This is a genomic window from Mycetohabitans sp. B3 (assembly GCF_021498065.1).
In the GTDB taxonomy this organism is placed as follows: domain Bacteria; phylum Pseudomonadota; class Gammaproteobacteria; order Burkholderiales; family Burkholderiaceae; genus Mycetohabitans.
Map to the genome: position 1 here is coordinate 57518 of NZ_JAHLKN010000032.1, position 57671 is coordinate 115188.

Consider the following 57671-nt stretch of genomic DNA (forward strand, 5'->3'; position numbering starts at 1 on the left):
CTGCAGCATAAACGTATTAATTAACACAAAGTCGCCCAATGTCAACTGCTTATCCACAACCTGTTGCGTCGCCCTCCATAAAACGGCGATCATGCAGATCGCAATAATCGACTGCTGACCCAAATTCATAAACGAAAGCGATCTTTGAGACCGAACCGCCGCATCATGATAAAGCATCATGCCTTCATCATAGCGCTGAATTTCGTGTTGCTCGTTACCAAAGCACTTGACTGTCTCGTAATTAATAAGCGAATCGACCATTAGGGTATTGGAGCGCGAATCAAGCTTATTCATCTCCTGCCTTAAGCGCGTACGCCATTCCGTCACCATCACGGTAAACGTAATGTAAGCCGCAAGCACGAACAGTGTAACAATCGTATAATAGATATCGTAGCGAATAGCAAAGAAAATAAGTACCAACACGACTTCAACACATATTGGTAGAATATTGTAGAGTGAATATGAAACAAGCGTCTTGACGCCACGCGTTCCTCGCTCGATATCGCGTGATAGGCCACCCGTTTGCCGCTCAAGGTGAAAGCACAATGACAGCGTGTGCAAATGCCGGAATACTGCGAGTGCCACTTGTCGCGCCGCGTTGTAAGCTACTTTTCCAAAAATAATTTCACGCAGCTCCGCAAAAAACGAACTGGATAAGCGCACGACCGCATAAGCGACAATAAGAAAACCAACGCCGTGGAACAATGAAAACGACGACCCCTGCACTGCCAACCGGTCAATTTCAGATAGCTGGTCGACAATCGCTTTCATCACAACTGGAACGCCCAGATTAGCGAGTTTTGCGCCAACCAGGCAGGCGAGTGCAAATGCGACGCGCCCTTTATAAACCATCAAATAAGGAAATAGCGCGGCGATTGTCTGCCAGTCACCACGCCGATTCAAAGATACCAAAGGAGAAACAAAAGCCCAAAGGCGGCGCATGCGTAATGGATAGTACATTCTTCGTGATTGGTTCAGCAAGCGTTTGCCGTACTGCATGCCCTTAATCATTTTTTTATTTCTTTATAGCAATCAATCTACTTCGCAAGAAATCGTGGTCAATGTGATTCATGCGGCGCGCTGCTATGCAGCATGGGTCGCCTGTCGATTGTTTCGATAGTGTTCAACGCAAGTCAGCACATGTCGCGCAAGCGCGATACGCTCATCAGGCGTTTTCATGAGCGTCTTGACTTTATCGACTGCCATAAGGTCTGTGCGCAAGAGGTCATGATCGCGTTCATCCGACGGATCAATCACCAAGATATCGAGGAAATCGGCATAAAGAGAAGCAATCGCGCCAACCGAAGCCTTCATCCCCAGTTCATGCATCATCTTAGTCAATGGGCCTTTGACTGCTTCGCCGCCGACGAGCGGTGCAACAGCTAAAACAGGCACATTGCAGGCACGCAGCCTGTCACGCACGCCTGGTAATGCCAGAATCGGTCCAATGCTGACGAAAGGATTAGAAGGACATAAGATCACGCCAGCCAGGTCGGGCGCACTCAGCGCTGCTTCAAATGGCGACGATAACCGTGCCGACGAAGCACCTTCAAAGCGAAAACCCGACACGCGCGGCTCACATCGCCGTTTAACAAAATACGTCTGAAAAGGCAAATCGCCTTCTTCTGTCTCAACGACAGTTCTAACCGGATCGTCAGACATCGGGACGATCGAATGCTTGACACCGAATGCGCTAGCAATGGTCGCAGTTAAATCACATAAGCTGGCACCGCCGTCAAGCAAGCTGCGCCGATAGAGATGAAGCGCAAGGTCCTTGTCACCCAACTGAAACCACACCGGTCCGCCCAAACAAGCCAGTGCTTCTTGCGAAGACCAGCTCTCGTTCGCCCGCCCCCACCCTTTCTTTGCATCCGCCACATCGGCCAGCGTATAGACAACCGTGTCCAGATCGGGACAGACGAGCAAGCCAAGATGCTCAAAATCGTCACCCGTGTTGACAACGATCGTCAACTCGTCCGCAGAAAGCACATGCGCTAGACCATAAGCCAACTTAGCGCCGCCCACCCCGCCGCACAACGCAACATACTTTGCCATTTCCTTCCTATGTAAAGGTCAAGCATTTTTGACTTAAACAGATCACCCTTCCGATCCTGTCAGGCCGAATAGTGTCTGTCTACTTTGATATAGACGTTTGAGCATCTTAGTGAATCCATGATGTGAAGCACTGCGTGAGCGCCATCACAACATCGATTTAGGCAGTCTGCAGGCAAGCCACACCATGAACCCACTGATACAGGCCCGATTATTGTTACGCTTCGTTCAAGACCTGATGGCCGTGCCCACGCACCAAACGTCCGGCCTTCATGAACCGCACAGGTGCCAGCGCAGGAGCAGCATACGAAGCCTGCTGCCGCTCAGTACTGACGTCACGGTAAAGAGGGGTACGCTGCATTGCACGGCGCCCGAGTCTGGCGGCCAGTGCTTCCATGGCAGCAGGCGGCATTTCCTGCCCGTGGGCTGCACCGGCTGCGCGGCTGATCGACTCGTTCATTAGGGTACCGCCCAAATCGTTGGCCCCCGCCTGCAAGCAAAGCTGCGCGCCCTGCTCACCCATTTTCACCCAAGACGTTTGAATATTGTCAATCAGGCCATGAAACGCCAGACGCCCGACTGCATGCATCAAAACGGCTTCTCGCAAAGTCGGCCCCTGACGCGCGCCTTTCTTTTTAAATAACGGCGCTTCTTCATGGACAAAGGGCAATGGAACAAACTCAGTCAGACCGCCTGTATCGCGCTGCAGCTCCGCAAGCCTGAGGATATGTCGTGCCCAGTGCTTATAAGATTCGACATGGCCGAACATGATCGTGCAAGTGGTCCGCAATCCCAACTCGTGTGCCGATCGCACGACTGTCAGCCATTCTTGCGTATTCAGCTTGTCCGGACAGATTTGTCGCCGCACTTCATCGTCCAGAATCTCGGCTGCGGTCCCAGGCAAAGTACTTAACCCGGCATTTTTCAAATCAGACAAAAAAGCGCTGATGGATTTCCCCAGGCTAGTTGCGCCATGCATCACCTCAAGGGGCGAGAAGGCGTGAATATGTATGTCTGGACATTCTGTTTTAGCCGCTTCGCAGATATCAACGTAAGTGCGTCCCGTATAGTCGGGATGAATGCCTCCTTGCAGGCAAACCTCCGTCGCACCACGATCCCACGCTTCTTTCACGCGGCGACGGATTTCGTCGAGGTCAACGATATAGGGCTTTTCGCGCAGCTCTTCTTGTATCGGCCCTCGCGAAAAAGCGCAAAAATTGCAATGGTATTGGCAGACGTTTGTGTAGTTGATGTTTCGATTGACGACGTAAGTGATCGTGTCACCCTTCGTTTGCCTACGCAAACGGTCCGCCGTGTGCGTCAAGTACGTAAAATCGTGGCCGCGGGCGTTGAATAAATGGACAAGCTCGGCTTCTTCGAGGCGCTCGCCCGCCACGCATTTATCCACGATATCGATCGTCTGCGAACAAACACGGTCAGCATGAGAAGCCGTGGTAGTCACTGCCAGGCGAGCAATATCCCCCATCGTCTTGGAGCCTGCTTTCCATAGATCGCTTGTTGCCAAACCACTGCAATCTGAATGGCGCAGCACATCAGCATGCAAGCCCGGGTCGATCCAACGATCACGTTCCTCGATATAGGCAGGATAGACGGTTATCCGCTCGGTCAACGTCTTCCCACCCCTGTCGGTGACCTCACTTAAGCGGTCAATTTGCGGCCACGGCGCTTCTGGGTTAACGTGATCAGGCGTGACCGGTGAGACGCCTCCCCAATCATTGATTCCCGCGCGTATCAAGTCGGTCAGGTCACCATCGAAAAGATTAGGCGGCACCTGAATGCTCATTGCGGAACCCAGAACCAACCGGGCGACCGCTGTTGTCCAACACAATTCGTCCATTGACGGCTCAGGCGCGTTGACCATTTTGGTGCCGGGTTTCGCGCGAAAGTTCTGAATAATGACTTCCTGCAGATGGCCATAGCGATCATGCAAATCCCGCAGCGCAAAGAGCGATTCAAGCCGCTCGCGGCGTGTCTCCCCGATACCAATCAATATGCCTGAGGTGATCGGTATATGCGCTTCGCCGGCAAGGCGAAGCGTTTCAAGCCGCGCTGCCGGGTGCTTATCGGGAGAGCCGTAATGTGGCCCACCACGCTCGGAAAGACGTTCAGAAGCCGTCTCTAGCATCACCCCGAAGGAAGGGGCATGGGGCCGTAGCATCTGATATTCTGCTGCGCTTAACACGCCCATATTAAAGTGCGGTAGCAGCCCGGTTTCAGCTCGTACACGTTGCGCAACCTCAGCGACATAATCGGCCGTCGTAGCATGACCCAGTTGCTGCAGCGCTTCGCGTGCAGCGGCATAACGCGCTTCGGGCCGATCACCGAGCGTAAACAAAGCCTCACGACAGCCTACTGCAGCGCCCGCCCGTGCAATGTCCAGCGCTTGGTCCACGGTAAGAAATGCTTGGCCAATGACCCGTGGCGCTTTGGCAAAGGTACAGTAATGGCAGACATCTCGACAAAGATGGGTGAGCGGAATAAAAACCTTGCGTGAATAGGTGATGACATTACCCCATCCAATGTCTCGCCATGCCGATGCCAGACCGGCCAACTCACGCCAATCTTGCACCGCTTCAAGCTCATACGCCAAAGCCTTGTCATCTAGCCTTGGCTGGTTGCCCTTAGCAGAACGTTCGGCCTCTTGAATCACTCTATAAACAGGATCGCTTACTAATTTTGGCATAGCACCCTCCTCTTGGCGTCTCTGACGGAAGACTCGAATTCCTCAAGGTCGGCAGGCAAGTCAACATCCAGCGCCCACTCTCTTGAACGGACAACCCAAACATCAATTCCGGCGCGTCGAGCGGCGTTTTGATGAGCGGAAAAGCTTGGCCCGCTGAAAAACAACGGAATGGCGCCAGGTCGGCAAATCAATCCATTCGTGCCATGACCGTCCCGGTTCGGCGCCATGCCAATTGCATCGACCGGTGCACGGCTCAACATGTCGATGGCTGCCTCATCCAGCAGCGGCAAATCACCAGGGACAAACATCACACGCTCCCCGCCTGCCGCCGCAATGTGGGCCATCGCTCGTGAACAGGCATTCGCCATGCCTTCATCCGGCGGCCCCCACAAGATTTCAGCACCCGCTGCCCGAGCCATCTCCGCCGTACTTTCCGACGGCGTCACCACCAATAGAGAAGCAATTCGAGGCGATGCGCGCAACGTGCCAATGACATGACTCGCCATGGAAAAAAACAACGCTTGGCGCGCAGCATGACTCAAAACGCCAGCCAACCGGGTTTTGGCACACTCAGGCGCTTTCAACGGCACGACCGCCCAGATGCCGGTATTACGCTGGGCGACAGAAACAGGAGACATCCCATTGCATCCCATATTGTTTCACTTCCCGGAAAATCAGGACAACTGTGTCGCGCTCAAAGCAACCGAAACAATTACCTGGCTTAGGTACCTATTGCACAACAAATTGGTACGTCTGCTTCCATCGTGAACCGCTAACTTGCGTACAAGCACTGCATTACCATAGTTCGACGACATGCTGGCATAGTAGCAAGCAAATTGTCTAGTCACTTGTTATTGACTGAGCCTATTTTTTCTGAGAATCTTTCTACCACTAAAGGGAAGATGAGGAGCTAAGAGGATGAGCCACGCTACACGAACAGAAAGAAGCATGACTGTATCCGCCATCGGTGGCATCCCTCTTATACAAACAGGGGATGATCTTGGCCAGATTATTAAGGAAGCGATCCAAAAAAATGGTATCGCTCTAGAAAATGGCGATGTGTTAGTGCTTGCACAAAAGATCGTTTCAAAGTCCGAAGGGCGATGGGTTGCGCTATCTTCTGTCACGCCCGGCAAGCAAGCTATCGATTTGGCGCAGAAAGTGGATAAGGATCCACGGCTCGTTGAACTTATCCTATCGGAGTCGGCAGAAATCGTTGCGCACAGGCAGGATGGTGTACTGATCACCGCTCACCGTCTCGGATGCGTGATGGCGAATGCCGGTATCGATCATTCCAATGTAGGCGATGAAGACAGTGTGCTTCTACTTCCGAAAGACCCGGATCACAGTGCCCGTGAATTAAAAAAACAGTTTCATCACTTGTGCGGCGTCGATGTCCACATTATCATTAACGATAGTTTTGGCAGAGTATGGCGCCATGGCACGGCAGGGTGCGCAATCGGTGTAGCAGGCTTTTCCCCGCTTAAAAATTATATTGGAAAGCCGGATCTGTTTGGGCAGCTCTTACGAACAACCCAGGTGGCAGTGGCCGATGAACTCGCCGCAGCAGCGTCTTTCCTAATGGGACAAGCCGATGAAGGATCGCCTGTTGTGCTGATCCGCGGCGCGAATTTACCTGCTGCTGATGGAACGGTTGAACAGCTTATTCGCCCCAAAGAAGAAGATTTATTTCGTGAAACCTCCTCTACATTGGCAGTAGAAATGGCCTGAGCATAAAATGAAAGGTGGCCGCGCAAAGCCAGTTCACGGCGAACGCGTTCACTGATGCCGTGTTGGGCTGAAACCTCGGACTGTCGATGGGCGGCAAAGGAAGCTGGCGTGATAACGTGTTCGTTGAACGCATGCGGCGCGGCGTCAAGTATAAAGAGGTCTACCTAAAGGCGTACGAGTCGGTCAGTAGGCGAGGTCAATAAACGCGGAAGGTGGCATGTGGGCAGCCAAATTGGGAAAAGCAGCGGTTAAAGTGGGAGCGGTCTTGTGGGCGGTGCAATGATCGGCCGCCCGTCCAAAACTAATGAAAATTCCAGCGAAGCACAGAAGGTTCAGGCGCCACGTCCTGCGCTGTCCATTGGCCAGCCTTACAACCGTGTCGCTTGGGTTATCGCGGTGAGCAGCCCTAAAACGGCTTTCGAATGGAGTTCGCTATGGGTGGCGTCCGCCACATGAAGTTCGGTATTAGCCAACGGATTGCTTATCTTAGCCTTATTGAATCCCATTTTTTGGGAAAAATTGTCTTTAAATGGCGTGACAAAATCTAGGCCGCCTTTAGGGGCAATGGTATCTTTGCCACCTGAAATATGAATATAATGTTCTACCGTTTCTCTAAGCTTCTTTGTCGGCGGTAAATGATCACCTCGGATGGGTGTGCCTAAGGTGACCAGTTGTTCAATATTACCTTGTGTCAGCTTAATCGCTTCAAAAGCGACATTGCCACCATGACTATGGGCAATGACATTCGTGATGATACCGGCCCGTGTGTTTTCATCGATTTTTTTCGCAAGGGTTTGCGCCGCCTCAATACGGGCAAGTCGATGATTTTTTCCACTCCATTGTAAAGCACTCACTTTCCCGCCAAATCTTTCCCGGACAATATCGGCGTATTTCCCATTCGGGCTGGTCCACCCTACTTCGGCTGCGGTGGCGTTGAACGTGCCATGCACTAAAATGGTTTCAATGCCATTGTTTGATTGCTCGGACGGCCCGATAAAATTGGGTGGGCGATTAAGATAGGGCATTTTGTGCAAGAAATTCAATAAGCCATAGGTCATTTGCTCCTGTGTGGCTTTCGAGACGGCTTCTTTTTTGTCTTTGGGAATACTTTTATCGTGGCCTATCTCAAGATTGGTGGTATGAATCTCTTGCGATCCATTGTACAAGCGTCTCGAAATGGCTTCCACTCCCTTGAATGGCCTCTCTGGATCGATATCCAGCCGGCTGACCAGCCTGACAGATGAATCTTGGTCGGGTACAACCTGCGCTCGCCCTGCCTTTCTCTGTTGGTCGGACTGAACCTTGTAAGCCTTCCTTCCCATTATCCACCTCGTCAATGCAATGATTTTGCGCTAGGTTGACGTAGCAATACATCCATAACAGCTGTATATCATCGGTTCGAATCTGACACAATACCGATTTGCCGTGCACGAGATCGCTTCAAGTCCGTGCGCATCTAGTGGTAGGGTGTCGGGAGCAAGTGCAGCTGCGTGTCCACTTCATCGACGATCAGTGCGTAGCCGGCAAGCGTCGCGCTTGATGTCCAGCGCTGTAGGATCTCGCGGATGCAAATATTGTCGTCTACCGTCCCCACACCCGAGAGTGTCACCCGCACAAATGCTGGGCGGTCGTAAAGACGTCTGTGTCGGGGCCCTCAACGGGCTGGCAGCTCAATTCAACCTTATCTAATGGGGCGCGATCCGCTGCGAGCGCAGCGCTTGGATCGGCTACGCCGGCATCAGACTACCTGCGCGGTATTTTCCGGCCAAGCGCCAGACAAAATTTTTTCAAGCCAAAACGCACCAATGATCGTCTTGACATCGCTAACGTCCCCGCGCCGAATCCACTCGTGCAATATGGCCGGTTCGACGACAATCGTTTCCAAAAACTCACCATCGTCCAGCGCGCGCTCACCTTCAGTCAGCCCACGCGCCAAGTACAGGTCGATAAACTCGGTCGAATACGAAATGACCGGGTGGATGCGGGTCAAGTAGACGAACTCGTTCGCGCGATAGCCGGTTTCCTCGCGCAGTTCGCGTTGAGCACATGCGAGCACCCCTTCCTGCGGATCGAGCTTGCCGGCCGGGAACTCAACCATCACACGGCCAAGTGGATAACGATACTGGCGCTCCATCAGCACGCGACCGTCATCCAACAGCGGCAATACCATCACCGCACCGGGATGCTCAACGAACTCACGCGTGGCCGACTTGCCGTCCGGCAACCGCACGATGTCACGCTTGAGCGTCAGGAAATGGCCGTCATATAGCGTCTGGCCGTCGAGACGGGTCTCGACCAGATGAGCGTCGTCTGTCGGAATGCGTGTCATGTCGCCCCTTTTTGAGCGGTCGCCGATTCACGCGGCGCGCCGCTTGACGAGATACTGGAAAACGAAGCCGGGAAACGCAAGCACGACAAACAGGCTGAACGTAATCGCGTAAAACTGCCACTCTTGCTCAAAGCGATTGCCGGCCCGTGCCTCGAGCGCGAAGCCGAGCAGTCCCGTGACAAAGTAAAGCACAATCAATTCAGCGATCCGCCACCAGGCGCTCTTGCGTGCGCCCGGCGCGGCGCCGGGTACTGGCAATATTGCCAGCAACCGCTGGTTGACGAACGGCAGGTTCGCGCCGAGCAGCGCGACCAGGACGATGAACCAGCCAGAGGGCGACATCGTGACAGCCGCCGTTACAGCGACAGCGTCTGGCGCACCGCCTGCAGGCAACTCGACATCAGCGGTCCGGGAACGATGCCAAGCAACAGCACCACGAGACCGTTGAGCGCGAGCAGTGCGCGATTGCCACCGTAGGCGGTAATCGGCGTCGCGTCAACTGGTTCGTCAAAGTACATCAGCTTGACGATGCGCAGATAGTAGAACGCCCCAAACAGCGACGTGACGACCGCGAGCACCGCCAGCCACGTCAGGTTCGCATTCACCGCGGCCTCGAGCACCGCAAATTTCGCATAGAAGCCGACCGTCGGCGGGATACCCGCCAACGAAAACATCATCACCAACATCACGAACGCGAACACTGGGCTGCGCTTGTTCAAGCCCTTGAAGTCGTCCAACGTGTCGGCCTCAAAATCGCGGCGCGCAAGCAGCATCAAGATACCGAACGAGCCCAGCGTCGTCAGCAGATACGTGACGCTGTAAAACACCGCGGATCCGTACGCGCTCGCCGCACCACTCGCTTTGCCGTCGACGACACCGGACAGCAGGCCGAGCAGCACGAAGCCCATGTTCGAGATTGCCGAGTAAGCGAGCATTCGCTTCACGTTGCGTTGCACGATACCGGTGATGTTGCCCACGATCAACGACAGCGCGGCCAAAATCACCAGCATCGCCTGCCAATCGACCGCCAACGGCAGTAGTCCCATCACCAGGAAACGCAGCCCCCACGCGAAGGCCGCGACCTTCGGGCCGCCGCCAGTGAGCAACGTCATCGCGGTCGGCGCGCCATGATAGACGTCGGGTACCCACATGTGGAAAGGCACGGCCCCCATCTTGAACGCGATGCCGGCAACGATAAAGACTACACCGAACAGCAGCACCGCATAGTTGATACGGCCCGATGCAATCGCAGTGAACACGTCATGCAGCTCGAGCGAGCCGGTCGCGCCGTACATCATCGAGATGCCGTACAGCAGGAAGCCGGACGCCAGCGCCCCGAGCACGTAGTACTTCATCGCCGCTTCGTTGGACTGCGGCACGTCACGACGCAGCGCGATGATTGCGTACAACGATAGCGACATCAGTTCCAATCCCAGGTACAGCGTCAGGAAATTGTTGCCCGACACCATCACTAGCTGTCCAAGCAGCGAGAACAGCGCCAACAGATAGAAGTCGCCGCGGAACAGGTCGCGTTCCTCGAGGTACTTACGCGAATAGATCAGCGACACCGCAAAACCGAGCGAGAGGAACGACTTCATCAAGCTCGCGAACGGGTCGACCACATACATGTTCGAGAAGTAGTAGTGCGGATGCGGATCGGTCGCGATCACCGCATACCAGAGCGCGGCGATCAGGCCGGACACGACCGCGATCACATAGGTCAGGCCGCGGCCCTTCTTGCCGGTGATGATGTCGTTCAGCCATGCAACGACGGTCACGATCATCAGGAATGCATCGGGCAATAGGGCGTTGAGAGGAGCGTTTTGCATAATGTTTTCAATCCTCCCTTACTGCGGCGTCGCCGGCAGCTTCGACTGCGCGACATGGGAGAGCAGGTTAATCACCGATTCGTGCATCACATCCGTGAACGGCTTCGGAAAGATGCCCATGTACAGCACGAGCAACGCTAGCACCATCAACATCCAGAACTCGCGGCGACTCAAGTCGACGAGCTTCGCGACATGGTCGTTGGCGACCGCGCCGAAATAAACGCGTTTAAACATCCACAGCGTGTACGCGGCGCCCAGAATCAACGTGATCGCCGCGAGTAATCCAATCCAGAAATTGAACTTCACGGCCGCCAGGATCACCATGAATTCGCCGACGAACCCAGATGTGCCCGGCAACCCGCAGTTAGCCATCGAGAACAGCATCGCGAGCGCCGCGAACTTGGGCATTGTGTTGACGACGCCGCCGTAGTCGGCAATCTGGCGCGAATGCACGCGGTCATACAGCACGCCGATGCACAGAAACATCGCACCCGACACGAAACCGTGCGAGATCATCTGCACGATGGCACCTTCGACGCCGAGCTGGCTGAACAGGAAGAAGCCGAGCGTGACAAAGCCCATATGCGCGATCGACGAATACGCGACTAGCTTCTTCATATCGGCCTGCACCAGAGCGACGAAGCCGATATAGATTACGGCAACGAGCGACAGCGTGATCACGACCGGCGCCAGCAAGTGGCTCGCATCCGGCGCGATCGGCAGCGAGAAGCGCAGGAAGCCGTATGCGCCCAGCTTCAGCATGATCGCCGCCAGCACGACCGAGCCACCGGTCGGTGCCTCAACGTGCGCGTCGGGCAACCACGTGTGCACCGGCCACATCGGCACCTTCACTGCGAACGCGAGGAAGAACGCGACGAACAACAGCACCTGCGGCGTCATGCCGAGCGGCAGCGCATGCCAAGCTGACAACTCGAACGATTGCGACTGCGTGTACAGGTAGATCAATGCAACCAGCATCAGCAACGAGCCGGCCAGCGTGTACAGGAAAAATTTGAACGCCGCATACACGCGGTTTGGGCCGCCCCAGACGCCGATGATCAGATACATTGGGATCAGCGTCGCCTCGAAGAACACATAGAACAGCATCCCGTCGGCCGCCGAAAACACGCCCACCATCAGACCTGACAAGATCAGGAAGGCGGCCATGTACTGCGCCACGCGGTCCGTGATCACCTCCCATCCGGCGATCACAACGATGACCGTGATGAATGCGGTCAGCACAACGAACCACATCGACAGCCCATCGACGCCGAGGTGGTACGTGATGTTGAAACGTTCGATCCACGGCGCGACTTCGACAAACTGCAGCGCTGACGTACTTGCGTCGAAGCCGCTGATCAACGGCAGTGTGACGACGAAGCTGATCACCGAGCCGATCAGCGCAGTCCAGCGCGCGACACCCGGTGTCTTGTCTGAGCCGACCGCAAGGACGGCGATACCGAACGCGATCGGCAGCCAGATCGCGAAAGTCAAAACGGGGAAATGAGCGTGCATACCTGTCCTCGCGTTATTTATTCAGCGTAACGAACAGGGTCAGCAACCCCAACATGCCGATAATCATGGCGAACGCGTAGTGGTAGATGTAACCGGTTTGCAGAAAGCGGACCACGCCGGCAAACTTCGCGACTACGCGCGCGCTGCCGTTGACTAGACCGTCGATCACGACGACATCACCCTCCTTCCAGAGCCCTTTGCCGAATGTCACCGCACCCTTGGCGAACACAACGTCGTTGATCTTGTCCATGTAGTACTTGTTGTCCAGCAGCGTATAAATGCCCGAGAAACGCTGACGAATCGCCGCCGGGATGTCAGGCCGCTTCAGGTACAGGAACCAGGCGACGATGACACCGGCCAGCGCGAGCCAAATCGGCAAGCCCGAGACCGAATGCAACCCCATCGCCATCCAGCCATGGAACGCCTCGGCCATCTCACGCAGCGCCTCGTGATGCTCGCTGACGTAAACAACCTTGTCGAACACGACGCCGTGCGAGAAGAAGTCGCCGAAAATCATCGGGCCAACCGCGATCGCACCGATCACGACGGACGGGATCGCAAGCAACACCAGCGGCAGCGTAACCACCCATGACGTCTCGTGCGGCTCGTGCACGCCATGCCCATGATGCGCACCGTGGTCGTGCCCATCGTCATCGTGATGCACGTTGCGGAAGCGCTCCGGACCGTGGAACACCATGAAAACCATCCGGAACGAGTACAACGCGGTCACGAACACACTGGCGGTCACCGCGAAATACGCGAATCCCGAACCCGGCAAGTGCGACAACTTGACCGCCTCGATGATCGAGTCCTTCGAATAGAAGCCGGAGAAGAACGGCGTGCCGATCAGCGCAAGCGAGCCCACCAGCGATGTGATCCACGTGATCGGCATGTACTTGCGCAGCCCGCCCATGTTGCGCATGTCTTGGTCGTGATGCATGCCGATGATCACCGAACCGGCGCCCAGGAACAGCAGCGCCTTGAAGAACGCGTGCGTCATTAGGTGGAATACCGCAACCGAGTAAGCGGAGGCGCCGAGCGCCACGGTCATGTAGCCGAGCTGGGACAGCGTCGAGTACGCAACGACCCGCTTGATATCGTTCTGCACGATACCGAGGAAGCCCATGAACAGCGCAGTGATCGCGCCAATCACCATCACGAACGACAGCGCAGCGTCGGACAACTCGAACAGCGGCGACATCCGCGTGACCATGAAGATACCCGCGGTCACCATTGTAGCGGCGTGGATCAGCGCGGAGATCGGCGTCGGGCCTTCCATCGAGTCAGGCAGCCACACGTGCAGCGGGAACTGCGCGGACTTGCCCATCGCGCCGATGAACAAGCAGATGCAAGTCACCGTGATCAGCTGCCACTGCGTGCCTGGCAGCACGCCTGCGCTGGTCAGTGCGTCGCGATGTGCGAAGACATCGCCATAGTTCAACGAGCCGACATACGCGAGCACCAGGCCGATGCCGAGCAGAAAGCCAAAGTCGCCGACGCGGTTCACGAGGAACGCCTTCAGGTTTGCGTAGATCGCCGTCGGACGCGTGTACCAGAAGCCGATCAGCAGGTAGGACACCAGCCCGACCGCTTCCCACCCGAAAAATAGTTGCAGGAAGTTGTTGCTCATCACGAGCATCAACATCGAGAACGTGAACAGCGAGATGTACGAGAAAAAGCGCTGATAGCCCGGGTCCTCCGCCATGTAGCCGATCGTGTAGATGTGCACCATCAGCGACACGAAGGTGACCACGCACATCATCATCGCGGTCAGCGAATCGACCAGGAAACCAATTTCGAGCTTCAAGCTGCCCTGTCCCGGTACGAGACTTGGCAGCGTCGCCCATTCGTAAATCGCGCCATTGAAGCTGGCGCCATCGAGCACGTCGAGGAACACCAGCACGGAGATCACGAATGCAATCGCCACGCCGAGGATCGTCACGCGATGCGCGTTGTGGCGGCCGATGGTCTTGCCGAACAGGCCGGCGATCAGCGAGCCGGCCAGGGGCGCTAGCGGGACCGCCAGCAGCAGGTTGGGATTGAGTATCGTTGCCATAACAGTCAGGGCCTTTTTTCTTAACCCTTGAGCCGGTCGAGATCCTCGACGTTGATCGTATCGAGGCTGCGGAACAATGTGACTAGGATCGCGAGGCCGATCGCCGCTTCGGCCGCGGCCACGGTCAGCACGAAGAACACGAAGATCTGGCCGTGCGCGTCGCCGAGATAATGCGAGAACGCGACGAAATTGGTGTTCACCGCGAGCAGCATCAACTCGATCGCCATCAGGATGATGATCACGTTGCGGCGGTTCAGGAAGATCCCAACGATCGAGATCGCAAACAGGATCGCGCCGAGCACGAGGTAATGAGCGAGGCTCAACATAGTTCTTTTCTCCTTGTCCCGGTCAGCGGGTACTGCCGACCGCGCCAGCACCGGTGTTGCCCGGCGTCGCGGGCTGCGTCGATGCGTCCGGCGCCTGCTTCTCGGCAGCCATTCGTACCAGCCGCACACGATCCTCGCGTCGCACCCGTACCTGCTCGCTGACGCGCTGGCGCTTCACGTCCTTGCCGTCACGGATCGTCAACGCGATCGCCGCGACGATCGCGACCAGCAGCACGAGGCCCGCGACCTCGAACGCGAAGATGTAGTCGCTGTAGATGATCCGGCCAATCAGGCGGGTGTTCGACAGCGCGCCCCCGGCTCCAGCTGCTTGCATCGTCTGCGCGGCGTCATGCACCGGCGAGACGGTCGCGCCGTAACCGTGCCAGAGGATCAGCGCGGTCTCGATCACGATGATCGCGCCGACAATCGTCGCCATCGGCACGAAGCGGCGGAAGTCGCGCCGCAACACGTCGAGGTTGATGTCTAGCATCATCACGACGAACAGGAACAGCACCATCACCGCGCCGACGTAGACGAGCACCAACAGGATCGCGAGGAACTCGGCCTCGAGCAGCATCCAAATCGCCGCGGCGTTGAAGAACGCGAGCACCAAAAACAGCGCCGAGCTCACCGGGTTGCGCGCGGTGATCACCTTGAGCCCTGACACGGTCATGAGCAGCGCGAAGAGGTAGAAGAGGACGGTCGTGAATTCCATGTTTACCGGATCATCGTTAGGCGTGTCGTTGTCGTATCATGCGTCGGGGCAACCAGCCCCATGACGCTCACCGGTACGGTGCGTCGGCCGCCTTTGCTGCCGCAATCTGGGCTTCGTAGCGATCGCCGACCGCCAGCAGCATGTCTTTCGTGAAATACAGGTCGCCGCGCTTCTCGCCGTGATACTCGAGGATCTGCGTCTCGACGATCGAATCGACTGGGCAGCTCTCTTCGCAGAAGCCGCAGAAGATGCACTTGGTGAGGTCGATGTCGTAACGCGTCGTGCGGCGCGTGTTGTCGGCGCGCACTTCCGATTCGATCGTGATCGCCAACGCCGGACAGACCGCCTCGCACAGCTTACACGCGATGCAGCGCTCTTCGCCGTTCTCATAGCGGCGCAGCGCATGCAGCCCGCGAAAGCGCGGCGAAACCGGCGTCTTTTCCTCGGGGAACTGCACAGTGATCTTGCGCTGGAACGCATACCGTCCAGTCAGCGCGAGCCCCTTGAGCAGCTCGGTCAGAAAGAATGTTTTGAAAAAATTCTGAATTGCGTTCATGGCAACACCTTATTTCCAGATGTTCAGCGGCGACATGATCCAGAAACCGACCACGACCAGCCACACGATACATACTGGAATGAAGATCTTCCAGCCCAGGCGCATGATCTGGTCGTAGCGGTAACGCGGGAACGTCGCACGGGCCCAGATGAACACCGACAGCAGGAAAAACACTTTGAGCACCAGCCAGACGATGCCCGGGATGAACGACAGGAACTCGAACGGCGCGCTCCAGCCACCGAGGAACAGCGTCGCGGCGAGCGCCGAGATCACGATCATATTGATGTACTCGGCGAGGAAGAACAGCGCGAACGCCATCCCCGAGTAGTCGATCATGTGCCCAGCAACGATTTCCGACTCCCCTTCGACGACGTCGAACGGGTGCCGGTTGGTTTCGGCGATGCCGGAGATGAAGTAGACGACGAACATCGGCAGCAGCGGCAGCCAGTTCCACGACAGGAAGTTCAGGCCGAGCCCGGCGAACAACCCGCGCTGTTGCGAGTGCACGATATCGGACAAGTTCAGGCTGCCCGACGTCATCAGCACGACGACCAGCGCGAAGCCCATCGCAATTTCATACGACACCATCTGCGCGGCCGCGCGCATCGCGCCAAGGAACGCGTACTTCGAATTCGATGCCCAGCCGGCGAGGATCACGCCGTACACGCCGAGCGAGGAAATCGCCATCGCATACAGCAAACCAGCGTTGATGTCGCCGAGCACCGCCTCAGCCTGAAATGGAATCACCGCCCAGACGCCAAACGCCGGCACTACGACCATGATCGGCGCAACGAGGTAGATCCACTTGGTCGCCTGCGCCGGCTGAATCACTTCCTTGAGCAACAGCTTGACCACGTCGGCGATCGGCTGCAACAGCCCCTTCGGCCCGACGCGGTTCGGTCCGAGCCGCACGTGCATCCAACCAATCAGCTTGCGCTCCCACAGAATCAGATAGGCGACGCACAGCAGGATCACGACTGACACGACGAGTATACGCACTAACGCCCATACGGTCGGCCACGCGACGCCCAGCAGTTGGCTACCGGTTGCATTGATCGTTTCGAACACGCCCATTTAAGCCTTCTCCACCAGCAGATCACCAAACAGGCTGCCAAGTTCAGCGGCGGCGGACGTCGCCGCCGGCACGCGCACCACCGCGTCATGCAGCTTCGCATCGCGCAGCGCCGGCAGCGTCACCGATGCCTCGCCCTGTCGCACGCGTACCGCGTCCCCTTCCTTCAGTCCAAGTTGGTCAAACAGCGCGGCGGGCAACGACACGCGCAGCGCCGCCTTCGCGGCCCCGGTCAGATGCAGTGACGGTGCACGGCGAACCAGCGGGTCGGCATCGTAGATCGGCACGTCGGCAATCCGCTCGAATGCGCCGGCCGCGCGCGTCGAGGCGCCGCGCGCCAGCGGCGCATGCGTCGCGTTCGATAGACGGGCCTGCACGTCCACGCCTTCCAACGCCGCAGTGGCCACTTCCTCGGCACTCGTGTAATCGAAATTCGGCAGCCCAAGTAGGTTACCCAACACGCGCAACACCTTCCAGCCCGGTCGGGACTCACCCAGCGGGCGTACGACACCCGTGAACGGTTGCACCGTGCCCTGCGCGTTGACAAACGTACCAGCCGTCTCGGTGAACGGTGCAATCGGTAGCAGCACGTCCGCGTAGTCGGCGCCGGTCTTGAACGACGACAGCGCGACGACCATGTCGGCCTGCGCGAGCGCCGCGCGGGCCTGCCGCGGATTCGCGACGTCGAACTCCGGCTCGACGTTGAACAGCACATACGCGCGGCACGGCGACGCAAATGCCTGCGCAGCGTCAGCACCGCCTTCGCCGGGCAGCGCGCCAACCAGATGCGCGCCGACGGTGTTGGCCGCCTCCGGCAGCAAGCCGAGCGTCGCGCCACTCGTCTGCGCGATCCACTGTGCCATCGCATGCAGCTTCGCGAATTCGGGATGGTTCACCGCGCTCGTGCCCAGCAGAATCACGCGCTGCTCGCCGTTCGACAGCGACGCGGCGATGTCCTTCGCAGCAACGTCCGGCTGCACACCGCCGAGCTCGGCCGGCAACGCTGCGCCACGGATCTCGGCCACTGCGGCAGCCACGCCGGCCAGCGCGTCGACCCAAGCCGACGGTGCCGCGACGATTTTGTGCGCGACATTGATTAGCGAATCATCGGCGCTCGCATGCAACAAGCTCACCTTGGCACCACTGCTGGCGGCCTGGCGCAGCCGTGCCGCCAGCAGCGGATGATCGCGGCGCAGGAACGAGCCGATCACAAACGCGGAATCGACGCTGGACAGCGTCGCGATCGGCATGCCGAGCCACGGTGCGCCCTGCAGCGACGCGGAAAAATCGCTTTGGCGCAGCCGGAAATCCAGATTCGCGCTACCCAGCGCACGCGTCAGCGTCTTGAGCAGAAACAATTCTTCGAGCGTGCTATGCGGGCTAGCGAGCGTAGCGATTGCGTTCGCGCCATGCTCGGCCTTGATGTTCTTCAAGCCGTTCGCGACGTAGTTCAGTGCGATTTCCCAGTCAACCTCGCACCACTTGCCGTCCTGCTTTAGCATCGGCTGCGTCAGCCGCTCCGCGCTATTCAGCGCCTCGTATGAAAAGCGATCCTTGTCCGAAATCCAGCACTCATTGATCGCCTCGTTTTCCAGCGGCAGCACACGCATCACCCGATTGTTCTTCACCTGCACGATCAGGTTCGCACCGACCGAGTCGTGCGGGCTGACCGAGCGGCGACGCGACAATTCCCACGTCCGCGCGCTGTAACGGAATGGCTTGCTGGTCAGCGCACCCACCGGACATAGGTCGATCATGTTGCCCGACAACTCGGAGTCAACCGTGTTGCCGACGAACGTCGTGATCTCCGAGTGCTCGCCGCGGCCCAGCATGCCGAGCTCCATGATCCCGGCCACTTCCTGGCCGAAGCGCACGCAGCGCGTGCAGTGGATGCAGCGCGTCATTTCTTCCATCGAGATCAGCGGCCCGACGTTCTTGTGGAACACGACGCGCTTCTCTTCTGAATACCGCGACGCGGACTTACCGTAGCCGACCGCCAGATCTTGCAGCTGGCATTCGCCGCCCTGGTCGCAGATCGGACAATCCAGCGGGTGGTTAATCAGCAGGAACTCCATCACGGACTGCTGCGCCTTCACCGCCTTGTCCGACGTCGTGCGCACGACCATGCCGGCGGACACCGGCGTCGCGCATGCCGGCACGGCCTTCGGCATCTTCTCAACCTCGACCAGGCACATCCGGCAGTTCGCCGCGATCGACAGCTTCTTGTGATAGCAGAAGTGAGGAATGTACGTATCGACCTTGTGCGCAGCCTGGATCACCATGCTGCCTTCCGGCACCTCGACCTTCTTGCCGTCTATTTCAAGTTCAACCATGATGGTGAAGGGTCCCTAACCTAATCCTGTGCACCCGCTCACGGCGGGCCGTGGCGACTTGCGGCGCCCGCTCACGCGGTCGCGGCGAGCGCTGTATCGCGTGGTATGCCGCCTTGCGTCGGAACGAGACAATGCTTGTGCTCGACGTGATATTCGAATTCGTTCCAGAAATGCTTCAACATGCCGCGCACCGGCATCGCCGCTGCGTCGCCCAACGCGCAGATCGTGCGGCCCATGATGTTCTGCGCAACCGAGTTCAGCAGGTCCAGGTCTTCCTGGCGCCCCTGGCCATGCTCGATCCGGTGCACGACCCGATACAGCCAGCCGGTGCCCTCGCGGCACGGCGTGCACTGCCCGCACGACTCCTCGTAGTAGAAGTACGACAGACGCAGCAGCGAGCGCACCATGCAGCGCGTATCGTTCATCACAATCACCGCGCCGGAACCGAGCATCGAGCCGGCCTTCGCAATCGAGTCGTAGTCCAAGTCGGTCTGCATCATCTGTTCGCCTGGCACCACCGGCGCCGATGAGCCGCCCGGGATCACCGCCTTGATCTTGCCGCGCACGCCGCCGGCCAGCTCCATCAACTTTGCGAACGGCGTGCCGAGCGGCACTTCATAATTGCCCGGCAGGTTCACGTCGCCGGACACCGAGAAGATCTTCGTGCCGCCGTTGTTCGGCTTACCCAACTCTAGGTACTGCTGCGGACCGATCGCCAGCAAGAACGGCACCGCCGCGAACGTCTCGGTGTTGTTGATTGTCGTCGGCTTGCCGAACGCGCCATAGCTGGCCGGGAACGGCGGCTTGAAGCGCGGCTGTCCCTTCTTGCCCTCGAGCGACTCGAGCAGCGCGGTTTCCTCGCCGCAAATATAGGCGCCATAGCCGTGGTGCGCATGCAACTCGAACGAGAATCCACTGCCCAGGATGTTATGACCGAGATAGCCGGCAGCACGCGCCTCGTCCAGCGCCTGCTCGAAGCGCTCATAGACTTCCCAGATCTCGCCGTGAATGTAGTTGTAGCCGACGGTAATACCCATCGCGTACGCGCCGATCGCCATGCCCTCGATCAATGCGTGCGGATTCCAGCGCAGGATGTCGCGGTCCTTGAATGTGCCGGGCTCGCCCTCGTCGGAGTTGCACACCAGGTACTTCTGCCCGGGGAACTGACGTGGCATGAAGCTCCACTTGAGTCCCGTCGGGAACCCTGCGCCGCCACGGCCGCGCAGGCCAGACGCCTTCACGTCCGCGATCACCTGCTCCGGCGCAATCTTCTGCTCGAGAATGCGACGCAGTTGCTGGTAGCCACCACGCGCGACGTAGTCCTGCAAATGCCAGTTCTCGCCGTTTAGGCCCGCGAGAATCAGCGGATTAATATGCCGATCGTGCAAAGACGTCATTTGGACAGCTCCTCGAGCAACTGGTCGATCTTCTCGCGGCTCATGAAGCTGCACATCCGATGGTTGTTCAGCAACACCACCGGCGCATCGCCACAGGCGCCAAAGCACTCGCCTTCTTTCAGCGTGAACTTGCCGTCCGGCGTCGTCTCGCCAAAATCGATTCCCAGCTTCTGCTTCAGATATTCCGCGGTCTCTTCTGCACCGCCCAGTTGGCACGGCAGGTTCGTGCACAGCGTGATCTTATGTTGACCGACTGGCGCAGTCTCATACATGGTGTAAAACGTCGCGACTTCCTGCACCGCGATGGCCGGCATCTTTAGATAGTCGGCGACGAATTGCATCAGCTCCGGCGACAGCCAGCCCTGCTCTCGCTGCGCAATCGCAAGCGCCGCCATCACGGCGGACTGCTGGTGACCGGCGGGGTACTTCGCCACCGCGCGATCGATTTCCTTGAGGCCTTCAGCTGAGATCATTTCCAGACACGACTCATTCAATGCTTACCGAACGAAAACCTGCCGGCGAACCGCTACCGGCAGACCTGACGCTCCTTGATACGACAGCATCGCGCCACGCGCGATGCGCCAAGCGGTGACACTATCGGTCAACCTCGCCGAACACGATGTCCTGTGTCCCGATGATCGTGACCGCGTCGGCGATCATGTGACCACGCGCCATCTCGTCGAGCGCGGACAAATGCGCGTAGCCGGGCGCGCGGATCTTCAGCCGGTACGGCTTGTTCGCGCCGTCCGACACCAGATAGATACCAAACTCGCCCTTCGGGTGCTCGACGGCGACGTACGCTTCGCCCTCGGGAACATGCATGCCTTCTGTGAAGAGCTTGAAATGGTGGATCAGCTCTTCCATGTTCGACTTCATGTTTAGCCGCGACGGCGGCGCGACCTTGTGATTGTCGACCATCACCGGGCCCGGATTCTTACGCAGCCATGCAATACACTGTTTAATGATCCGGTTTGACTGGCGCATCTCCTCGATGCGCACGAGATATCGGTCATAGCAGTCGCCGCCCGCGCCGACCGGAATGTCGAAATCAAGCTGGTCATACACTTCGTACGGCTGCTTTTTGCGCAAGTCCCATTCAACACCCGAACCGCGCAGCATCGGTCCAGTCATGCCCAGTTGCAGCGCACGCTCCGGCGTGACGACACCGATGCCGACCAACCGCTGCTTCCAGATCCGATTGTCGGTCAGTAGCGTCTCGTACTCATCGACGCAGCCAGGGAAGCGATTCGTGAAGTCTTCGATGAAATCGAGCAGCGAACCCTGGCGGTTCTCGTTGAGCCGAGCGAGCGCCTTTTCGTTGCGAATCTTCGAGGCCTTGTATTGCGGCATCGCGTCTGGCAGATCGCGGTAGACGCCACCTGGCCGATAGTATGCCGCGTGCATGCGCGCGCCGGACACCGCCTCGTAGACGTCCATCAAATCCTCGCGCTCGCGGAACGCGTACAGGAACACCGCCATCGCGCCGACGTCCAGTGCGTGGGCGCCGATCCACATCAAGTGATTCAGGATCCGCGTGATCTCGTCAAACATCACGCGGATGTACTGGGCCCGGACCGGCACGTCAATACCGACGAGCTTCTCGATCGCCATCACGTACGCGTGCTCGTTGGCCATCATCGACACGTAGTCGAGGCGGTCCATGTACGGCACCGACTGGAGGAACGTCTTGTGCTCGGCGAGCTTTTCGGTCGCGCGATGCAGCAAACCGATGTGCGGATCGGCACGCTGGATCACCTCGCCGTCCAACTCGAGCACGAGGCGCAGCACGCCGTGCGCTGCCGGATGCTGGGGACCGAAGTTCAGCGTGTAGTTCTTGATGTCAGCCATGTTCGCGGGCTTGCTAGAAATTCAATGACTCGCACGGACCGCATGCGCTCGCGCAAACGGTCCGCAGCCGGCCAGGCTGGCGCTCAGTGCTTGAGGCCGCCATAGCGTTCTTCGCGAATCACGCGCGGCGTGATCTCGCGCGGCTCGATCGTGACAGGTTGGTAGACAACGCGCTTTTCTTGCGCGTCGTAGCGCATCTCGACATAGCCGGACAGCGGGAAATCCTTGCGGAACGGGTGGCCGATGAAACCGTAGTCGGTCAGGATCCGACGCAAATCAGGATGACCTTCGAACACGATCCCGTACAGATCAAACGCCTCGCGCTCGTACCAGTTCACCGAATTCCACACGTCGATCAGCGACGGCAGAATCGGCACATCGTCGTCTGGCGCGAAGACCCGCAAACGCAGTCGCCAGTTGTGACGGATCGACAGCAGGTGCGACACCGCGGCAAAGCGAGGACCGTCGTATCCGCCATCGCCATACGTCGAATAATCGACGCCGCACAAGTCGCTCAATTGCTCGAAGCCAAGCGCCGGGTCATCGCGCAGCCGCGTCGCGACGTCGATCAGATCGCTAGCGGCGACGACGATCGTCAATTGCCCGAGTGACTCCGTCGCGCTTTTCAGCTTGTCGCCGAGCGCCTTATTGAGGTTCGCCCTCAGGATCTCGAGTTTGCTTGCCATGTGGGGAACTCCGCGTTACGACCGGGCGATGGTGTTAGTACGACGAATCTTCGCCTGCAACTGGATCACGCCGTAGACCAGCGCCTCGGCGGTCGGCGGGCAGCCGGGCACGTACACGTCGACCGGCACGATCCGGTCACATCCGCGCACGACTGAGTACGAGTAGTGATAGTAGCCGCCACCATTCGCGCATGAGCCCATCGAGATCACCCAGCGCGGCTCGGCCATCTGATCATAGACCTTGCGCAGCGCAGGCGCCATCTTGTTGCACAGCGTACCGGCCACGATCATGACATCGGACTGACGCGGACTCGGTCGGAACACAACACCGAAACGGTCCAGGTCATAGCGTGCGGCGCCGGCATGCATCATCTCAACCGCGCAGCAGGCGAGCCCGAACGTCATCGGCCACAGCGAACCGGTCCGCGTCCAGTTGATCAGCTTGTCAGCCGTCGTGGTGACAAAGCCTTCCTTCAAGACCCCTTCGATACTCATTGCTTTTGACTCCAGACGGGCGGCAAGCCTTGCACCCGACATTCAAGCGTGATTGGCGTTCATTCCCAGTTCAGGCCACCCCGTTTCCAGATATAGGCGAAGCCCAGCAGGAACTCGAGCAGGAAGATCATCATCGCGATGAAGCCCGGCCAACCGATGTCGCGCAACGCAACACCCCAAGGGAACAGAAAGGCCGTTTCCAAATCAAAAATGATGAAGAGAATGGCAACCAGGTAGTAGCGCACGTCGAACTTCATGCGCGCGTCTTCGAACGCCTCGAAACCACACTCGTACGGGGAATTCTTGTCGCTGTCCGGCTTGTTCGGACCCAGGAGCTTGCCGATACCGACCAAAGCAATCCCCAAACCAAGGCCCACGAGAAGAAACAGCAGGACGGGGAAATAGGCAGCGAGGTTCAAGACTATCCTCTATCGGTTGGTTCAAGGTGTCGGCCGGCCCGACCGCTCCGACCAGGATACTGCGCGGATGCGTCACTTCGAAACCGCAACATCGTGACGGAAACAGCGCTTAAAAAATAAATGCCAGCCGAAGCGTAAATGCAAGCGGCTGGCATTGGATAACGTTGGTGCCGACGATGAGACTCGAACTCATACGGCTTGCGCCACTACCCCCTCAAGATAGCGTGTCTACCAATTTCACCACGTCGGCACTATTTGCAATCCGGGAGGTGACTCGGAGCGTTAACCCTTCGTTACCACTGTTACCGCGAATCGCTTCAAGATTTGAATTGTAACTTGGTTAGGTCGTTTGTTCAACGCACAAAACACGTTTTTCTGCATACCGCAGGAAACATAGTTTTGCCAACTTTCGCGTTATTTCGGCACATCTTGCCCCGGCGTGGACGCAGCCGCAGACGACGCTGCGCTGCCCGGCGCTGCAATACCGGAAGCCGGTCCCGAACCCGCCGCTGCCGGCGCGCTTGCCGCCAAGGGCACCGCACCGCCCAACAAGCCGCCGCCGGTCTTCGGACGGTAGCTACCCAGCGCGGTCAGCGCGAGCGTGCTGACGAAGAACACGGTGGCGAGAACCGCCGTGGTACGCGACAGGAAATTGGCCGAACCGCTGGCGCCGAACAGGCTGCCCGACGCTCCGCTGCCGAATGCCGCGCCCATGTCGGCGCCCTTGCCATGCTGCAGTAAAACGAGCCCGATCACGCCGAGCGCCGACAGCACCTGCACCACGATAATCAACGTCTTCAAGAACAACATTTGCATCACCTAGAATGAGCCGGATCCCCGGCAAGTGCCGCGGCTGCCGCCGCGCCGATCGCAAGGAAATCGGTCGCCGACAACGATGCGCCACCAATCAGGCCGCCGTCGATATCCGCCTGCGAAAACAATTCCTGTGCATTGCCCGGCTTCACGCTGCCGCCATACAGCAGCGGTACCTGCCCTCCCCCTTTGGCCATGAGCTGCGCCCGCAACGCGGCATGGACCTGCTGCGCCTGCTGCGCCGTCGCGCTCTGACCGGTACCAATGGCCCAAACCGGCTCGTATGCCACAACCAGTCGCGCCACGTCGGCCTCGTCCAGCACGTCGAGTACCGCTGCAAGCTGCGCACGCACCACGCTGTCGGTCTGCCCGGCCTGCCGCTCATCCAGCGTTTCGCCGACGCAAACGATCGGCGTGATACCGGCCTCGAGTGCGCGCTGCGTCTTAGCCGCTACCCACTCCGACGATTCCGCATGCAACGCGCGGCGCTCCGAGTGACCGACGATCGACAATGTCGCGCCAAACTCGGCGACCATCGGAGCGGCGACCTCACCCGTATACGCGCCCTGCGTGTGCGCGGACACATCCTGCGCGCCATACGCGATTGGCGTGCCGGCAAGACGCGCCTGGACCTGCGCGAGATACGGATGCGGCACACACACGCCGAGCCGCACCTGCGGCCCGAGTGTCGCCGCGCGCTGCACGAGCGCGTGCAGCAGCGCATCGTTGTCGGCGACGCGGCCGTGCATCTTCCAGTTTCCGACTACCAGCTTCGATCGTTGTTGCTTCGACATGGGTCTCGTGGATCTGTGACGCGCAGGCGTCAGTCAATAAGCAAAAGCCGTGCACAAACGTGCAATTCTACTGTGCAGCACGAGTCGCGGTCAAACCGGCATGGCTCACCAGGTCAGCACGATTTTCCCGATGTGCTCCCCCCTCTCCATCATCGCGTGCGCCGCGGCCGCCTGCTCGGCCGGAAACACCTGGTAGATCACCGGCTTGATCGCGCCCTGCTCGATTAGCGGCCACACCCGCTCGTGCAATTGTGCGGCGATGGCGGCTTTGAACGCCACCGGCCGCGGCCGCAGCATCGAGCCGGTTAACGTCAAGCGCCGGCGCAATACCTCGCCCAAGTTGATCTGCGCGTTGGCACCACCGAGCAATGCGATCAGCACGATGCGGCCACCTTCGGCCAACGCACTCAATTCGCGGCCTACATAGGAGCCGCCCACCATATCCAAGATCACGTCGACACCGCGGTCATGGGTCAGCGACTTGACGACGGCGACAAAGTCCTCGGTCTTGTAGTTGATCGCGCGCTCGGCGCCCAGTGCTTCGCACGCGGCGCACTTCTGTGCGTTGCCAGCCGTGGCGAACACCCGATGACCCAGCGCATGCGCGAGCTGGATCGCGGTCACGCCGATACCACTGGAGCCGCCCTGTACCAGCAGCGTCTCGTCGGTACCGCGCTCGCCTGCACCCAGCCGAGCGCGATCGAACACATTGCTCCAGACGGTAAAAAACGTCTCGGGCAACGACGCGGCCTGCACGTCCGATAAGCCCGCTGGCACGGGCAGGCACTGCGCGAGCGGTGCGCTTGCATACTCGGCGTATCCACCGCCTTGCACCAGCGCGCACACGCGTTGCCCGCGCGTCAGGCCAAACGGATTATTCGCACCGCCGAGCTCGCCATCGACGATTTCGCCAGCGATTTCCAGGCCGGGAATGTCCGACGCGCCCGGCGGCACAGGATAATTGCCGGTGCGCTGGAAAACGTCCGGGCGGTTCACTCCGGCTGCCGCAACCTTGATCAGCACTTCGCCGGGCTTGAGTTCCGGCATCGGGCGCTCACCAGGTTTCAATACGTCGGGGGCGCCGTATTCGGTAATCTCGATCGCTTTCATGCGGAACTTTGCGTGGTCGTCAGGTTGACGACGATGATAAAGAAAAACGGCCGGCAGTGCGCGAAGCACTCCGGCCGTGCGAATCGGATGCGGCGCGGCGGCGCCACCACGCGCGATCTTGTCAGACCCGCGTGGTGACCGCCGCCCTGGGCGCGTTATTCCTGCTCCGCCGGCGGCGTCGCAGGCGGCATCACTGGCGTTGCAGGCGGTGTTATGGGCGGCGTGGCCGGCACCTCGTTGAGCAGCGCCTTCGCAGACAACCGTACTCGACCCTTCTCGTCGGTCTGGATCACCTTGACCTTCACCTGCTGGCCTTCCTTCAGGTAGTCGTTGATGTCCTTGATCCGCTCGTTTGCGATCTCAGAAATATGCAACAGGCCATCGCGCCCCGGCAAGATGTTCACGATCGCGCCGAAATCCAGCAGCTTCAGTATCGCGCCCTCATAGATCTGGCCGACCTCCACTTCCGCCGTGATGTTCTCGATGCGCTTCTTCGCCTCGGCCATGCCCTCGGAGCTTGTGCTCGCGATGGTCACGATACCGTCGTCGGAGATGTCGATCGTCGTGCTGGTTTCCTCCGTCAGCGCCCGGATCACCGAGCCCCCCTTGCCGATCACATCGCGAATCTTTTCCGGATTGATCTTCATCGTGATCATCCGCGGCGCGAACTGCGACAGCTGCGTGTTCGTCGACGGCACGGCCGAGGTCATCTTATCCAGGATGTGCAAGCGGCCTTCCTTCGCTTGCGCGAGGGCAACCTGCATGATTTCCTTCGTGATGCCCTGGATTTTGATATCCATCTGCAGTGCGGTCACGCCCTGCGCGGTACCCGCCACCTTGAAGTCCATGTCGCCCAGGTGGTCCTCGTCGCCTAGGATGTCGGTCAGCACCGCGAACTTGTTGCCTTCCAGGATCAGCCCCATCGCGATGCCCGCCACGTGCGCCTTCATCGGCACACCCGCGTCCATCAGCGCCAGACAGCCGCCGCACACGGACGCCATTGACGATGAGCCGTTCGACTCGGTAATCTCAGATACCACACGAATCGTGTAGCCGAACTCATCATCGCCCGGCAGGCACGCGACGAGCGAGCGCTTGGCGAGCCGGCCGTGACCGATCTCGCGGCGCTTCGGCGAGCCGACACGACCCGTTTCGCCGGTCGCGAACGGCGGCATGTTGTAGTGCAGCATGAAACGCTCGCGATATTCGCCTTCGATCGCGTCAATGATCTGCTCGTCGCCCTTCGTGCCAAGCGTGGCCACCACCAGCGCCTGCGTCTCGCCCCGGGTGAACAGCGCCGAGCCGTGCGCGCGCGGCAACACGCCGGTTCGGATTTCGATCGGACGCACGGTGCGCGTGTCGCGCCCGTCGATACGCGGCTCGCCGTTCAGGATCTGACTGCGCACGATCTTCGCCTCGAGATCGAACAGGATATTGCCAACCGTCGCGGCATCGACGATGGCCGTCCCGGCTGCCACGGCTTGTTCGGCCAGCTTGGCCGTGACCGCCGCATACACCTCCTTCAGCTTGGCCGAGCGCTGCTGTTTCTGCCGGATCTGGTATGCCGCCTGCAACTCGGCGAGCGCCAACTCTGTCACGCGCGCAATCAACGCTTCGTCCTTCGGCGCCGGCTGCCAATCCCATTCAGGCTTGCCGCCTTCCTTAACGAGGTCGTGGATCGCGTCGATCGCCACCTGCATCTGCTCATGACCGAACACGACCGCGCCAAGCATCACCTCCTCCGGCAACTGGTCTGCTTCGGACTCGACCATCAGCACCGCGCGCTCGGTACCGGCGACCACCAGGTCCAACTTCGATGCCTTGGACTGCGAGCGGGTCGGATTGAGCACGAATTGATTGTCGATATAGGCGACGCGCGCTGCGCCGATCGGCCCATTGAACGGAATACCGGAGATCGCCAACGCTGCCGATGCACCGATCATCGACGGGATGTCCGCCGGAATGTCCGGGTTGATTGACAGCACATGGATCACGACCTGCACTTCGTTGTAGAAGCCTTCCGGAAACAGCGGACGCAGTGGGCGGTCGATCAGCCGCGAGATCAATGTCTCGCCCTCGGAAGGACGGCCTTCGCGACGGAAGAAGCCGCCCGGGATCTTGCCGGCCGCATACGTCTTCTCGATGTAGTCGACGGTCAGCGGGAAAAAGTCCTGGCCCGGCTTAGCCGCCTTGGCCGCCACCACCGTTGCCAGCACGACGGTGTCCTCGACATCGACAATCACCGCACCGCTTGCCTGACGAGCGATCTCGCCCGTTTCGAGCCGCACGTTGTGCTGACCCCATTTAAATTCTTTGACGATTTTATTGAACATTTTCACTCCTTCGAGACGCCGCGCCTATGCGCGGCCGGTCCATCGACCGTTCCTCAACCGTTGCCAGCCGCTCGAAACAGGGAAGTGTTATGCCATTCCAGCGCGACAGCAGTACCGCTGCCGCGCTGGAATGACACAAAACCCCGCCTCGTTTGCCGGACGGTCGCACGCGCACGTGCGGAACGCATCACACCGGAAACGCTAAAAATAAAATGCCTGCATCAGCATGCTGACGCAGGCATCTTTTGCATGTAGCAGGCAGAAGTCTGCCATCGAGCCGCTTACTTGCGCAGACCCAGCTTCTGGATCAACGCACGATAGCGGTCAGCATCCTTGGCCTTCAGGTAGTCGAGCAGCTTGCGGCGGCGGCTCACCATGCGCAGCAGACCACGACGGCTGTGGTGATCCTTCATGTGAGCCTTGAAGTGCACCGTCAACTCGTTGATACGGCTCGTGAGCAACGCGACCTGCACTTCCGGGGAACCGGTGTCATTCGTACCGCGCGCGAATTGCGCGACGACTTCCGATTTGTTGATATTCGCTACAGACATGATTTCCTTTATTGATCAACAGGCGGTCACGGAAGAAAGGCCGTGCCGTGGGTTTACAACTAAATTTAATTGTAGCATAGCCGAGGCAAGCTAGGATCAGCGCACACGGCGCATCCGGCACGTGCTGGCCGGGATCGTCTGCTCAGGCGTGAGCGTCAGCAGCGTGCGAAAACCATAGCCGGAACCTTCATTGTCAAAGCGCACGTGTGCGGTACCCGCCTTCTCCATCTGCATGACGTAAAGGGGCTGGATTAGCTGGTGATCGTTGGCACGCATCCACGACGGATGGAAGCCACTGCCGTAGTCGGCGCGCGCGCCTTCCAGCGCGGTTGCCACCGCCAGTGCGTCGTCCGAACCGGCGTGCGTGAGCGCGCGAGCCAGCATGTCGATCATCACGCTGATTCTCAGCAACGGATAATCGTCCAACGGCGCCGGATACCGCGCCCGGAATGCCGTGTAGAACGCGTCGGACGCCGCCCCGCCCACATTCGGATGCCAGTCCGCCACCGCGATCACACGGCCCACGCCGGCATCGCCGAGCGCCGCCGGCGCGCCGAGGCTGTTGCCGTAGAAGGTGTAGAACCGCAGCTTCAGGTTCTGCTCGCGCGCCGCGCGCACCAGCAGCGTCAGATCGTTGCCCCAATTGCCGGTCAGCACCGCGTCAGCGCCGCTCGCCCGGATCTTTGCCAGATACGGCGCAAAGTCCTTGACCCGACCCACCGGCACAAACTCGTCACCCACGATCGCCACGTCGGGCCGCTGCGCAGCAAGCGACGAACGGGCCAGTGAACTCACCTGGCGGCCAAAGCTGTAATCTTGGTTAAGTAAATAAACCTTCTTGAGCGACGAGTCGCGGCGCATCACCTCGGTCAACGCGTTGATCCGCATGCCCGCGTGCGCGTCAAAGCGGAAATGCCAGAAGCTGCAGTCGTCCTCGGTCAGCGCCGGATCATCGGCCGAGTAGTTCAGCAACAGCATGCGACGGTTGGGTTCGCGCACATTGTGCTTGTTGATCGCGGCGATCAGCGCCGCGGCCACCGCGGAGCTATTGCCTTGCAGCACGAAAGCAATCCGCGCGTCGGCGGCGGCGCGCAACTGCACCAGCGCTTCATCCGTGGCCCCTCGGCTGTCCAGCACAACCAACTGCAGCGGATGCGCGCCGTCTCGCAGCATCACCCCGCCGCGGGCGTTGACCCGCTCGATCGCAAAGCGCAGGTTGCGCTCGACTGCCGCGCCCGCATTCGCAAATGCACCGGACATCCCTTCGATCAGCGCGAGCCGCACCGGCGCGCCGGCGGGCAGCGCGCGCTGCGCCGAACCCGGACTGGGCACAGCCGTCGCGGCCGCGGCGCTTGCCTGCGCGTGCGCCGCGCAGGCAAGCGCCATCGACATCGGCAACACTGCGGCCACGCCGCGCAAGCGCCGCCATCCAGCACACACGGACTGCGCGATGCGCCTATGCGCACGGCGCGCCACAGCCAGAGGCCCACCCACCGGCAAGTCTCCTACACGTCCATTCATTCGATCCTGTCCGCATTGCTCGCTGCCCATCCAGTCCTCGCCGTTCACATCAAAGCGCGGATCATAGGCTAGCGTGCCCTCGCGCGGCAAGACCGGTGCGATCTTTTGCGTCAATGCATGGCAAAATTGCTGCAATGGAAGAAGGAGTTCGGACCATGTCATTATCGGATTCGCCTGCGTGGTCGGCCTGGGCCGCGCCCGCTCGAGCACGAGCCGCCGCCGGTCTTGCCCTGCTGGCGCTGTGCGGTTGCGTACAGCCCTGGCAACGCTTCAAGCCCGGTGACGATGCGTCGATGCTGATCGCGCGGCTCGGCGCACCCCGTGAAGTGTATGATCTGCCCAATGGGGGCAAGCGGTTGATGTGGCCAACCCAGCCGATGGGCGAAACGACAACGGCGGCCGATGTCGACGGCACGGGCAAGGTCGTTGACGTGCGACAGGTGTTGCAAAACAGCGAATTCTATCAAGCACAGGTCGGCAAATGGACGAAGAACGATGTGCTGATCCGCTTCGGCAAGCCGGAGGAAACCGCCTATTTCCCAAGGATGAAGCGGGAAGTGTGGAGTTATCGCTACATGGATGACGGCGTCTGGTACCAGTTGTACCACTTCTATTTTGACGACGCCGGTGTGTTGCGGCTCACGCAGAAGACGCCTGACCCGCTGCACGATCCAGAGCGCCGGCGCTTCCTATTTTAGCGGCGCCGCGCCAAAGCGGACGGCGACCACGCCGGTGTCGGCGGCAGGGCAGCGCCGTCACGACCAAGCGTGGGCGAACCGACGAGCAGCGCCGCGTGACACGGATGGCGGCGCGCGCCGTACGGCACGGCACGGCACGGCACGGCACGGCACGGCACGGCACGGCACGGCACAGCATGGCATGGCATGGCATGGCATGGCACGGATGGTGACATGCAACGTGCGGCACGAATGGCAGCGTGCGACGTGCGGCCGCACCGCTACGAGCGCTGTGGATTGAGCTTTTCGGCGCTCGGATCAAGCTTGTTCAACGCCGCGATATAAGCCTTTGCCGACGCGGCGACGATGTCCAGGTCGGTGCCGACGCCATTGACGATACGCCCCGCCTTCGACAGCCGCACGGTCACCTCGCCTTGCGCCTGCGTGCCAGCCGTGATCGCGTTGACCGAATACAGTATCAATTCCGCACCACTATTGACCCGTGACTCGATCGCATGCAACGTCGCATCGACCGGGCCGTTGCCGTGCGCCTGGCCGGTCATCTCGCTACCGTCGACGGTGAACACCACCTTCGCGTGCGGCCGCTCGCCCGTTTCCGAATGCTGCGACAACGACACAAACCGATAAGTTTCGTGATCGTGCGCGGCATTGGCCTCCTGGCTGATGATCGACAAGATATCCTCGTCGAAGATCTCCGCCTTGCGATCGGCCAGTTCCTTGAAACGCGCGAATGCGGCGTTCAGTTCCGCCTCGCTGTCTAGCGCCACCCCCAATTCCTGCAGCCGCTGCTTGAACGCGCTGCGGCCCGACAGTTTGCCGAGCACAATCTTGTTCGCGCTCCAGCCCACGTCTTCCGCACGCATGATCTCGTACGTGTCCCGCGCTTTGAGCACCCCGTCCTGATGAATTCCCGACGCGTGCGCAAACGCATTGGCCCCCACCACCGCCTTGTTCGGCTGCACCACAAAGCCCGTCGTCTGCGACACCAGCTTCGAGACCGGCACGATCTGCGTCGTGTCGAGGCCCACCTCTAGCCTGAAGTAGTCACGGCGCGTCTTCACCGCCATCACCACTTCCTCCAGCGACGTATTCCCGGCCCGCTCGCCAAGCCCGTTCACCGTGCACTCAATCTGCCGCGCGCCGCCCAGCTTCACCGCCGCCAGCGAGTTAGCCACCGCCATACCCAAATCATTGTGGCAGTGCACTGAGAATACCGCCTTGTCGGAGTTCGGCACCCGTTCGCGGATCTGCCGGATCAGCGCCGCATAGCCGTCCGGCACCGCATAGCCGACGGTATCCGGAATGTTGATCGTGGTGGCGCCCTCCGCGATCACCGCCTCCAGCACCCGGCACAGGAAATCCATGTCCGAGCGGCTACCGTCCTCTGGCGAAAACTCAATGTCGTCCGTGAACTGCCGAGCAAAACGCACTGCCAGCCGCGCCTGCTCGTACACCTGCTCCGGCGTCATGCGCAGCTTCTTCTCCATATGCAGCGCCGAGGTCGCGATGAATGTATGGATCCTGAACCGCCCCGCCGGCTTAAGCGCCTCGGCCGCACGCGCAATATCCTTGTCATTGGCGCGCGCCAGCGAGCAGATCACGCTGTCCTTGACCTGCGAGGCGATCGCCTGGATCGCGTCAAAATCTCCGTCCGAACTGGCCGCGAAGCCCGCCTCGATCACATCCACCTTCATGCGCTCGAGCTGTCGTGCGATGCGGATCTTCTCCTCCTTCGTCATCGACGCGCCCGGCGATTGCTCGCCATCACGCAACGTCGTGTCGAATATGATCAACTTGTCTGCCATGTCAGTCTCCGGACTCGAATCAGTGGGGTAAGCGGCAACCTCCTCTATCGGCACACCGCAGGTGACGCCGGTGCGAACAGGCGAGACGAAGCGGAGGCAGAATCGATTCAGCGCGATAGACACGCCGACGTCGGCGCGCGAGATAACGCGCCGACCGGTAGAGATAGTAGAAGCCGTGCAGCCATATTGATTCGGACGACTATAGCGTCAATTAGGTCAACGTGCAACGCAACCTAACCGTGCCATTGGCCAATAGTCGATGACTATGGCCGCTTGTCCGCGCGGCGCTCGTTGTCCAACGCCTTGTTTGCGATGTGCTCCTGGGTAGCAGATCTTTCCACCGCGCGTACCCTGTCCGACGCCTTATCCGTGATGGGCTCGTGGGCGGCCGGCTTGACAGCACCCAACGCGACCGGATTGGGCTTGCGCGATATCGCGCGCCACATCCACAGCACATAGCCGGACAAACCATACAATACAAACAGGCCGAACAGCATCAGCGGCGGATCAGACGACACAAGTACGAAGGCGACTACGACCAGCAGGATCGCCGCAAACGGCACCCGATGCCGGACGTCGAGCGCCTTGCCGCTGTAGAACGGCGCATTGGAGACCATGGTAACGCCCGCATAGATCGTCAGGCCAAATGCGACCCACGGCAGCCAGCCGAGCTTGAGCGGCACCCGATTATCGGTCGCCAGCCATACGAAGCCGGCCACCAGCGCGGCAGCGGCCGGACTCGGCAGGCCCTGAAAATAGCGCTTGTCGACCACGCCGATGTTCGTATTGAAGCGTGCCAGGCGCAGCGCGGCGCCAGCGCAATAGACGAACGCGGCAAGCCACCCCCAGCGACCTAGATCCTTGAGCACCCACTCGTACATCACCAGCGCTGGCGCAACACCAAACGACACCATGTCCGACAGGCTGTCGAACTGCTCGCCGAACGCACTTTGTGTATGCGTCATGCGTGCCACGCGGCCGTCCATGCCATCCAGCACCATCGCGACGAAGATGGCGATCGCGGCGATCTCAAAACGCACGTTCATCGCCTGTACCACGGCGAAGAAACCGCAGAACAATGCAGCGGTTGTGAACGCATTGGGCAGCAGGTAGACGCTGCGTTTGCGTAGCAATTGTTGGCGCGCGGCCCGCAGGCTGCGCCGCGCGATCTGCTCTTGCACCGTGCGGTTGCGCCGGAACGGTCGCGCCAGGCGCGGCCCGCCCGCACGCGGGCGTCGCGGTTTGAAATCAGCCATCAAGCCCTCCTTGCGCCGCTCAAAGCTCGGCCAGGATCGTCGCCGACGCCTGTACCTTCTCGCCGATCGACACCCGCGGCTTGCTGCCCAACGGCAGATAGACGTCCACGCGCGAGCCAAAGCGGATGAAGCCATAGCGCTGGCCGCGGAAGAGCGGCTCGCCGGTGCGCACGTAGCACAGGATGCGCCGAGCGATCAATCCGGCCACCTGCACCGAGGTGACAATGTGATTGTCCGCGGTCTGCAGCACGATCGCGTTGCGCTCGTTCTCCAGCGACGCCTTGTCGATTGCTGCATTCAGGTAGGCGCCGGGGAAATATTCGACCTGGGTCACCGCACCGTCAACCGGCGAGCGTTGTGAATGAACGTTGAACACGTTCATGAACACGCTGATCTTCAGCGCGTCGCGGTTCACGTACGGATCGTGCGCAGTCTCGACCGCGACGATCCGTCCGTCAGCCGGGCACAACACGGCATTCGGCTGCTGCGGCACCGGCCGCTGCGGATCGCGAAAGAACTGCACGACAAATAGTGTCAGCAGCCAGAAAGGCCACGCCCAGCCGAAGCCCACGAATGCATGGATCAGCAGCGTCACGACGAACGCGGCAGCGATGAAAGGCCAACCTTCGCGGGCAATGATCGGATGAGGATAAGTCATATAGGCAACGCCAGTTCCAAGAAAATAGAAGGATAGCAAACCCCGGCCGCCTGTCACGCCCGCGGCCTGTGGGCGAATAAAGAAAAGCCGCCCGGGCATGACGCCCCAGGCGGCTCGAACGCGCGATGGCGCGTGCGTGGTGCGAGCGCGTGATCAGTTCTTCGACTGATCGACCAGCTTGTTTTTCGCGATCCACGGCATCATCGCACGCAGCTTCGCGCCAACCGTCTCGATCTGGTGTTCGGCCGTCAGGCGCCGCCGCGATTGCAGCGTCGGCGCGCCGGCGCGGTTCTCAAGGATGAAGCTTTTCGCGTACTCGCCGGTCTGGATGTCACGCAACACATGCTTCATCACCTGCTTCGTCTCGTCGGTGATCACGCGCGGGCCGGTCACGTACTCCCCGTACTCGGCGTTGTTCGAGATCGAGTAGTTCATGTTCGCAATGCCGCCTTCATAGATCAGGTCGACGATCAGCTTCAACTCATGCAGGCATTCGAAGTACGCCATCTCAGGCGCGTAGCCTGCCTCAACCAGCGTCTCGAAGCCGGCCTTGATCAGCTCGACCGTGCCGCCGCACAGCACGGCCTGCTCGCCGAACAAATCGGTCTCGGTTTCCTCGCGGAAGTTCGTCTCGATGATGCCCGCACGGCCACCGCCGTTGGCTACCGCATACGACAGTGCGATGTCACGCGCCGCGCCCGACTTGTCCTGTGCGACCGCGACCAAGTGCGGCACCCCGCCACCCTGTGTGTAGGTGCCGCGCACCGTATGGCCCGGCGCCTTGGGTGCGATCATGATCACGTCCAGGTCGGCACGCGGTACCACTTGGCCATAGTGCACATTGAAGCCATGCGCGAACGCGAGCGCCGCGCCTTGCTTGATATGCTCATGCACGTCGCGCTTGTAGACGTCGGCGATCTGCTCGTCCGGCAGCAGGATCATCACAATGTCGGCACCCTTCACCGCTTCGGCTACTTCCTTCACGCTCAGGCCGGCGGTCTCGGCCTTCGCCCACGACGCGCCGCCGCGACGCAGTCCCACCGTCACGTTCACACCGCTGTCGCGCAAGTTCAGCGCGTGCGCGTGGCCTTGCGAGCCGTAGCCGATGATCGTGACTTGCTTGTCCTTGATCAGCGAGAGATCGGCGTCCTTATCGTAATAAACTTTCATGTGATTTCCTTCGTGTAGTGTCACTTCGATTCAGTGTTCATTGCCCCCGATGCCGCGCTGCCCGCCGCGGCACCAGAACAGGTCAAACCTTCAAGATCCGCTCGCCGCGACCGATGCCCGAGCCGCCAGTGCGCACCGTCTCCAGGATCGCCGTGGCGTCGATCCCGTCGATGAATGCGTCGAGCTTGCCGCTGGCCCCGGTCAACTCGATCGTGTAGGTCTTCTCGGTGACGTCGATGATGCGGCCGCGGAAAATATCCGACATCCTCTTCATCTCCTCCCTTTCCTTGCCGACCGCCCGCACCTTGATCAACATCAGTTCGCGCTCGATGTGGGCGCCCTCGGTCAGGTCGACCACCTTCACCACCTCGATCAGGCGGTTCAAATGCTTCGTGATCTGTTCAACCACGTCGTTCGAGCCAATCGTCACGATCGTCATGCGCGACAGCGAGCGGTCCTCGGTCGGCGCGACGGTCAGGGTCTCAATGTTGTAGCCACGCGCCGAGAACAGGCCGACCACGCGCGATAACGCACCGGGTTCATTCTCCAGCAGCACGGAAATAATGTGTCGCATCTTGTTTCTCTTTCCCGTTTCGATGTTCTTGCGCCCGGCGCTACCCGCGGCACGCCGCGTGTCGCGGGCAGCGCCGCCTTCGCGCGCGCCGACGCGCGCTTCGTCAGAGGTCCTCTGCGCCGAGCAGCATCTCAGTGATGCCCTTACCGGCCTGAACCATCGGCCAGACGTTCTCGGTCGGGTCGGTCTGGAAATCGAGAAACACGGTACGATCCTTGAGCCGCAACGCCTCCTTCAACGCCGGCTCGACGTCTGCCCTGCGCTCGATACGCAGGCCAACATGGCCATACGCTTGAGCAAGCTTTACGAAGTCCGGCAGCGCGTCCATGTATGAATGCGAATAGCGCTTGTTGTACTCGAGTTGTTGCCACTGACGGACCATGCCCAGGTAGCGGTTGTTCAACGACACGATCTTGACCGGCGTCTCATACTGCTTGCATGTGGACAGCTCTTGGATGCACATCTGGATCGAGCCCTCACCGGTGATGCACACTACGTCGGCGTCCGGATGCGCCATCTTCACGCCCATCGCAGCCGGCAGACCGAAGCCCATCGTCCCGAGCCCCCCGGAATTGATCCAGCGGCGCGGTTTGTCGAAGCGGTAGAATTGCGCAGCCCACATTTGATGTTGACCGACGTCCGAGCACACGAACGCGTTGCCGCCGGTCAGCTCGTGGAGCGTCTCGATGACGTACTGCGGCTTGATGATCTCGCTGTCGCGGTCGTACTTCAAACAATCGCGGGCACGCCACTGCTCGATCTGCTGCCACCACGCGTCCAATGCGGCACCGTCCGGGCCGTGCGGCGCGGTCTGCAACTGCTCGATCAATTCCTTGAGCACTTCCTTCACGTCGCCCACAATCGGGATGTCGACCTTCACTCGCTTGGAAATCGATGAGGGGTCGATGTCGATATGAATGATCTTGCGCGGCGTACTCGCGAAATGCGTGGGGTCGCCGATGACACGGTCGTCGAAGCGGGCACCGATCGCAATCAGCACGTCGCAGTGCTGCATCGCCATGTTGGCCTCGTACGTGCCATGCATGCCGAGCATGCCGAGGAACTTGCGATCCGTCGCGCGATAGCCACCCAGGCCCATCAGCGTGTTGGTGACCGGGTAGCCGAGCAGGTCCGCGAACTGGTTCAACTCGCGCGAAGCCTCGGCCAAGATGATCCCCCCGCCGGTATAGATGTACGGGCGCTTTGCAGACAGCAGCAGTGCGACCGCCTTGCGGATCTGGCCTGAATGACCCTTCGTGACCGGGTTGTACGAGCGCAGCGCAATATGCTTGATCGGCTCGTAGTGGCACGGCGCCTTCGACACATCCTTCGGGATGTCGATCAGCACCGGCCCGGGGCGGCCGCTCTGGGCAATGTGGAACGCCTTCTTCACTGTCGCGGCGAGTTCGTGCACGTCCTTCACGAGGAAGTTGTGCTTCACGCACGGCCGCGTAATCCCGACCGTGTCACATTCCTGGAACGCGTCCTGGCCAATCGCCGCCGTCGGCACCTGGCCGCTGATGACCACCAGCGGAATCGAGTCCATGTATGCGGTGGCGATGCCGGTCACCGCGTTCGTCACACCGGGCCCGGAGGTTACCAGGCACACGCCGACGTTGCCGGTGGAGCGCGCGTAGGCGTCCGCGGCGTGCACCGCGGCTTGCTCATGGCGCACCAGCACGTGCTGGATCTTGTCCTGCTTGTACAGTTCGTCGTAGATGTAGAGTACCGAGCCGCCCGGATATCCCCAAATGAATTCGACGTTTTCGTCAGCGAGCGCGCGCATCAGCACGGTCGCGCCGATCGAGCCGGTTTTGGTTTCAGCAGGGGAGGAGAGATCCGACGTGGAGCATTCCGCGCTTGGCATATTCATCGTTCACCTTTCGAATTTTCGGCAAAAAATTGATCGGGGGCTCTCCACCGGGCTTGTGGCTCGGGTTCAAGCGGCGCGTCTTAGAGAGAGTACGAGCTTTGTGAGCGTCGCCTCAATGAGACAATCACAGCGTCTTGCGAATCTATTACCATATCGAGTCGCGCAACAAGGGTCAAGCAAAAAATGCTGGCTTCCCACAGGGCCTTTTTTTTTGCTAGCATCCGCGGGTTTTCACGTTTTTGTTGGGTTGGCGCGCCCCGATGGCGCGGGCTAGCCGGCAATTCACTTTCCGCGCGTCACGCGTCACCTGTCGCGCCGAATTCCACAAGGATGGCATCAGACAAGGAACTCGCCGATTTCCTGGCGGGCGTCGAAAGGCGCGCATTTAAGCATGTCGCGTATGCGGTGCGCGATGACGACGCCGCGCTGGACGTCGTCCAGGACGCGATGATCAAGCTCGCCGAGAAATACGGCGAGCGGCCTGCGGCCGAGCTACCGCTGCTGTTCCAGCGCATTTTGCAGAACGCGACCCACGATTTCTTTCGCCGCCAGAAGGTGCGCAACACGTGGGTCAGCCTGTTTTCGGCGCTGGGCAACGGCGATGACGACGAGTTCGACGTGCTGGAAACCTACGAATCCTCGGACAATTCGACCGCGGTCGAGAACAGCGCCGACCGGCTCGAGCGGGAGCAAGTGCTCGCGCTGATCGACGAGGAGATCCAAAAACTGCCCGCGCGTCAACGTGAAGCGTTTCTGATGCGTTATTGGGAAGATATGGATGTCGCCGAAACCGCTGCCGCGATGGGCTGCTCGCAGGGCAGCGTCAAGACCCATTGCTCGCGGGCCACGCATGCGCTGGCTGTCGCGCTGAAGGCGAAAGGAATCACACTATGAGCGGTACACTTGAGACAAAAGAAATCGAATTTGCACTGAAAGTACGCCGAGCGCTCGACGAGGGCGCAGCGCGCCTGCCACGCGCGACGACTGACCGGCTGGCGGCCGCGCGACAGGCCGCGCTTGCGAGAAAGAAACCCGATACTCGCACGCGGCCGGTTTACCTGCCGGCGCTGGCCGGCGCCGGCAACGTGCCAACGGGCACCAGCGGCGCACGCAAGCGCGCCCGCTGGAGCCGCCTAGCCCTAGTCTGGCCGCTACTGGCGCTGGTGTGCGGTCTCGCCGCGATCCGCGACTGGGAAAACCAGCAGCGCCTAGCCGACATCGCCGCGATCGACGCAGCCATGCTCAGCGACGAGCTGCCGCTGTCCGCCTACTTGGACCACGGCTTTCACGCCTACCTGTCGCACGGGCACTGATACGCTAACTAGGAGCAATGTCGGTGAGTAACAAGCGCGGTTTGGCTATGGTCTATGCGGGTGTGATGGCTGCATTTGTCGCGTTCATGGCAACCTATCCGCGCTTTCACCCAGCATCGTCGTCTCGCGCGTTGCCGTCTGACGCCGCGCCAGCGCCGGTCGGCAGCGGGGTAGCAGCAGTGGCGAGCCACGCCGCCGTTGCCGACATGGCAGCCGATGCGGCCAACCCACTGTCCTGGGCCCGCCTTACCGCGGCGCAGCGCGACGCGCTAGCGCCGCTGGCCCCCCAATGGGATCATTTCAGCGCCGAGCGCAAGCGGAAATGGCTGAAAATTGCAGCCAGATATCCAAAAATGCGCACAGAAGAGCAACAGCGACTGCATCAACGAATGGCCGAATGGATCCGCATGACGCCACAGCAGCGGCGCGTCGCGCGTGAGAACTACCAGTTGTCCAAGGAACTCTCCGTACAGGCACGCGAAAAGGCGTGGAGCGCCTATCAGCAATTGCCCGACGAATTAAAGCGCAAGCTGGCGGCCACCGAGAAAGCACGACGCCCGACCGTAGTCAGCGCGCCGCCAAGCGGTAAGCCTGAAATCAAGGACCTAGGCAAGCTCGAGCGCTCACGCGAGCGCGCCGATGCCGCCGCGGCTGCACCACGCGCCGGCACCTCGGCCAGTACGGCGCCAGTTGGCCCGGGCACGCCGCCCGACACCCACCCGGCACCGTCGGCGTCGGCCGCTGCGTTGACATCTTCCCCGGCCGCCGGCTCACAAACCGAGCCGGAAAAGCCGGCGCAGTCGGTGCCGTGGTTCTTCAACGATCACGCGCAGTGAATCTGCCGCGTGAACACGTGCCTCGTGGCCGCGCCCCATCCCTGTGGCGCCGCCTGCTGTGCGCGCTCTACGAAGGCATCATTTTGTTCGGCGTCGTCTTTATTGCCGGCTACCTATTCAGCGCGCTGACCCAGCAACGCGATGGATTAACGCATCACAATCTGTTGGCTGGCTGGATCACTCTCGTCGTCGGCGCGTATTTCGTCTGGTTTTGGACCCATGGCGGCCAAACATTGCCGATGAAAACTTGGCGACTGCGGCTCGTTGACCACGCGCTCGCACCGGTCGGGTTGGGGCGCGCAATGCTGCGCTACGTGCTTGCCTGGCTATGGTTCCTGCCGCCGCTGGCGCTCCATTCGGTGCTCGGAGGGTCGGTGCCGCACACGCTGCTCGCGCTGTCCGCGTGGATAACGCTATGGGCCAGTACGCAATGGCTGGATCCGGATCGGCAATGGTTGCATGACCGGCTGGCCGGTACCCGCATTGTTGCTGCCCCGTAATAAGAACGTCTTGTAACTGTCGCGCCAGTTTCACGCCGGCCGGTTTCACGCCGGCATCGTGCAATGCGGGCCATTACACTGCGCGAGCGTGGACCAAAGTGTCCAACCTACCCCCGTAGCCCCTGAAGCACACCGGCGCAAAGAGCAAGCCGGCGCAGACGGCGGTCCCCTGCGTGACCTCCAGCCGGCCGGCACGCCGACGGCCTCTTCGCGCCCCCGTCCGCGTCGAACGCGCCGCCTGTTGCCAGCGTCGATGACGACTCCGGCATGCATCGATACCGCTCTCTGGTGCGCGATATTAAACGCTCCCAGCCCGGCGCGCCGCTGCCGGACGCCACCGAAGCGGACCGATCATGGAACGCCGAGCCGCCGCTCGCACCTCTGCATGCTTCCACTGAATCTATTACATAGGTCTGCTAAGCCGATCAGTCTGTCCGATACAACAAAGCCTGCGCCTCAGTGCGAAAACGGCAGTTTATAATCCGGCGATCTCGCCCGTGCGAGCCCACCAGCCGGAGTTTCCGGCGCACAGAGCCGACGCCATGGAATCGAAACCGCCCCGTCGCACCCGCGACCGAATCCTCGAACTGTCGTTGCGACTCTTCAATGAGATCGGCGAGCCGAACGTCACAACGACGACGATCGCCGAGGAAATGGAAATCAGCCCAGGAAACCTGTACTACCATTTCCGCAACAAGGACGACATCATCAACAGCATCTTCGCTCAGTTCGAGCAAGAGATCGGCAAGCGATTGCGCTTTCCCGATGACCATCGTCCAACAATCGACGAGATGTGGGCCTATCTGGCCTACATGGCAGATTTTCTGTGGACGTACCGGTTCCTCTATCGGGACCTGAACGATTTGCTGGCGCGCAACCGCACACTGGAGACGCACTTCAAGCAGATCATCACGCATAAAGTCAATTTCGCGCGCCAGTTGTGCGAGCAATTGATTGCCGACGGCGAGATGGAAGCGACGCCCCAGGAGGTCGGCGTGATCTCGACCAACATCGGCGTGATCTCGACCTATTGGCTGTCGTACCAGTTCGTGATGAACCCACGCAAGTACAACGAGCAGGAAGCGATCCGGGCCGAATTGCATCAGGCGAGCCTACACATCGTATCGCTGATGGCCCCTTATCTGCGCGGACGTTCGCGCCAATTGTTCGACGATCTGGTTTCCGGCCGGTTGCCGATGCGCGAATTCGCCGACTACCTGCCGCCGCGCGACGGCAGGGGCGAGACACGGTCCGAGTCAGGCAAGGCCGAGACGCAACGCCCGAAGGGGGCGCGATGATTAATTCGGTGTGCGTATATTGTGGCTCCGCTGTCGGCCGTCGGGACGAATACCGGCAGGGGGCGCAGGCGTTTGGTCGCGCGCTCGCGCACGCGGGTCTCACACTGGTCTATGGCGGAGGCCACGTCGGCTTGATGGGCGAGATCGCGGATGCCGTGCTGCAAGCGCAAGGCCATGCGATCGGCGTGATCCCGCAGCTATTGATCGACAAGGAAGTCGGTCATCGCGGCTTGACCGAGTTACACGTCGTCGCAAACATGCACGAGCGCAAGAAAATGATGGCTGACCTGAGCGACGCGTTCGTCGCGCTGCCTGGCGGCGCCGGCACGTTCGAAGAGTTGTTCGAAGTCTACACGTGGGCGCAACTCGGCTATCACCAAAAGCCGGTCGGTCTGCTCAACATCGCCGGCTATTACGATCCGCTGCTGGCAATGCTGCGCCACACCGCCAATGAGGGCTTCATGCGGCACGACTACGTCGGACTGCTCCAAGTGGAGTCGGACGTCGACGCGTTGCTTGACGGGCTGCAACGCTACGTGCCGCCGATCGGCGACAAGTGGTCGGAGAAGCGCGAAGCGGTCTAGTCGCATCGTGGCGCCGTCGTTGCCGCTGGCCGATATGGATGTCGAGCGGCGGCGGCGGATGTTCAAAACCAACGCGCTCGGCACTGATCTCTGCGCGCGAAGCGGCTCACCGCATGAGGACGGATCGCGGCAAGCGCGGCGGCGCGATCATCGACTTGTCTCCGGCTGCCGGTTAGGATCGCCAAACGAGTATGTCGACTATGCCGGTTCCAAAGAAGGGATCGTCGCGGTATCGGCCGTGGCGAGGCCAAGCGAGCGAGCATGCGACGCGAATAGCGGCTCAACGGGATGATCTGCCCGCACGACGAAATCGGCGCCGATCATTTGCCGCGCGGCACGCGCGCCGCCAACGGCGAGAGCTGACGGCGCACCGGCACCATGTCCGTCGCCATGCCGCGAAAACCGAGCTGCACGCCGTGCCACAACGGCGGCAACGCATACGCGGCAAGCGCCAGGAACACCAGCATGCCCAGCAGGAACAGCCCCGGCATGAACAACGCGAGCAACAACCCAAGGACGGCGATCGTGTCCTCCACAAACGACACGACCCAGGTCGACGGCGGCTGCTGCGCGAGATTAATTAACGCGCGGGCGCCAGCCTTGACCAGGTGCGCAGTGCCGGCCAACGCCGCGCCGGCCAACGCCGCCGCCGCCAAAACGCGCGGATCGGCATGGCCGGCCGCGCCATAGGCGAGCATCGCGCCGGCCGGGATGCGAATCAGCGTGTGCAGCGCGTCCCACAGCGAGTCGACGGCGGGCACCTTGTCGGCCAGGAATTCGGCAATCGCCAACAGCGCTGCGGCACCGATGATCCACGGCGAACCCAGCAGCGACAACGCATCGGGAAGACGCACGACGTCGAACGACGCGAGCAGGCCGGTCAACAGAACCGTCAGGTACAAGCGCAGCCCGCTTGCCCACGCAAGCCCGGTTGCCAGAGAAAGGGCGTAGAGCATTAACGCCTCCTTGCGCGCCCCCGCGCGCACCGGCAAGGGCCAGTGCAGCGCGCGCCGCAAGCGTCAGTGTTGGATAAACCCGAAACCATTATAGCGACAGTCGCCGCGCGAGCGCCGTCTCGCTCAATGGCCGGACGTGAGCTTCAAGCCGATCAGCCCGGCCAGGATCAGGACTGCACTGCCCGCCCGGGCCGGCGTCAGCGCCTCGCCCATCATCACGATGCCGAACACGAATGCGCCCAGCGCGCCGATGCCGGTCCACACTGCATACGCGGTGCCCAGCGGTAACTGTTTCATCGCCAGTGCCAACAAACCGAAGCTGATCAGCGCCGTCACCAGTGTGAAGATCGACCAGCCAGGCCGGGAAAAGCCTTCCGAGCTTTTCAGGCCGGCAGCCCATGCCACTTCAAGCAGGCCCGCCATCACCAGAAAGATCCATGCCATCGGCTACAACCTTGACGAAATGGGGTCGTCCCCGATACGAACCGTAGCGCGCGGGCCGTCCCGCACAACGGGTTGCATCGATTCTATCAAAGTGCCGGGTGCGCTGCCGAGCGTGGCCGTGCCGCGACCCAGCGCCACACCCGGTGAAGCTGCTACTGCACGCCGGCGAGCCGGTATCCGACACCCGTCTCGGTCACGATATGCTCGGGCTGCGCAGGATCGCGCTCCAGCTTCTGTCGTAAATGCCCCATGTAGATGCGCAAGTAATGATGGCTCTCCACATGGGAAGGCCCCCAGACGTCGCGCAGCAATTGGCGGTGCGTCAACACGCGGCCGGCATGACGCACCAGCGTGACCAGGAGCCGGTATTCGATCGGCGTCAGATGCACCACCTCGCCATCCCGGGTCACGCGGCGTGCGGTCAGGTCCACGACGATGCCGCCGAACTGTACTTGCGGCGTGTCGTCTTGGCCCCCGCGATTGCGCCGGCGCAACTGCGCGCGGATCCGCGCCAGCAGCTCCGACACGCCGAACGGCTTGGTCAGGTAGTCGTCCGCCCCCGCATCCAGCGCGGCCACTTTCTGCTCCTCCTGACTACGAGCGGATAACACGATGATCGGCAGATCGGTCCATCCGCGCAATTCGCGGATCACGTCCAGGCCGTCGATATCGGGCAGGCCCAGGTCCACGATCACCAGATCCGCCCGGCGCGTGGCAGCCTCGACCAGCCCCTGCCGACCCGTGTCCGCGTCGAATACCGCCATGCCCTGCGCTTGCAGCGAGGTGCCCACGAAACGGCGGATTTGCTTTTCGTCCTCGATCAGGACAATCGTCACGTTCGGTTCGCTCATGATTTCGGTGTGATCTCGTCAACCGCATGCCCGCTGCGCGCTGCGTCGGCATCCTGTTCCAGCGCTTCGCTGCCGCCCGGAGGTACCTCATCGGCCGGCAACATGAACCAGAAGCGCGCCCCCAGCACGCGGCCTTGCGCATCAACGCGGTTTTCCGCGCCTATTCGACCGCCGTGAGCGTCGACGATGGCCCGGCAGATCGCCAACCCGAGGCCGATGCCGGGCTTGGCCGATTCCTTTTCGCCACGCGTAAACTTGTCGAACACGCGCGCTTCCATGCCCGGCGGCAGACCGGGGCCGCTGTCCTCGACCGCCACTTTGACATAGCGGCGCGCGCCGTCCTCGACCACACCCGCATCAATCAATAATGGCGCGCCGGCCGGCGTGTACTTCGCGGCATTCTCGAACAGGTTGGCGAACAAATGCTCTATCAGCACCGGATCGAGCCGCAGCAGCGGCAGCTCGGCCGGCACGCGCGCGTGCACCGGATGGGCGGCCAAGCTCCGGCGGCATGCGGCGAGTGCGGCGCCCACCATTTCCTCGAGCATCAACCACTGGCGGTTGAGCCGGACCGCGCCGGCCTGCAACCGGGCCATATCCAACAAGTTGGTCACCAAACGCGTCATGCGCAGCGCTTCCTCGTGGATTGCCTCGATCAGGTCGCGCTCGGCCTGCGGCCGAGGCGGCGCACCACCGCCCTGCTGCTCGGCGAGCATCGACGCAAAGCCGACGATGGCCGTCAGCGGCGTGCGCAGGTCGTGCGAAATGGCCGACAACAGCGAGTTGCGCAACCGCTCGGACTCCATGCTGACCAGCGCGTCCTGCGCGATCTCGACGTAGTGCACGCGCTCCAGCGCTAGGGCGATCTGCGCGGCGAATGTATCGATCATACGACGCTGCTCGGGCACCGCCAGGTCCTCAAAGCGCGCCGCCACCAGTGCCAACACGCCGCGCGTGCGCATCGGCGCCTTTAGCGGCAGATAGAGTGCGTCGGCGGCCGGCAACGTGTCGGTACCGTGTCCAGCTGGCTTTTGCTGGTCGTAAACCCATTGCGCGATATCAGTATCGAGTGCCGATGGCTGCAGCATAATCGCCGGATCCGGCTCCTCGACCTTCTGCCTGACTTTGTCGTTGCTGTCCGGCAATAAGATTGACACGTGCGCCTGAAACACTTCCGCGACATGCCGCATGCCGATTTCGATGATCTGGCCGGTGGCAAGCGCCGCACCCAACTCTCGCGTCATCGCGTACATCGCGCTGGTGCGCCGCTCGCGCAGCGTCGCGATACGCGCCTGCCGGCGCAGACTCGACGTCAAATGGCTGATCGTCAGCGACGTGAGCAGCATCACGGCGAACGTCAACAGGTATTGCGTGTCGGACACCGACAGCGATATACGCGGTGGCACGAAGAAAAAGTCGAACGACACGACGCTGAGAAACGACATCAGCACACCCGGACCGCGCCCCAGCCTTGCGGCGGCAAAGATCACACCGAGCAGGTACAGCATCGCTAGATTCGCCAGATCGATCCGGCGCAGCAGTTCGGTCGCCACCACCGTGATGCCGGCACTGATCGCCGCCGCATACGCGTAGTGACGCAACGTCGAGCGGCGCTCGTCACCCAGCGACGACGCGAAGCTGCGCACGTCGCCGCGTGCACCACGCCGCTCATGCGCGCGGCCAGCGCCCACCAGCGTCACGTCGATGTCGGACGCTGATTGCAGCAACCGCTCACCGACTGACGGAGCAAGCCAGCGTCGCGTGCGCGGCATGCCGGCGACGAGCCTAGACACGTTGCGCATCCTCGCATAAGCCAGCAGCGTGCGGGCCGCGTCGGACCCATCCAGTGTCACCGTTTCGGCGCCGAGTTCGGCGGCCAATTTCAACGCATCGAGTGTGCGCTTTCGGACGGTGTCCGGCAGCCGTTGCAGCTTCGGCGTCTCGACATAGACCGCCAGCCAATCCGCCTTTAAGGTCGCCGCGAGCCGCGCAGCCGCGCGCACCAGCGTCGCGCTCTCTGAGCCCGGGCCGATACACACGATAATCCGCTCGCGCGCGTGCCAGACACGCTCAATCGACTGATCCGCGCGATACTCGCGCATCTGCGCATCCACCCGATCCGCGGTGCGTCGCAACGCCAGTTCCCGCAACGCAATCAGGTTGCCCTTACGAAAGAAATGGCGTACCGCGTGCTCTGCCTGCTGTGGCAGATAGACCTTGCCATCGCGCAGGCGCGCGAGCAGTTCGTCCGCGGGCAGATCCACCAGCGTGACCTCGTCCGCCAGATCGAATATTCGGTCCGGAATCGTTTCCCATACACGAATGCCAGTGATCTGGCCAACCACATCGTTCAGGCTTTCGAGATGCTGGACGTTAAGCGTCGTGTAGACGTCGATCCCAGCATCCAGCAGTTCCTGCACATCCTGCCAACGCTTCAGGTGGCGTGCGCCGGGCACGTTCGAATGCGCAAGCTCATCGACCAGGATCAACTGCGGCCTGCGTGCCAGCGCCGCGTTCAGGTCGAATTCCGGCAACACCTTGCCGCGATACGGATAACGGGCAGCAGGAATCGACGGCATTCCATCGAGCAGCGCCACGGTTTCCCTGCGTCCGTGGGTTTCCGCCACGCCGACCACGACGTCGACGCCTTCGTCGCGGCATCGCCGTGCCGCCTGCAGCATCGCGAACGTCTTGCCCACGCCCGCCGATGCACCGAAAAAAATTTTCAGCTTGCCGCGCTGTTTTTTTTCCTCCTCGCGTTGCAGCTTATTGAGCAATTCGTCAGGGTCGGGGCGTTCCATTCGCGTATTGAAAGTCCAAAGCAGGCCGCGCCTGCGCGCGGGCTCCAGTATGCCCGAGCCCGAGAACCGGAGACGATCTTTCACGCGAAGCCAGCCCGGCACAAGCGTGGTTGCATAACGCACGCGTGCCCAAAAACGCATCAAAGGTGAAGCAGGCGGCGCAAAATCATGTCAGTGTACGCTCACATATGATTGATATGCCCATCTCATCCGCCAAGTCCTGTCTGCTTATCAACGGCCACAGACACACACGGCGGCCGTTGCGGTTGAATCAAGGCTCACCGTTTATAGACGGCCCCCCCGCGAGCCCATCGCGACTGCCCGGTACTAGGAGAGATAAATGGACACCGATGCAAACGTTTCGGTTGCAGCCCTTGAAGCCGCTTTATCCGTGACACGAGAGGAACGACAGCATCAACCGATGCACGAACCCGGGCCGGCGTCACTGATTCATGCACGCTTGCAGCCCCGCGCGGGTGTAGCAGGTACGCGAGCCGCCACCTATTGCGACTTGCCCGACGAGTTGATCATCCAAATCGGCCGGTATCTGGACACCCGCGACCTTTGCCACCTGTCGATGGTCGAGCGGCGCACCCATGCCGTATTGCGCGAGCAGGCCCTATCCAAGCGCCATGCCGACCAAGCCAAAACCGTAGTCAGCGCCGCTGACGTACAAGCGCTAGTGGCACAGCTCGAGCATGATATCGTCGAGCGACCTGGGCTGCGCGTCACCCCAATTTTGACACTGTTGGCGCAACTGCTGCGCCAAAGGTTTCCCAAGCGCGAGCAAGCAGCAGCCTTCGAATCGGTATTCACCGCTGCCGCGGGACTGCCTACCGCAAGTTATGCGGTCGTCAGTAGGGCCGTGGTTACCACGTTGAAATACCTCGATCCAAGCGTTCGCGCCAACGCGTACGAATTCTGTCACGCGCATGTGTGGCAGCGCCATCCGAGACCGTCGCACTATGGGTCCGCCCTCGCATCACAATTGCACGTACTGCCGCGCGAACGGTTCATCCAGCGATACGATGAACTCGTTGCATGGATCCCGCAGCTTGACACGGCCGAGCGGACGACGCTGATCAGTGCGCTCGCGGTCCAGTTGCCGGCATTCGTGTACGGATTCAATGTACGCGATGCAGCGACGCTACATCGAGCCACGCAATGGTACCGCACGTTGCGGCAAGCGCTGTTGGACCTTCCACCGTCCGACCAGGGCAAGGCGGTGGCGGCACTGTGTGTCGCCCTGCCTGCGTTGGGCCGTCAGACAAGTATCACGGAATATGGGCAGATTCGACAGATCGCGATGTCGCTACCGCAACCGGCGATGGCCGAAGCGTGGCTTGGGCTGCTCCGGGCATTGCCGATGTTTCCGGCGGAACTGCAGCCGGCACAGTTGTACTCCCTGTACGCGATGATCGAGCGCTGGCCGTCGCAGTACTCTGCTTTCGCCGCGCAGACGCTGCTGGAAAGCGTCCCGGCGTTGCACGTCGACACGCGAGCGGCGGCCTGGCACAAGGCAATCATGCTGCTACCGCTCAACACGAGCGAGCGAGAGGAGGATGTCATCCAGCATGCGCTCGACCAGATCGCGTTCCTGCGCGCCGATGAACGCAGTGCGGCACACGCCGCGATCGCACGCCTCATCGACGCCGGTGACAATGCCGATATGGCGCTAGGGCAGCAAGATTGATGAGCCGGTCGTGCGCCGGCCCTCCAGATCCCGATGTGCATCAGCCGCGTCGCACAACGCGCCGAAGCAGGTACTGCGCCGTCATGCCTTGCAGCATCATGGCGGCCCCTTGCTCGTACGAGATCGACTGCGGCAGCTTGACCACGCTGGAGGCGGCGATCACACGCTCCTGCGCATAGGCGCCAGGCGGGCGCGTCGCATAGGCGATACGTTCACCCGGCGCGAAATCGGTGACGCCGGGGCCGACGTCGACCACTTCACCAGCGGCCTCCATGCCCAGGCCCGCGGGCAGCGGCTGCGGGTACAGGCCGGTGCGAAAATATACATCGATGAAGTTCAGGCCGACCGCGTGGTGGCGCACGCGGATCTCGCCCACGCCGGGTGCCGGCACGTCGACGTCAACCCACTGCAGCACCTGCGGTCCGCCGGTGCGCTCAAAACGAATGGCTTTGGTCATCGTGGCTCCTGGTGGCAAATCGATTCAGGCCGGCGCATCCAGCCGCTGCGCGAGCCGCTCAAGGATCATCCGCGCCGTGGACATGTTTGTCGCGCACGGCACGTTGTGCACGTCGCATGCGCGCACGAGCGCGTTGATATCCGGCTCATGCGGCTGCGGCGTCATCGGGTCGCGCAGGAAAATCACTATGTCGATGCGACCTTCGGCCAGCTCCGCGCCGATCTGCAAGTCGCCCCCATGCGGGCCCGACAGCTTGCACTGCACCGGCAAGCCATGCCGGTGCGCGATGCGTGAGCCGGTCGTGCCCGTGGCCACAAGCTCGCAGCGACTGAGCACGTGCACATATTCGCCGCACAGCGTGACGATGTCGTCTTTCTTGTGATCGTGCGCGATCAACGCGATACGGGTGGTCATGGGCGCTGTCCTCCGGTGGATGCTTCGAACGGGATCGGCGATGCGTACGCGTTAGAACGTGCCAGGGTACGCGCCGCCGTCGATTAGCAGGTTCTGGCCCGTGATATACGACGCGTGCGCGCTGCACAGAAAGGCGCAGGCCGCGCCGAACTCCGCGCTGTCGCCGAAGCGGCCGGCCGGCATCGCCCTCTCCCGCTGGCTCCGGAACGCGGGCGGGTCGATGCCCTGCGCGGCGGCCGGCGCGTCAAGCGTATGCCAAGCGCTGATTGTATTGGAATCGGCTGTATCGCGTTGACACGCACCACCGCATTGACGATCACCTTGGGATTGGCACCAATATTTGGGTAAACTGAATTGGTATGACGCTTCGCCGTCGTCCGCGCCACGCCACCCTCCCGCCGCCATGAAACAAGACAGCCGATTCCCGAACCTCTTCATCCTCAATCACCCGCTGATCCAGCACAAGCTCTCGCACATGCGCGACCGGGATACCTCCACGCGCACCTTCCGCGAGTTGCTGCGGGAAATCACGCTGCTGATGGGCTATGAGATTACCCGCGATCTGCCGCTGACCACGCGCCGCATCGCCACGCCGCTGGTCGAAATTGACGCACCGGTGATCGCCGGGCGCAAGCTGGCGATCGTGCCGGTGCTGCGCGCCGGCGTGGGCATGTCCGATGGGCTGCTGGAGTTGATTCCGTCGGCACGCGTTGGCCATATCGGCGTATACCGAGCAGACGATCATCGTCCGGTCGAATACCTGGTGCGGCTGCCCGACCTGGAGGAGCGCACGTTCATCCTGTGCGACCCAATGGTGGCGACTGGCTATTCGGCGGTGTACGCGGTCGACGTGCTGAAGCGCCGTGGCGTGCGGGGCGCCAATATCCTGTTCCTCTCCCTCGTTGCGGCTCCTGAAGGAGTGCAGGTATTCACGCACGTGCACCCCGACGTGAAATTGTATGTCGCGGCGCTGGACTCACACTTGGACGAGCACGCGTACATCGTGCCGGGCCTAGGCGACGCGGGCGACCGGCTGTTCGGCACCAAGAATTAGGGACGGGCACCGCGCAGCCTAGGCCGGAGAGGGCCGGGGAGCGGGCGGGGAGCGGAGCCGGAGGGCAGGCGGGGAAGCAGATCATGGCATGGGGTCGGAAGCCACATTGCGGCCGCACGGCTTGTAGGCGTAGCCGGCATGCTAAAATTGCGCCTTTCCGTCGAACGCCCTTGCCGCGTCGCCCTTCGCGCGCGAACGCGACGCGCGCACGGCGGACAGCAGGGCGCGCGACGTACGCTGTCGTCCCGATGGCGCCGCGCGCCAGGGACTTCGCCACGACACATCGATATTGGAATGAATGATGCGCGCGTTGCGTGCGCGGTCGGAGAAACCATCATGGCTGGTCACTCGAAATGGGCCAACATCAAGCATAAGAAAGCCGCGGCAGATGCCAAGCGCGGCAAGGTCTGGACGCGGTTGATTAAGGAAATCACCGTGGCGGCGCGGCTGGGCGGCAGCGATGCCGGATCGAACCCGCGCCTGCGGCTGGCGATCGACAAGGCAACGGACGCCAACATGCCAAAGGACAATGTTAATCGCGCGATCCAGCGCGGCGTAGGTGGCGTCGAAGGCGCGAATTATGAGGAAATCCGCTACGAGGGGTACGGCATCGGCGGTGCAGCGATCATCGTCGATACGATGACCGACAACCGCACGCGCACCGTCGCCGAAGTGCGCCACGCGTTCTCCAAGCACGGCGGCAATCTGGGCACCGACGGCTCAGTCGCATTCCTGTTCGACCATGTCGGTCAGTTCCTGTTCGCGCCTGGCACGCCAGAGGACAAACTGATGGAAGCGGCGCTCGAGGCCGGCGCCGACGACGTGACGACCAATGACGACGGCAGCATCGAGGTAGTGTGCCCGCCGAACGATTTCGCACAGGTCAAAGCCGCGCTCGAGGCCGCAGGCTTCAAGGCAGAACTCGCCGAGGTCACGATGAAACCACAAACCGAGGTGGAGTTCACGGGCGACGATGCAGTCAAGATGCAAAAGCTGCTCGATGCGCTGGAAAACCTCGACGATGTGCAGGAGGTTTACACGAACGCGGTCATCGCCGACTAGTCACGGCTCGCGCAGAAGATTTTTTGGCTTTTTCGAGGATATCCATGAAGGTATTGGTCGTCGGCTCCGGCGGTCGCGAACACGCACTCGGGTGGAAGCTCGCCCAATCGCCGCGCGTCACCGCGGTCTACGTGGCGCCGGGCAATGGTGGCACGGCGCTGCAGGAGCGCCTGCACAACGTCGATATCACCGACCTGCACGCACTGGCCGACTTCGCCGAGCGCGAGCAGGTCGCATTCACCGTGGTCGGGCCCGAGGCACCACTCGCGGCAGGCATTGTCAACCTGTTCCGCTCGCGTGGCCTGAAAATCTTCGGGCCGACCCGCGAGGCGGCGCAGCTTGAAAGCTCGAAGGACTTCGCTAAGGCGTTCATGAAGCGCCACGGCATTCCGACCGCCGAATACGAGACGTTCTCCGACGCGGCGGCGGCGCACGCGTACGCCGAGGCAAAGGGCGCACCGATCGTGATCAAGGCGGATGGACTCGCGGCCGGTAAAGGCGTGGTGGTAGCGCAAACGCTGGATGAAGCGCACCGCGCGATCGAGATGATGCTCGCCGACAACAAACTCGGCGACGCGGGCGCGCGCGTGGTCATCGAAGAATACCTGCAAGGCGAAGAAGCCAGCTTCATCGTGATGGTCGACGGCAAGCACGTGCTCGCGCTGGCGTCGAGCCAGGACCACAAGCGGTTGCTCGACGGTGACCAAGGTCCGAACACCGGCGGCATGGGAGCCTACTCGCCGGCGCCGATCGTCACGCCGCAATTGCATGCGCGCGTGATGCGCGAGATCATCCTGCCAACCGTGCGCGGCATGGAGCACGAGGGCCTGCGCTATACTGGTTTCCTGTATGCTGGGTTAATGATCGACGCACAGGGTAACCCGAAGACACTCGAGTTCAATTGCCGGATGGGCGATCCGGAGACGCAGCCGATCATGGCGCGGCTCAAGGGCGACTTCGCCCGTGTCGTCGAGCATGCGCTCGCCGGCATGCTGGACACCGTCGAACTTGAATGGGACCGGCGCACGGCGCTGGGCGTCGTGCTCGCAGCGCACCAGTATCCTGACGTGACGCGCAAAGGGGACCGCATCGATGGCATTCCGGCGCAGACCGAAACGGCCGTCACATTCCACGCGGGCACCGCGCTAGTCGACGGCAAGCTGGTCACCTCGGGCGGACGCGTGCTGTGCGTGGTTGGGTTGGCCGACTCGGTGCGCGAGGCACAGTCGATCGCCTATGAGACAATCCATCATATTCAATTCGATGGCATGCAGTATCGCCGCGACATTGGTCACCGCGCCCTGAACCGCAAGCACTGATCCGCAATGAGCCGTCCGTTCGACCCAGCCACCCCGTCCTCCGTTCCGGCTTCGGCCAGCGCGCCAGCGCGCGGCACAGCCCCCGGGCTCGGCGATCTGGCACCGGTGCGCAACTATTTGCTCGCGCTGCAGCGCCATATCGCCGATACGTTGGGCCAACTCGACGGCAAGCCATTCGACACGCATACGTGGCGCCGTGAACCGAGTGACAAGCTCCAAGGAGACGGCTGCTCGCGCGTGATCGAGGACGGCGAATGCTTCGAGCGCGGCGTGGTCGGTTTCTCGCACGTAAGCGGCGCCGCATTGCCTCCGTCGGCCAGTGCCGCCCGCCCGCAACTGGCCGGGCGCAGCTTCGAGGCGATGGGGGTGTCGCTGGTGCTCCATCCGCGCAATCCCTATTGCCCGACCGTGCACATGAATGTGCGGCTGTTCGTCACGACCCACCCGGACGAAGCGCCGGTGTTCTGGTACGGTGGCGGCATGGACCTGACACCGTACTACGGGTTCGAGGAGGACGCGCGGCATTTCCATTTGACGTGCCGCGACGCGCTGGCTCCGTTCGGCGACGAGTGGTATCCGCGCTTCAAGCGGTGGTGCGACGAGTATTTCTACTTGAAGCACCGTGGAGAGCCACGCGGCATTGGCGGCATTTTTTACGATGACATAGCGGAGTTAGGCTTTGCGCGCGGCTTCGAGATGACGCGCAACGTCGGAGACGGCCTGCTCGCCGCCTATCTGCCGATCATCGAGCGGCGGCGCGTGATGCCTTATGGTGAGCGCGAACGGGATTTCCAGGCCTACCGGCGCGGCCGCTACGTCGAGTTCAATCTCGTCTTCGACCGCGGCACGCTGTTCGGCCTGCAAAGTGGCGGGCGGACCGAGTCCATTATGATGTCGATGCCCCCGGTAGCGAAATGGCGCTACGATTGGCATCCGGACGCCGGCTCGCCTGAGGCCCAGCTGTATCGCGATTTCCTGGTCGTGCGCGACTGGATCTGAAGCGCGGCGGCCGCCACCCGATCGCATTGCTTAAGGACGCAGACCTGAGTTCGCCGAACCCATCATCGCCGGACGCCATTGACACGCCCGCCGCGCCCCTTCTGCCTACACGGATCGGCATCCTGGGCGGCACGTTCGACCCGATCCACGTCGGCCACCTAGCGCTCGCGCGCCGGTTTGCCGAATGGCTTGGGTTGACCGAACTTGTGCTGCTGCCAGCGGGGCAACCGTGGCAAAAGAGCGACGTATCGTGCGCGCGGCATCGGCTCGCGATGACTCGCCTGGCGGCGGCGTCGCTGATGCTACCCGCCACGCGGGTGAGCGTCGCGACCGATGAAATCGATCATCCCGGCCCGACGTACACGACTGAGACGCTGGCCGCATGGCGCGCGCGCCACGGCGCGGCGGCGTCGTTGACGCTATTGATTGGGGCCGACCAACTGGTCCGCCTGCATACGTGGAAAAACTGGCGCCGATTATTCGAATTCGCCCATGTTGGTGTCGCGACGCGTCCCGGATTCGACCTATCGCAGGCGGATGCCACGGTGCTTGACGAAATCGAGCGCCGCAGCGCGTCGGCCGACACACTGCGTGCGACGACTCACGGCCATGTCCTGCTCGATACCACGCTGTCACTGGACGTCTCGGCCACGAACGTGCGGCGGTTGCTACGTGAACGGGCGTGTGGCCACCTTGAGGCAGTCGCCAGCGTGCCGGACGCGGTCTGGCAGTACATCCGTCAACATCATCTGTATCAGACATAAACATGGATATCCGCAAATTGCAACGCGTTATCATCGACGCACTCGAGGACGTCAAGGCGCAGGACATCCGCGTCTTTAACACCAGCCACCTGACCGAACTATTCGACCGCGTGGTCGTTGCAAGCGGCACCTCGAACCGGCAAACCAAGGCGTTGGCCAACAGTGTGCGCGAAAAGGTCAAAGCGAGCGGCGGTGACATCGTCAGCACCGAAGGCGAGGACACCGGCGAATGGGTGCTGGTCGACTGCGGCGACGCGGTCGTGCACATTATGCAGCCCGCGCTGCGTCAATACTATCGACTCGAGGAAATCTGGGGAGACAAGCCGGTGCGCATGAAGCTTGGCGGCCAGGCCGGCACGCAAGACAGCGGCCCAGTCGCGCCGGGCCTGGCGACGTGACATGTATGGCGGCGGCAGCCGCGCCCAAGCCATTGGCATGAAGCTCCATATTGTCGCAGTCGGACACCGAATGCCGGACTGGGTTGCGCGCGGCTTTGACGAATACGCGAAGCGCATGCCGCCCGAACTGCGCATTGAATTGCGCGAGATCAAGCCGGAACAACGGGCATCGGCACGCGCCGCAGCAAGCGCGATGGCGGCCGAGCGTACGCGCATCGAGGCGGCGCTGCCCAAGGGCGCGCGACTCATTGCGTTGGACGAACATGGCCTTGACTGGACCACGATGCAGCTGGCACAGCAACTGCCGCGTTGGCAGCAGGACGGCCGCGATGTGGCCTTCGTCATCGGCGGCGCGGACGGGTTGGATCCGGCTATCAAGGCACAGGCCGAGCTACTGCTGCGACTCTCCAGCCTGACGCTGCCCCACGCCATGGTCCGCGTGCTGCTGGCGGAGCAGCTTTACCGCGCGTGGAGCATCACGCAAAATCATCCTTATCATCGGACGTAGCGGTAACGTCTGACGTGTCCGCTTGCCAACCACCCGGGCCGCCGGCGAGCGGCACGGCCCTTCTCGTCCAGGTAACCATGTCCACTCCATCATCGCTCGATCCGGCGGCGTCCAGCCCGTTGACACACAAGGCATCCGGCGCAAACAGTGCCTGCCCTGTCACGCCGCGCCATTCGTTTATTTATCTTGCGTCGCAAAGCC

56 protein-coding genes, 1 tRNA gene and 5 pseudogenes (2 of these 62 running past the window's edge) are annotated in these 57671 nt (G+C 61.2%); 19 read left to right on the plus strand and 43 right to left on the minus strand.

Translation table 11 applies throughout. The features are described 5' to 3' along the window. The 4 genes from KQH55_RS09590 to cofC form a co-directional block, all read right to left on the minus strand. Positions 1-942 carry the 5' portion of an ABC transporter ATP-binding protein/permease gene (locus tag KQH55_RS09590; protein WP_076797241.1) on the minus strand. The gene continues 882 nt to the left of window position 1, outside the view, so only the first 942 of its 1824 coding nucleotides appear in the window; it begins with the start codon at positions 940-942; its stop codon lies beyond the left edge, outside the window. A 141-nt stretch (positions 943-1083) separates the two neighbouring features. Beyond that, the gene (cofD, locus tag KQH55_RS09595; RefSeq protein WP_076795810.1) at positions 1084-2055 is read right to left on the minus strand and encodes a 2-phospho-L-lactate transferase; all 972 of its coding nucleotides are present in this window, start codon (positions 2053-2055) and stop codon (positions 1084-1086) included. 214 nt (positions 2056-2269) lie between these two features. After that, on the minus strand, positions 2270-4756 hold the full coding sequence (gene cofH, locus KQH55_RS09600; protein ID WP_076795812.1) for a 5-amino-6-(D-ribitylamino)uracil--L-tyrosine 4-hydroxyphenyl transferase CofH: 2487 nt from the start codon (positions 4754-4756) through the stop codon (positions 2270-2272). Next, positions 4744-5394, minus strand: a complete 651-nt coding sequence (gene cofC / locus KQH55_RS09605) for a 2-phospho-L-lactate guanylyltransferase (protein WP_076795815.1) — start codon at positions 5392-5394, stop codon at positions 4744-4746. The genes cofH and cofC overlap by 13 nt, the downstream gene beginning before the upstream one ends. A 310-nt stretch (positions 5395-5704) precedes the next feature. On the opposite strand from cofC, the gene cofE reads away from it, so the two are divergent. Both cofE and KQH55_RS09615 read left to right on the plus strand, forming a co-directional pair. Next, positions 5705-6487: a coenzyme F420-0:L-glutamate ligase gene (gene cofE / locus KQH55_RS09610; protein ID WP_235090689.1), complete on the plus strand. Its 783-nt coding sequence runs from the start codon at positions 5705-5707 to the stop codon at positions 6485-6487. A gap of 29 nt (positions 6488-6516) precedes the next feature. Beyond that, positions 6517-6675, plus strand: a pseudogene (locus KQH55_RS09615) (IS3 family transposase); the annotation flags it as partial. 180 nt (positions 6676-6855) lie between these two features. Here KQH55_RS09615 and KQH55_RS09620 read toward each other — a convergent pair. The 25 genes from KQH55_RS09620 to KQH55_RS09740 all read right to left on the minus strand — a co-directional run bounded on the left by KQH55_RS09620 (position 6856) and on the right by KQH55_RS09740 (position 31056). Continuing rightward, positions 6856-7809 carry a triacylglycerol lipase gene (locus KQH55_RS09620; protein ID WP_235090690.1) on the minus strand — a complete coding sequence of 318 codons (954 nt, stop codon included), beginning with the start codon at positions 7807-7809 and terminating at the stop codon, positions 6856-6858. Between the two features lie 134 nt (positions 7810-7943). Continuing rightward, complete coding sequence (locus KQH55_RS09625) at positions 7944-8096, minus strand: hypothetical protein (protein WP_212667360.1); 153 nt, start codon at positions 8094-8096, stop codon at positions 7944-7946. Positions 8097-8225: 129 nt separating this feature from the next. After that, positions 8226-8816, minus strand: a complete 591-nt coding sequence (locus KQH55_RS09630) for an NUDIX domain-containing protein (RefSeq protein WP_076795822.1) — start codon at positions 8814-8816, stop codon at positions 8226-8228. A gap of 27 nt (positions 8817-8843) precedes the next feature. Further along, on the minus strand, positions 8844-9158 hold the full coding sequence (locus KQH55_RS09635; RefSeq protein WP_076786448.1) for a DUF2818 family protein: 315 nt from the start codon (positions 9156-9158) through the stop codon (positions 8844-8846). Between the two features lie 14 nt (positions 9159-9172). Then, entirely contained in the window at positions 9173-10645 is a 1473-nt protein-coding gene (nuoN, locus tag KQH55_RS09640; protein ID WP_235090691.1) for an NADH-quinone oxidoreductase subunit NuoN, read from the minus strand. A gap of 18 nt (positions 10646-10663) precedes the next feature. Beyond that, entirely contained in the window at positions 10664-12160 is a 1497-nt protein-coding gene (locus KQH55_RS09645) for an NADH-quinone oxidoreductase subunit M (RefSeq protein ID WP_076795826.1), read from the minus strand. Between the two features lie 13 nt (positions 12161-12173). Beyond that, entirely contained in the window at positions 12174-14216 is a 2043-nt protein-coding gene (gene nuoL, locus KQH55_RS09650) for an NADH-quinone oxidoreductase subunit L (RefSeq protein ID WP_235090692.1), read from the minus strand. A gap of 20 nt (positions 14217-14236) precedes the next feature. Continuing rightward, entirely contained in the window at positions 14237-14542 is a 306-nt protein-coding gene (nuoK, locus tag KQH55_RS09655; RefSeq protein WP_041753724.1) for an NADH-quinone oxidoreductase subunit NuoK, read from the minus strand. A 22-nt stretch (positions 14543-14564) separates the two neighbouring features. After that, complete coding sequence (locus tag KQH55_RS09660) at positions 14565-15257, minus strand: NADH-quinone oxidoreductase subunit J (RefSeq protein ID WP_076795832.1); 693 nt, start codon at positions 15255-15257, stop codon at positions 14565-14567. Positions 15258-15324: 67 nt separating this feature from the next. Continuing rightward, a complete protein-coding gene (gene nuoI, locus KQH55_RS09665; RefSeq protein WP_076786439.1) occupies positions 15325-15813 on the minus strand; it encodes an NADH-quinone oxidoreductase subunit NuoI in 489 nt (162 codons plus the stop codon). A 9-nt stretch (positions 15814-15822) separates the two neighbouring features. Beyond that, entirely contained in the window at positions 15823-16887 is a 1065-nt protein-coding gene (gene nuoH, locus KQH55_RS09670) for an NADH-quinone oxidoreductase subunit NuoH (RefSeq protein ID WP_235090693.1), read from the minus strand. After that, positions 16888-19218, minus strand: coding sequence for an NADH-quinone oxidoreductase subunit NuoG (gene nuoG / locus KQH55_RS09675; RefSeq protein ID WP_235090694.1), 2331 nt, complete (start codon positions 19216-19218; stop codon positions 16888-16890). Positions 19219-19289: 71 nt separating this feature from the next. Continuing rightward, positions 19290-20615, minus strand: a complete 1326-nt coding sequence (nuoF, locus tag KQH55_RS09680; protein ID WP_076786434.1) for an NADH-quinone oxidoreductase subunit NuoF — start codon at positions 20613-20615, stop codon at positions 19290-19292. Then, positions 20612-21088: an NADH-quinone oxidoreductase subunit NuoE gene (nuoE, locus tag KQH55_RS09685; protein ID WP_076786431.1), complete on the minus strand. Its 477-nt coding sequence runs from the start codon at positions 21086-21088 to the stop codon at positions 20612-20614. Before nuoE ends, nuoF begins: the two co-directional genes overlap by 4 nt. A gap of 121 nt (positions 21089-21209) precedes the next feature. Continuing rightward, a complete protein-coding gene (locus KQH55_RS09690; protein ID WP_076786429.1) occupies positions 21210-22463 on the minus strand; it encodes an NADH-quinone oxidoreductase subunit D in 1254 nt (417 codons plus the stop codon). A gap of 83 nt (positions 22464-22546) precedes the next feature. Then, positions 22547-23149, minus strand: a complete 603-nt coding sequence (locus tag KQH55_RS09695; RefSeq protein ID WP_076786427.1) for an NADH-quinone oxidoreductase subunit C — start codon at positions 23147-23149, stop codon at positions 22547-22549. A 15-nt stretch (positions 23150-23164) separates the two neighbouring features. Then, complete coding sequence (locus tag KQH55_RS09700; protein WP_076786425.1) at positions 23165-23644, minus strand: NADH-quinone oxidoreductase subunit B family protein; 480 nt, start codon at positions 23642-23644, stop codon at positions 23165-23167. 59 nt (positions 23645-23703) lie between these two features. Beyond that, positions 23704-24063 (minus strand): NADH-quinone oxidoreductase subunit A, encoded by a 360-nt coding sequence (locus KQH55_RS09705; RefSeq protein WP_076786423.1) that lies wholly within the window; start codon positions 24061-24063, stop codon positions 23704-23706. 165 nt (positions 24064-24228) lie between these two features. Beyond that, positions 24229-24313, minus strand: a tRNA-Leu gene (locus tag KQH55_RS09710). A gap of 164 nt (positions 24314-24477) precedes the next feature. Further along, positions 24478-24873 (minus strand): preprotein translocase subunit SecG, encoded by a 396-nt coding sequence (secG, locus tag KQH55_RS09715; protein ID WP_235090695.1) that lies wholly within the window; start codon positions 24871-24873, stop codon positions 24478-24480. A 5-nt stretch (positions 24874-24878) separates the two neighbouring features. Continuing rightward, on the minus strand, positions 24879-25670 hold the full coding sequence (gene tpiA / locus KQH55_RS09720; protein WP_235090696.1) for a triose-phosphate isomerase: 792 nt from the start codon (positions 25668-25670) through the stop codon (positions 24879-24881). Positions 25671-25775: 105 nt separating this feature from the next. Beyond that, on the minus strand, positions 25776-26780 hold the full coding sequence (locus KQH55_RS09725) for an NAD(P)H-quinone oxidoreductase (RefSeq protein WP_235090697.1): 1005 nt from the start codon (positions 26778-26780) through the stop codon (positions 25776-25778). A 155-nt stretch (positions 26781-26935) separates the two neighbouring features. Further along, positions 26936-29119 (minus strand): polyribonucleotide nucleotidyltransferase, encoded by a 2184-nt coding sequence (gene pnp, locus KQH55_RS09730; protein WP_235090698.1) that lies wholly within the window; start codon positions 29117-29119, stop codon positions 26936-26938. A 275-nt stretch (positions 29120-29394) separates the two neighbouring features. Beyond that, the gene (gene rpsO, locus KQH55_RS09735) at positions 29395-29664 is read right to left on the minus strand and encodes a 30S ribosomal protein S15 (RefSeq protein WP_076786415.1); all 270 of its coding nucleotides are present in this window, start codon (positions 29662-29664) and stop codon (positions 29395-29397) included. A gap of 96 nt (positions 29665-29760) precedes the next feature. After that, entirely contained in the window at positions 29761-31056 is a 1296-nt protein-coding gene (locus KQH55_RS09740; protein WP_235090717.1) for a branched-chain amino acid ABC transporter substrate-binding protein, read from the minus strand. Between the two features lie 284 nt (positions 31057-31340). Between KQH55_RS09740 and KQH55_RS09745 the strand changes: the two genes are divergently transcribed. Next, positions 31341-31883, plus strand: a complete 543-nt coding sequence (locus KQH55_RS09745) for a hypothetical protein (protein ID WP_235090699.1) — start codon at positions 31341-31343, stop codon at positions 31881-31883. 260 nt (positions 31884-32143) lie between these two features. On the opposite strand, the gene KQH55_RS09750 is transcribed toward KQH55_RS09745, so the two are convergent. The 6 genes from KQH55_RS09750 to KQH55_RS09775 form a co-directional block, all read right to left on the minus strand. Further along, complete coding sequence (locus tag KQH55_RS09750) at positions 32144-33688, minus strand: 2-isopropylmalate synthase (protein WP_235090700.1); 1545 nt, start codon at positions 33686-33688, stop codon at positions 32144-32146. Positions 33689-33951: 263 nt separating this feature from the next. Next, on the minus strand, positions 33952-34944 hold the full coding sequence (gene pssA / locus KQH55_RS09755; RefSeq protein ID WP_076795852.1) for a CDP-diacylglycerol--serine O-phosphatidyltransferase: 993 nt from the start codon (positions 34942-34944) through the stop codon (positions 33952-33954). Between the two features lie 19 nt (positions 34945-34963). Then, entirely contained in the window at positions 34964-35602 is a 639-nt protein-coding gene (locus KQH55_RS09760; RefSeq protein WP_076795854.1) for a phosphatidylserine decarboxylase, read from the minus strand. 153 nt (positions 35603-35755) lie between these two features. After that, a complete protein-coding gene (ilvC, locus tag KQH55_RS09765; protein WP_076786403.1) occupies positions 35756-36772 on the minus strand; it encodes a ketol-acid reductoisomerase in 1017 nt (338 codons plus the stop codon). An 82-nt stretch (positions 36773-36854) separates the two neighbouring features. Beyond that, on the minus strand, positions 36855-37346 hold the full coding sequence (gene ilvN / locus KQH55_RS09770; RefSeq protein WP_076786401.1) for an acetolactate synthase small subunit: 492 nt from the start codon (positions 37344-37346) through the stop codon (positions 36855-36857). A 103-nt stretch (positions 37347-37449) separates the two neighbouring features. Next, positions 37450-39219 carry an acetolactate synthase 3 catalytic subunit gene (locus KQH55_RS09775; protein ID WP_076795857.1) on the minus strand — a complete coding sequence of 590 codons (1770 nt, stop codon included), beginning with the start codon at positions 39217-39219 and terminating at the stop codon, positions 37450-37452. Between the two features lie 330 nt (positions 39220-39549). On the opposite strand from KQH55_RS09775, the gene KQH55_RS09780 reads away from it, so the two are divergent. The 7 genes and pseudogenes from KQH55_RS09780 to KQH55_RS09810 all read left to right on the plus strand — a co-directional run. After that, the gene (locus tag KQH55_RS09780) at positions 39550-40113 is read left to right on the plus strand and encodes an RNA polymerase sigma factor (protein ID WP_076795860.1); all 564 of its coding nucleotides are present in this window, start codon (positions 39550-39552) and stop codon (positions 40111-40113) included. Beyond that, entirely contained in the window at positions 40110-40532 is a 423-nt protein-coding gene (locus KQH55_RS09785) for a DUF3619 family protein (protein ID WP_235090701.1), read from the plus strand. The genes KQH55_RS09780 and KQH55_RS09785 overlap by 4 nt, the downstream gene beginning before the upstream one ends. 23 nt (positions 40533-40555) lie before the next feature. Beyond that, the gene (locus KQH55_RS09790) at positions 40556-41368 is read left to right on the plus strand and encodes a DUF3106 domain-containing protein (RefSeq protein ID WP_235090702.1); all 813 of its coding nucleotides are present in this window, start codon (positions 40556-40558) and stop codon (positions 41366-41368) included. Next, the gene (locus KQH55_RS09795; protein ID WP_083703698.1) at positions 41341-41868 is read left to right on the plus strand and encodes an RDD family protein; all 528 of its coding nucleotides are present in this window, start codon (positions 41341-41343) and stop codon (positions 41866-41868) included. Before KQH55_RS09790 ends, KQH55_RS09795 begins: the two co-directional genes overlap by 28 nt. 542 nt (positions 41869-42410) lie before the next feature. Continuing rightward, on the plus strand, positions 42411-43166 hold the full coding sequence (locus tag KQH55_RS09800) for a TetR/AcrR family transcriptional regulator (RefSeq protein ID WP_076795870.1): 756 nt from the start codon (positions 42411-42413) through the stop codon (positions 43164-43166). Beyond that, positions 43166-43750: a TIGR00730 family Rossman fold protein gene (locus tag KQH55_RS09805; protein WP_235090718.1), complete on the plus strand. Its 585-nt coding sequence runs from the start codon at positions 43166-43168 to the stop codon at positions 43748-43750. Before KQH55_RS09800 ends, KQH55_RS09805 begins: the two co-directional genes overlap by 1 nt. Positions 43751-43754: 4 nt before the next feature. Then, a pseudogene (locus KQH55_RS09810) lies at positions 43755-43973 on the plus strand (NAD(P)-dependent oxidoreductase); the annotation flags it as partial. On the opposite strand, the pseudogene KQH55_RS09815 reads toward KQH55_RS09810, so the two are convergent. The 5 genes and pseudogenes from KQH55_RS09815 to KQH55_RS09835 form a co-directional block, all read right to left on the minus strand. After that, positions 43961-44107 (minus strand): annotated as a pseudogene (locus KQH55_RS09815) (ABC transporter permease); the annotation flags it as partial. The pseudogenes KQH55_RS09810 and KQH55_RS09815 overlap by 13 nt on opposite strands. After that, the gene (locus tag KQH55_RS09820) at positions 44071-44706 is read right to left on the minus strand and encodes a DUF4126 domain-containing protein (protein ID WP_235090703.1); all 636 of its coding nucleotides are present in this window, start codon (positions 44704-44706) and stop codon (positions 44071-44073) included. The pseudogene KQH55_RS09815 and the gene KQH55_RS09820, both read right to left, overlap by 37 nt. A 123-nt stretch (positions 44707-44829) precedes the next feature. Then, entirely contained in the window at positions 44830-45150 is a 321-nt protein-coding gene (locus KQH55_RS09825) for a multidrug efflux SMR transporter (protein WP_076786389.1), read from the minus strand. Between the two features lie 152 nt (positions 45151-45302). Next, positions 45303-46001, minus strand: a complete 699-nt coding sequence (kdpE, locus tag KQH55_RS09830) for a two-component system response regulator KdpE (RefSeq protein WP_235090704.1) — start codon at positions 45999-46001, stop codon at positions 45303-45305. Further along, positions 45998-48802: a DUF4118 domain-containing protein gene (locus KQH55_RS09835; RefSeq protein WP_235090705.1), complete on the minus strand. Its 2805-nt coding sequence runs from the start codon at positions 48800-48802 to the stop codon at positions 45998-46000. The genes kdpE and KQH55_RS09835 overlap by 4 nt, the downstream gene beginning before the upstream one ends. Before the next feature lie 340 nt (positions 48803-49142). On the opposite strand from KQH55_RS09835, the gene KQH55_RS09840 reads away from it, so the two are divergent. Further along, positions 49143-50495 carry an F-box protein gene (locus KQH55_RS09840; RefSeq protein ID WP_235090706.1) on the plus strand — a complete coding sequence of 451 codons (1353 nt, stop codon included), beginning with the start codon at positions 49143-49145 and terminating at the stop codon, positions 50493-50495. A gap of 58 nt (positions 50496-50553) precedes the next feature. Here KQH55_RS09840 and KQH55_RS09845 read toward each other — a convergent pair. The 3 genes and pseudogenes from KQH55_RS09845 to KQH55_RS09855 all read right to left on the minus strand — a co-directional run. Further along, a pseudogene (locus KQH55_RS09845) lies at positions 50554-50952 on the minus strand (alcohol dehydrogenase catalytic domain-containing protein); the annotation flags it as partial. Between the two features lie 24 nt (positions 50953-50976). Continuing rightward, positions 50977-51366, minus strand: a complete 390-nt coding sequence (locus tag KQH55_RS09850; RefSeq protein ID WP_076795884.1) for a methylglyoxal synthase — start codon at positions 51364-51366, stop codon at positions 50977-50979. 51 nt (positions 51367-51417) lie between these two features. Beyond that, positions 51418-51645, minus strand: a pseudogene (locus KQH55_RS09855) (SDR family oxidoreductase); the annotation flags it as partial. Positions 51646-51769: 124 nt separating this feature from the next. Here KQH55_RS09855 and upp point away from each other — a divergent pair. The 8 genes from upp to KQH55_RS09895 form a co-directional block, all read left to right on the plus strand. Continuing rightward, on the plus strand, positions 51770-52420 hold the full coding sequence (gene upp / locus KQH55_RS09860; protein WP_076786379.1) for a uracil phosphoribosyltransferase: 651 nt from the start codon (positions 51770-51772) through the stop codon (positions 52418-52420). A gap of 336 nt (positions 52421-52756) precedes the next feature. Further along, positions 52757-53482, plus strand: coding sequence for a YebC/PmpR family DNA-binding transcriptional regulator (locus KQH55_RS09865; protein ID WP_235090707.1), 726 nt, complete (start codon positions 52757-52759; stop codon positions 53480-53482). Between the two features lie 44 nt (positions 53483-53526). Continuing rightward, positions 53527-54801, plus strand: coding sequence for a phosphoribosylamine--glycine ligase (purD, locus tag KQH55_RS09870; protein WP_235090708.1), 1275 nt, complete (start codon positions 53527-53529; stop codon positions 54799-54801). Positions 54802-54807: 6 nt separating this feature from the next. Continuing rightward, positions 54808-55800, plus strand: a complete 993-nt coding sequence (gene hemF / locus KQH55_RS09875; RefSeq protein WP_235090709.1) for an oxygen-dependent coproporphyrinogen oxidase — start codon at positions 54808-54810, stop codon at positions 55798-55800. A gap of 44 nt (positions 55801-55844) precedes the next feature. Next, positions 55845-56564: a nicotinate-nucleotide adenylyltransferase gene (locus tag KQH55_RS09880; protein ID WP_076797248.1), complete on the plus strand. Its 720-nt coding sequence runs from the start codon at positions 55845-55847 to the stop codon at positions 56562-56564. A gap of 2 nt (positions 56565-56566) precedes the next feature. Then, positions 56567-56962, plus strand: coding sequence for a ribosome silencing factor (rsfS, locus tag KQH55_RS09885; protein WP_076795886.1), 396 nt, complete (start codon positions 56567-56569; stop codon positions 56960-56962). A gap of 37 nt (positions 56963-56999) precedes the next feature. Then, the gene (gene rlmH / locus KQH55_RS09890; RefSeq protein ID WP_235090710.1) at positions 57000-57470 is read left to right on the plus strand and encodes a 23S rRNA (pseudouridine(1915)-N(3))-methyltransferase RlmH; all 471 of its coding nucleotides are present in this window, start codon (positions 57000-57002) and stop codon (positions 57468-57470) included. Positions 57471-57547: 77 nt separating this feature from the next. Then, positions 57548-57671: the start of a nucleoside triphosphate pyrophosphatase gene (locus KQH55_RS09895; protein ID WP_235090711.1), read on the plus strand. 590 nt of this gene lie beyond the right edge of the window; 124 of the gene's 714 nt are visible here — the first part of the coding sequence; the start codon lies at positions 57548-57550; its stop codon lies off the right edge, out of view.

Coding starts and splice junctions, on each gene's coding strand:
- cofD (WP_076795810.1), bottom strand. CDS start 2,055: ATGGCAAAGTATGTTGCGTTGTGCGGCGGGGTGGGCGGCGCTAAGTTG.
- cofH (WP_076795812.1), bottom strand. CDS start 4,756: ATGCCAAAATTAGTAAGCGATCCTGTTTATAGAGTGATTCAAGAGGCC.
- cofC (WP_076795815.1), bottom strand. CDS start 5,394: ATGTCTCCTGTTTCTGTCGCCCAGCGTAATACCGGCATCTGGGCGGTC.
- cofE (WP_235090689.1), top strand. CDS start 5,705: ATGACTGTATCCGCCATCGGTGGCATCCCTCTTATACAAACAGGGGAT.
- KQH55_RS09620 (WP_235090690.1), bottom strand. CDS start 7,809: ATGGGAAGGAAGGCTTACAAGGTTCAGTCCGACCAACAGAGAAAGGCA.
- KQH55_RS09630 (WP_076795822.1), bottom strand. CDS start 8,816: ATGACACGCATTCCGACAGACGACGCTCATCTGGTCGAGACCCGTCTC.
- KQH55_RS09635 (WP_076786448.1), bottom strand. CDS start 9,158: ATGTCGCCCTCTGGCTGGTTCATCGTCCTGGTCGCGCTGCTCGGCGCG.
- nuoN (WP_235090691.1), bottom strand. CDS start 10,645: ATGCAAAACGCTCCTCTCAACGCCCTATTGCCCGATGCATTCCTGATG.
- KQH55_RS09645 (WP_076795826.1), bottom strand. CDS start 12,160: ATGCACGCTCATTTCCCCGTTTTGACTTTCGCGATCTGGCTGCCGATC.
- nuoL (WP_235090692.1), bottom strand. CDS start 14,216: ATGGCAACGATACTCAATCCCAACCTGCTGCTGGCGGTCCCGCTAGCG.
- nuoK (WP_041753724.1), bottom strand. CDS start 14,542: ATGTTGAGCCTCGCTCATTACCTCGTGCTCGGCGCGATCCTGTTTGCG.
- KQH55_RS09660 (WP_076795832.1), bottom strand. CDS start 15,257: ATGGAATTCACGACCGTCCTCTTCTACCTCTTCGCGCTGCTCATGACC.
- nuoI (WP_076786439.1), bottom strand. CDS start 15,813: ATGAACGCAATTCAGAATTTTTTCAAAACATTCTTTCTGACCGAGCTG.
- nuoH (WP_235090693.1), bottom strand. CDS start 16,887: ATGGGCGTGTTCGAAACGATCAATGCAACCGGTAGCCAACTGCTGGGC.
- nuoG (WP_235090694.1), bottom strand. CDS start 19,218: ATGGTTGAACTTGAAATAGACGGCAAGAAGGTCGAGGTGCCGGAAGGC.
- nuoF (WP_076786434.1), bottom strand. CDS start 20,615: ATGACGTCTTTGCACGATCGGCATATTAATCCGCTGATTCTCGCGGGC.
- nuoE (WP_076786431.1), bottom strand. CDS start 21,088: ATGATCTCAGCTGAAGGCCTCAAGGAAATCGATCGCGCGGTGGCGAAG.
- KQH55_RS09690 (WP_076786429.1), bottom strand. CDS start 22,463: ATGGCTGACATCAAGAACTACACGCTGAACTTCGGTCCCCAGCATCCG.
- KQH55_RS09695 (WP_076786427.1), bottom strand. CDS start 23,149: ATGGCAAGCAAACTCGAGATCCTGAGGGCGAACCTCAATAAGGCGCTC.
- KQH55_RS09700 (WP_076786425.1), bottom strand. CDS start 23,644: ATGAGTATCGAAGGGGTCTTGAAGGAAGGCTTTGTCACCACGACGGCT.
- secG (WP_235090695.1), bottom strand. CDS start 24,873: ATGTTGTTCTTGAAGACGTTGATTATCGTGGTGCAGGTGCTGTCGGCG.
- tpiA (WP_235090696.1), bottom strand. CDS start 25,670: ATGTCGAAGCAACAACGATCGAAGCTGGTAGTCGGAAACTGGAAGATG.
- KQH55_RS09725 (WP_235090697.1), bottom strand. CDS start 26,780: ATGAAAGCGATCGAGATTACCGAATACGGCGCCCCCGACGTATTGAAA.
- rpsO (WP_076786415.1), bottom strand. CDS start 29,664: ATGTCTGTAGCGAATATCAACAAATCGGAAGTCGTCGCGCAATTCGCG.
- KQH55_RS09740 (WP_235090717.1), bottom strand. CDS start 31,056: ATGTCGATGGCGCTTGCCTGCGCGGCGCACGCGCAGGCAAGCGCCGCG.
- KQH55_RS09745 (WP_235090699.1), top strand. CDS start 31,341: ATGTCATTATCGGATTCGCCTGCGTGGTCGGCCTGGGCCGCGCCCGCT.
- KQH55_RS09750 (WP_235090700.1), bottom strand. CDS start 33,688: ATGGCAGACAAGTTGATCATATTCGACACGACGTTGCGTGATGGCGAG.
- pssA (WP_076795852.1), bottom strand. CDS start 34,944: ATGGCTGATTTCAAACCGCGACGCCCGCGTGCGGGCGGGCCGCGCCTG.
- KQH55_RS09760 (WP_076795854.1), bottom strand. CDS start 35,602: ATGACTTATCCTCATCCGATCATTGCCCGCGAAGGTTGGCCTTTCATC.
- ilvC (WP_076786403.1), bottom strand. CDS start 36,772: ATGAAAGTTTATTACGATAAGGACGCCGATCTCTCGCTGATCAAGGAC.
- ilvN (WP_076786401.1), bottom strand. CDS start 37,346: ATGCGACACATTATTTCCGTGCTGCTGGAGAATGAACCCGGTGCGTTA.
- KQH55_RS09775 (WP_076795857.1), bottom strand. CDS start 39,219: ATGAATATGCCAAGCGCGGAATGCTCCACGTCGGATCTCTCCTCCCCT.
- KQH55_RS09780 (WP_076795860.1), top strand. CDS start 39,550: ATGGCATCAGACAAGGAACTCGCCGATTTCCTGGCGGGCGTCGAAAGG.
- KQH55_RS09785 (WP_235090701.1), top strand. CDS start 40,110: ATGAGCGGTACACTTGAGACAAAAGAAATCGAATTTGCACTGAAAGTA.
- KQH55_RS09800 (WP_076795870.1), top strand. CDS start 42,411: ATGGAATCGAAACCGCCCCGTCGCACCCGCGACCGAATCCTCGAACTG.
- KQH55_RS09820 (WP_235090703.1), bottom strand. CDS start 44,706: ATGCTCTACGCCCTTTCTCTGGCAACCGGGCTTGCGTGGGCAAGCGGG.
- KQH55_RS09825 (WP_076786389.1), bottom strand. CDS start 45,150: ATGGCATGGATCTTTCTGGTGATGGCGGGCCTGCTTGAAGTGGCATGG.
- kdpE (WP_235090704.1), bottom strand. CDS start 46,001: ATGAGCGAACCGAACGTGACGATTGTCCTGATCGAGGACGAAAAGCAA.
- KQH55_RS09835 (WP_235090705.1), bottom strand. CDS start 48,802: ATGGAACGCCCCGACCCTGACGAATTGCTCAATAAGCTGCAACGCGAG.
- KQH55_RS09840 (WP_235090706.1), top strand. CDS start 49,143: ATGGACACCGATGCAAACGTTTCGGTTGCAGCCCTTGAAGCCGCTTTA.
- KQH55_RS09850 (WP_076795884.1), bottom strand. CDS start 51,366: ATGACCACCCGTATCGCGTTGATCGCGCACGATCACAAGAAAGACGAC.
- upp (WP_076786379.1), top strand. CDS start 51,770: ATGAAACAAGACAGCCGATTCCCGAACCTCTTCATCCTCAATCACCCG.
- KQH55_RS09865 (WP_235090707.1), top strand. CDS start 52,757: ATGGCTGGTCACTCGAAATGGGCCAACATCAAGCATAAGAAAGCCGCG.
- purD (WP_235090708.1), top strand. CDS start 53,527: ATGAAGGTATTGGTCGTCGGCTCCGGCGGTCGCGAACACGCACTCGGG.
- hemF (WP_235090709.1), top strand. CDS start 54,808: ATGAGCCGTCCGTTCGACCCAGCCACCCCGTCCTCCGTTCCGGCTTCG.
- rsfS (WP_076795886.1), top strand. CDS start 56,567: ATGGATATCCGCAAATTGCAACGCGTTATCATCGACGCACTCGAGGAC.
- rlmH (WP_235090710.1), top strand. CDS start 57,000: ATGAAGCTCCATATTGTCGCAGTCGGACACCGAATGCCGGACTGGGTT.